At 59.6% G+C, this 45,077-nt stretch carries 45 protein-coding genes; 22 read left to right on the forward strand and 23 right to left on the reverse strand.

All coding sequences use genetic code 11. The features are described 5' to 3' along the window. Nucleotides 1-72: 72 nt before the first annotated feature. The 10 genes from ACW9IR_RS15100 to ACW9IR_RS15145 form a co-directional block, all read right to left on the reverse strand. Nucleotides 73-396 carry a DUF3392 domain-containing protein gene (locus ACW9IR_RS15100; RefSeq protein ID WP_003229134.1) on the reverse strand — a complete coding sequence of 108 codons (324 nt, stop codon included), beginning with the start codon at nucleotides 394-396 and terminating at the stop codon, nucleotides 73-75. Between the two features lie 22 nt (nucleotides 397-418). Then, nucleotides 419-1,624 (reverse strand): radical SAM family heme chaperone HemW, encoded by a 1,206-nt coding sequence (gene hemW / locus ACW9IR_RS15105; RefSeq protein WP_102901334.1) that lies wholly within the window; start codon nucleotides 1,622-1,624, stop codon nucleotides 419-421. Next, a complete protein-coding gene (gene rdgB / locus ACW9IR_RS15110) occupies nucleotides 1,621-2,217 on the reverse strand; it encodes an RdgB/HAM1 family non-canonical purine NTP pyrophosphatase (protein ID WP_064116272.1) in 597 nt (198 codons plus the stop codon). Before rdgB ends, hemW begins: the two co-directional genes overlap by 4 nt. Beyond that, the gene (locus ACW9IR_RS15115) at nucleotides 2,214-2,648 is read right to left on the reverse strand and encodes a DUF4426 domain-containing protein (protein ID WP_102901333.1); all 435 of its coding nucleotides are present in this window, start codon (nucleotides 2,646-2,648) and stop codon (nucleotides 2,214-2,216) included. Before ACW9IR_RS15115 ends, rdgB begins: the two co-directional genes overlap by 4 nt. Before the next feature lie 26 nt (nucleotides 2,649-2,674). Further along, on the reverse strand, nucleotides 2,675-3,295 hold the full coding sequence (metW, locus tag ACW9IR_RS15120; protein ID WP_102901332.1) for a methionine biosynthesis protein MetW: 621 nt from the start codon (nucleotides 3,293-3,295) through the stop codon (nucleotides 2,675-2,677). Between the two features lie 7 nt (nucleotides 3,296-3,302). Then, nucleotides 3,303-4,442, reverse strand: coding sequence for a homoserine O-succinyltransferase MetX (gene metX / locus ACW9IR_RS15125; RefSeq protein WP_093429832.1), 1,140 nt, complete (start codon nucleotides 4,440-4,442; stop codon nucleotides 3,303-3,305). Nucleotides 4,443-4,772: 330 nt separating this feature from the next. Further along, on the reverse strand, nucleotides 4,773-5,069 hold the full coding sequence (locus ACW9IR_RS15130; RefSeq protein WP_007913642.1) for a DUF167 domain-containing protein: 297 nt from the start codon (nucleotides 5,067-5,069) through the stop codon (nucleotides 4,773-4,775). Beyond that, nucleotides 5,066-5,656, reverse strand: coding sequence for a YggT family protein (locus ACW9IR_RS15135; protein ID WP_007913643.1), 591 nt, complete (start codon nucleotides 5,654-5,656; stop codon nucleotides 5,066-5,068). The genes ACW9IR_RS15130 and ACW9IR_RS15135 overlap by 4 nt, the downstream gene beginning before the upstream one ends. A gap of 10 nt (nucleotides 5,657-5,666) precedes the next feature. Beyond that, nucleotides 5,667-6,485 (reverse strand): pyrroline-5-carboxylate reductase, encoded by an 819-nt coding sequence (gene proC / locus ACW9IR_RS15140; protein ID WP_457463951.1) that lies wholly within the window; start codon nucleotides 6,483-6,485, stop codon nucleotides 5,667-5,669. A 23-nt stretch (nucleotides 6,486-6,508) separates the two neighbouring features. Continuing rightward, entirely contained in the window at nucleotides 6,509-7,195 is a 687-nt protein-coding gene (locus ACW9IR_RS15145; RefSeq protein ID WP_110718028.1) for a YggS family pyridoxal phosphate-dependent enzyme, read from the reverse strand. A 56-nt stretch (nucleotides 7,196-7,251) separates the two neighbouring features. Here ACW9IR_RS15145 and ACW9IR_RS15150 point away from each other — a divergent pair, with 56 nt between their 5' ends. Then, a complete protein-coding gene (locus tag ACW9IR_RS15150; RefSeq protein WP_095049465.1) occupies nucleotides 7,252-8,286 on the forward strand; it encodes a type IV pilus twitching motility protein PilT in 1,035 nt (344 codons plus the stop codon). Nucleotides 8,287-8,437: 151 nt separating this feature from the next. Here the strand turns inward: ACW9IR_RS15150 and ACW9IR_RS15155 are convergent, their stop codons facing one another. Next, nucleotides 8,438-9,055 (reverse strand): C40 family peptidase, encoded by a 618-nt coding sequence (locus ACW9IR_RS15155; protein ID WP_127930107.1) that lies wholly within the window; start codon nucleotides 9,053-9,055, stop codon nucleotides 8,438-8,440. A 248-nt stretch (nucleotides 9,056-9,303) separates the two neighbouring features. Between ACW9IR_RS15155 and ACW9IR_RS15160 the strand changes: the two genes are divergently transcribed. Next, entirely contained in the window at nucleotides 9,304-9,735 is a 432-nt protein-coding gene (locus tag ACW9IR_RS15160) for an NINE protein (protein WP_122596578.1), read from the forward strand. A gap of 517 nt (nucleotides 9,736-10,252) precedes the next feature. Here the strand turns inward: ACW9IR_RS15160 and ACW9IR_RS15165 are convergent. From ACW9IR_RS15165 to gshB, 8 genes are all read right to left on the reverse strand, one after another. After that, the gene (locus ACW9IR_RS15165; protein ID WP_457463954.1) at nucleotides 10,253-11,239 is read right to left on the reverse strand and encodes a lipid II-degrading bacteriocin; all 987 of its coding nucleotides are present in this window, start codon (nucleotides 11,237-11,239) and stop codon (nucleotides 10,253-10,255) included. Nucleotides 11,240-11,560: 321 nt separating this feature from the next. Continuing rightward, nucleotides 11,561-12,832, reverse strand: coding sequence for a dihydroorotase (locus ACW9IR_RS15170; RefSeq protein ID WP_457463956.1), 1,272 nt, complete (start codon nucleotides 12,830-12,832; stop codon nucleotides 11,561-11,563). After that, nucleotides 12,829-13,833 (reverse strand): aspartate carbamoyltransferase catalytic subunit, encoded by a 1,005-nt coding sequence (locus ACW9IR_RS15175; protein ID WP_007913665.1) that lies wholly within the window; start codon nucleotides 13,831-13,833, stop codon nucleotides 12,829-12,831. Before ACW9IR_RS15175 ends, ACW9IR_RS15170 begins: the two co-directional genes overlap by 4 nt. Before the next feature lie 27 nt (nucleotides 13,834-13,860). Then, on the reverse strand, nucleotides 13,861-14,367 hold the full coding sequence (gene pyrR, locus ACW9IR_RS15180; RefSeq protein ID WP_457463959.1) for a bifunctional pyr operon transcriptional regulator/uracil phosphoribosyltransferase PyrR: 507 nt from the start codon (nucleotides 14,365-14,367) through the stop codon (nucleotides 13,861-13,863). Between the two features lie 80 nt (nucleotides 14,368-14,447). Further along, nucleotides 14,448-14,885, reverse strand: a complete 438-nt coding sequence (gene ruvX / locus ACW9IR_RS15185) for a Holliday junction resolvase RuvX (RefSeq protein ID WP_016985972.1) — start codon at nucleotides 14,883-14,885, stop codon at nucleotides 14,448-14,450. After that, the gene (locus ACW9IR_RS15190) at nucleotides 14,885-15,457 is read right to left on the reverse strand and encodes a YqgE/AlgH family protein (protein ID WP_016985971.1); all 573 of its coding nucleotides are present in this window, start codon (nucleotides 15,455-15,457) and stop codon (nucleotides 14,885-14,887) included. The genes ruvX and ACW9IR_RS15190 overlap by 1 nt, the downstream gene beginning before the upstream one ends. Nucleotides 15,458-15,629: 172 nt before the next feature. After that, on the reverse strand, nucleotides 15,630-16,529 hold the full coding sequence (locus ACW9IR_RS15195; RefSeq protein WP_457463962.1) for an energy transducer TonB: 900 nt from the start codon (nucleotides 16,527-16,529) through the stop codon (nucleotides 15,630-15,632). A 106-nt stretch (nucleotides 16,530-16,635) separates the two neighbouring features. Next, complete coding sequence (gshB, locus tag ACW9IR_RS15200) at nucleotides 16,636-17,607, reverse strand: glutathione synthase (protein WP_457463964.1); 972 nt, start codon at nucleotides 17,605-17,607, stop codon at nucleotides 16,636-16,638. Nucleotides 17,608-17,832: 225 nt separating this feature from the next. Between gshB and pilG the strand changes: the two genes are divergently transcribed. The 16 genes from pilG (at nucleotide 17,833) to madM (ending at nucleotide 36,221) form a co-directional block, all read left to right on the forward strand. Then, nucleotides 17,833-18,237 (forward strand): twitching motility response regulator PilG, encoded by a 405-nt coding sequence (gene pilG / locus ACW9IR_RS15205; protein WP_007913673.1) that lies wholly within the window; start codon nucleotides 17,833-17,835, stop codon nucleotides 18,235-18,237. 60 nt (nucleotides 18,238-18,297) lie between these two features. After that, nucleotides 18,298-18,663 carry a twitching motility response regulator PilH gene (pilH, locus tag ACW9IR_RS15210; protein WP_007913674.1) on the forward strand — a complete coding sequence of 122 codons (366 nt, stop codon included), beginning with the start codon at nucleotides 18,298-18,300 and terminating at the stop codon, nucleotides 18,661-18,663. 10 nt (nucleotides 18,664-18,673) lie between these two features. After that, a complete protein-coding gene (locus ACW9IR_RS15215) occupies nucleotides 18,674-19,213 on the forward strand; it encodes a chemotaxis protein CheW (protein WP_007913675.1) in 540 nt (179 codons plus the stop codon). Between the two features lie 144 nt (nucleotides 19,214-19,357). Continuing rightward, complete coding sequence (locus ACW9IR_RS15220) at nucleotides 19,358-21,406, forward strand: methyl-accepting chemotaxis protein (RefSeq protein WP_102901324.1); 2,049 nt, start codon at nucleotides 19,358-19,360, stop codon at nucleotides 21,404-21,406. A gap of 11 nt (nucleotides 21,407-21,417) precedes the next feature. Then, entirely contained in the window at nucleotides 21,418-27,315 is a 5,898-nt protein-coding gene (locus ACW9IR_RS15225) for an Hpt domain-containing protein (RefSeq protein ID WP_457463968.1), read from the forward strand. Further along, nucleotides 27,308-27,778 carry a chemotaxis protein CheW gene (locus ACW9IR_RS15230; RefSeq protein ID WP_095049473.1) on the forward strand — a complete coding sequence of 157 codons (471 nt, stop codon included), beginning with the start codon at nucleotides 27,308-27,310 and terminating at the stop codon, nucleotides 27,776-27,778. The genes ACW9IR_RS15225 and ACW9IR_RS15230 overlap by 8 nt, the downstream gene beginning before the upstream one ends. 532 nt (nucleotides 27,779-28,310) lie before the next feature. After that, nucleotides 28,311-28,676, forward strand: coding sequence for a DUF6124 family protein (locus tag ACW9IR_RS15235; protein ID WP_093429845.1), 366 nt, complete (start codon nucleotides 28,311-28,313; stop codon nucleotides 28,674-28,676). 297 nt (nucleotides 28,677-28,973) lie between these two features. After that, a complete protein-coding gene (mdcA, locus tag ACW9IR_RS15240) occupies nucleotides 28,974-30,644 on the forward strand; it encodes a malonate decarboxylase subunit alpha (RefSeq protein WP_093429846.1) in 1,671 nt (556 codons plus the stop codon). Beyond that, the gene (locus tag ACW9IR_RS15245; RefSeq protein WP_457463971.1) at nucleotides 30,644-31,516 is read left to right on the forward strand and encodes a triphosphoribosyl-dephospho-CoA synthase; all 873 of its coding nucleotides are present in this window, start codon (nucleotides 30,644-30,646) and stop codon (nucleotides 31,514-31,516) included. The genes mdcA and ACW9IR_RS15245 overlap by 1 nt, the downstream gene beginning before the upstream one ends. After that, the gene (locus ACW9IR_RS15250; protein WP_007913697.1) at nucleotides 31,516-31,815 is read left to right on the forward strand and encodes a malonate decarboxylase subunit delta; all 300 of its coding nucleotides are present in this window, start codon (nucleotides 31,516-31,518) and stop codon (nucleotides 31,813-31,815) included. The genes ACW9IR_RS15245 and ACW9IR_RS15250 overlap by 1 nt, the downstream gene beginning before the upstream one ends. Continuing rightward, the gene (locus ACW9IR_RS15255; RefSeq protein ID WP_457463973.1) at nucleotides 31,808-32,659 is read left to right on the forward strand and encodes a biotin-independent malonate decarboxylase subunit beta; all 852 of its coding nucleotides are present in this window, start codon (nucleotides 31,808-31,810) and stop codon (nucleotides 32,657-32,659) included. Before ACW9IR_RS15250 ends, ACW9IR_RS15255 begins: the two co-directional genes overlap by 8 nt. Continuing rightward, on the forward strand, nucleotides 32,656-33,441 hold the full coding sequence (gene mdcE, locus ACW9IR_RS15260) for a biotin-independent malonate decarboxylase subunit gamma (protein ID WP_102901318.1): 786 nt from the start codon (nucleotides 32,656-32,658) through the stop codon (nucleotides 33,439-33,441). The genes ACW9IR_RS15255 and mdcE overlap by 4 nt, the downstream gene beginning before the upstream one ends. Continuing rightward, nucleotides 33,435-34,055 carry a malonate decarboxylase holo-ACP synthase gene (locus ACW9IR_RS15265; protein WP_457463975.1) on the forward strand — a complete coding sequence of 207 codons (621 nt, stop codon included), beginning with the start codon at nucleotides 33,435-33,437 and terminating at the stop codon, nucleotides 34,053-34,055. Before mdcE ends, ACW9IR_RS15265 begins: the two co-directional genes overlap by 7 nt. Then, a complete protein-coding gene (gene mdcH, locus ACW9IR_RS15270; RefSeq protein ID WP_457463977.1) occupies nucleotides 34,052-34,972 on the forward strand; it encodes a malonate decarboxylase subunit epsilon in 921 nt (306 codons plus the stop codon). Before ACW9IR_RS15265 ends, mdcH begins: the two co-directional genes overlap by 4 nt. Before the next feature lie 66 nt (nucleotides 34,973-35,038). Then, nucleotides 35,039-35,455: a malonate transporter subunit MadL gene (gene madL, locus ACW9IR_RS15275; protein ID WP_038358777.1), complete on the forward strand. Its 417-nt coding sequence runs from the start codon at nucleotides 35,039-35,041 to the stop codon at nucleotides 35,453-35,455. Nucleotide 35,456: 1 nt separating this feature from the next. Next, complete coding sequence (gene madM / locus ACW9IR_RS15280) at nucleotides 35,457-36,221, forward strand: malonate transporter subunit MadM (protein ID WP_007913704.1); 765 nt, start codon at nucleotides 35,457-35,459, stop codon at nucleotides 36,219-36,221. Between the two features lie 305 nt (nucleotides 36,222-36,526). Here madM and ACW9IR_RS15285 read toward each other — a convergent pair whose 3' ends face one another. Next, nucleotides 36,527-37,447 (reverse strand): LysR family transcriptional regulator, encoded by a 921-nt coding sequence (locus ACW9IR_RS15285; protein WP_095112783.1) that lies wholly within the window; start codon nucleotides 37,445-37,447, stop codon nucleotides 36,527-36,529. 141 nt (nucleotides 37,448-37,588) lie between these two features. On the opposite strand from ACW9IR_RS15285, the gene trhA reads away from it, so the two are divergent. Continuing rightward, nucleotides 37,589-38,206 carry a PAQR family membrane homeostasis protein TrhA gene (trhA, locus tag ACW9IR_RS15290; protein ID WP_038358773.1) on the forward strand — a complete coding sequence of 206 codons (618 nt, stop codon included), beginning with the start codon at nucleotides 37,589-37,591 and terminating at the stop codon, nucleotides 38,204-38,206. 130 nt (nucleotides 38,207-38,336) lie between these two features. Here the strand turns inward: trhA and ACW9IR_RS15295 are convergent, their stop codons facing one another. Continuing rightward, nucleotides 38,337-39,056, reverse strand: a complete 720-nt coding sequence (locus ACW9IR_RS15295; RefSeq protein ID WP_102901314.1) for a 16S rRNA (uracil(1498)-N(3))-methyltransferase — start codon at nucleotides 39,054-39,056, stop codon at nucleotides 38,337-38,339. Nucleotides 39,057-39,199: 143 nt separating this feature from the next. Then, nucleotides 39,200-40,606, reverse strand: coding sequence for an adenosylmethionine--8-amino-7-oxononanoate transaminase (locus ACW9IR_RS15300; protein ID WP_102901313.1), 1,407 nt, complete (start codon nucleotides 40,604-40,606; stop codon nucleotides 39,200-39,202). A gap of 223 nt (nucleotides 40,607-40,829) precedes the next feature. Here ACW9IR_RS15300 and ACW9IR_RS15305 point away from each other — a divergent pair, with 223 nt between their 5' ends. Next, nucleotides 40,830-42,599 carry a flavin monoamine oxidase family protein gene (locus ACW9IR_RS15305; protein ID WP_457463981.1) on the forward strand — a complete coding sequence of 590 codons (1,770 nt, stop codon included), beginning with the start codon at nucleotides 40,830-40,832 and terminating at the stop codon, nucleotides 42,597-42,599. Between the two features lie 371 nt (nucleotides 42,600-42,970). Here the strand turns inward: ACW9IR_RS15305 and ACW9IR_RS15310 are convergent, their stop codons facing one another. After that, on the reverse strand, nucleotides 42,971-43,255 hold the full coding sequence (locus ACW9IR_RS15310) for a hypothetical protein (RefSeq protein WP_457463983.1): 285 nt from the start codon (nucleotides 43,253-43,255) through the stop codon (nucleotides 42,971-42,973). 537 nt (nucleotides 43,256-43,792) lie between these two features. On the opposite strand from ACW9IR_RS15310, the gene ACW9IR_RS15315 reads away from it, so the two are divergent. Both ACW9IR_RS15315 and ACW9IR_RS15320 read left to right on the forward strand, forming a co-directional pair. Beyond that, nucleotides 43,793-44,344 (forward strand): cytochrome b, encoded by a 552-nt coding sequence (locus ACW9IR_RS15315; protein ID WP_457463985.1) that lies wholly within the window; start codon nucleotides 43,793-43,795, stop codon nucleotides 44,342-44,344. A 31-nt stretch (nucleotides 44,345-44,375) separates the two neighbouring features. Beyond that, nucleotides 44,376-44,954 carry a YceI family protein gene (locus ACW9IR_RS15320; RefSeq protein ID WP_102901310.1) on the forward strand — a complete coding sequence of 193 codons (579 nt, stop codon included), beginning with the start codon at nucleotides 44,376-44,378 and terminating at the stop codon, nucleotides 44,952-44,954. Nucleotides 44,955-45,077: the final 123 nt, after the last annotated feature.

Genomic DNA, 45,077 nt, shown 5'->3' on the forward strand with positions numbered 1-45,077 from the left:
TTTGATTTGGTCTCAAGATCAAAAGATCGCAGCGTGCCGCAGCTCCTACAGTTGTTTTGTATGTACTGAAAGTCAGCGGCGGTCGGCGACTACGCCGATCAGCACCAGCACCACCAGCAGGACGGGTGCCAGGCTGTAGTTGTTGAACTGGCTCAACCCCTTGACCACCCACGGTGTGGCGTAGATCAACGCCGCGCCGCTACCGATCACGCACAGCAGTGCCATCAGCGGCACGCGCAGGGCGCCAGCGATGCTGCCCAGGCGTTGTTCGACCCAGCCTTTGAAGTCGGCGCCGAACAGCACCAGCAGGCAGCCGACCAGCGCCAGGGCGATTTCCGAGAGGTTGCTGCGGCTCCAGCGGGAGACGGTGGCGAGCAGGTCGAGTATCAAATCCATGCGTTTTCCCTTGGGACTGAAGTCAGGTCAGAAATTGTTGCAGCAAGTCGTTGAGGAACAGCTGTCCGCGCTCGGTCGCCGCCAGACGTGACGGTTCGACCTGCAACAGACCGCTTTGTTCTGCCGCTGCCCGGCCTTCGGCGAGGCTTTCCAGCGACAGGCCAGTGCGCTCCGGATACAGGCGCGATTCGACACCGGCAGTCAGGCGCAAAGCGTTCATCAGAAACTCGAACGGCATCTCGTCATTGGTCAGCGCTTTCTCGCCGGCCTGAAAGCTTTTCGCCGGGTTGAGGTAGTCCTTCGGCAAACGGGTCTTCCAGGTGCGAACGATGCGGCCATCCGGATGACTCAACTTGCCATGCGCACCCGCACCGATACCGATGAAGTCGCCGAAACTCCAGTAATTGAGGTTATGCCGCGCAGGATGTCCGGTCTGTGCATAAGCCGAGACTTCGTATTGCGCATAACCGTGTTCCGCCAGCAGCGCTTGCCCGGCCTCTTGAATGTCCCACAGCGTGTCGTCTTCCGGCAGCACCGGCGGCTGGTTCCAGAACACGGTGTTCGGTTCCAGCGTCAGCTGATACCAGGAAATGTGCGTCGGATTCAGTTCGATGGCCTGGCGAAGATCGCTCAAAGCATCGTCCAGCGACTGATCGGGCAAACCGTGCATCAAGTCGAGGTTGAAGTTGTCGAACCCGGCCTGCCGCGCCATCCCGGCAGCACGCACCGCTTCGTCACCGTTGTGAATGCGGCCCAGCGCCTTGAGTTTTTCCTGCTGGAAGCTCTGGATACCAATCGACAGGCGATTGATCCCCAGCTTGCGATACGCGACGAACTTCTCTTGTTCGAAGGTGCCCGGGTTGGCTTCCAGAGTGATTTCAATGTCTTCAGCAAACGGAATGCGCTGCTCGACGCCTTCGAGCAAACGACCAAGTGCTTCGGCACTGAACAGGCTCGGCGTGCCGCCACCAAAAAAGATCGAGCTGATTTCGCGGCCGTAAACCGCGTGCAGATCCTGATCGAGATCGGCCAGCAAGGCGTCGACGTATTCCTGCTCCGGCAACACCGGGCTGGCGGTGTGCGAGTTGAAGTCGCAATACGGACATTTGCGCACACACCACGGAATGTGGATGTACAGCGCCAAGGGCGGCAGCGTTGGCAGCGGCGCCCGAGGCGAAGAGGCGGCGCCGCCGACAATCAGCGACGACGCGGAAGAGTCACGGGTCATTTCAAGCCCAGACGCTGGCGCAGCAGATCCATTGCACGGGCGCGGTGGCTGATCTGGTTCTTGTCGGCCGGGCTCAATTCGGCGCTGGACACATCACGCTCCGGCACCCAGAACAGCGGGTCATAACCGAAACCGTGCTCGCCGCTGGCAGCGGTGAGGATGCGCCCGTGCCACAAGCCTTCGCAGAGGATCGGCAACGGGTCATCGGCGTGACGCACCAGCGCCAATACGCAAACGAACTGCGCACCGCGCTCGGCTTCCGGCACATCCTTCAGCGCGTCGAGCAGTTTGGCGTTGTTCGCCGCATCGCCCTTGCCGTCGGCATAACGTGCCGAATAGATGCCTGGCGCACCGCCGAGGAAATCCACCGCCAGACCGGAATCGTCGGCCAGCGCCGGCAGCCCGGAAATGCGCGCGGCATTGCGCGCCTTGAGAATGGCGTTCTCGACGAACGACAGACCGGTTTCTTCCGGCTCGACCTTGCTCCACTCGCCAATCGAGCGCAGTTGCACCGAGTCGCCGAGCATGGCCTGGAGTTCCTTGAGTTTGCCGGCGTTATGGCTGGCCAGTACGAGCTGCTTGATGTTCATCATTCGCCGGGAAAGAGTTCTTGGTTGAAATTGATGGTGTTGATCTTGTCGCCGTTCTGCACCTTGATTTCAAAGGTGCGGGTTTCCTGCTGAGGCACCGGATATTGGGCGATGTAGTAGATCGCACCCTGCTCGGTGACTTGCTTGAAATTCAGCGGCACGCTCTGGCTGGTCAGGTCTTTGACCGTGCCGGTGACGTTGGCGACCAGCGGTTTGCCGTCCTTGATCACCGAGACATTGATCACGCCCTGATTCTTGCTGCGGATCAGCTCGGCGGCCTTGGCGATGTCCGGTTGCAGGAACGTCGAGTTGAAGGTGTTGTAGTGCACCGTGACGTCGCCAAAGGTTTCCTTGCGCTCACCCTTGATGACGTCGGCCGCCAGAGCGCTGGCGCTCAGGCAGGCAGTCAATAACAACAACGCTAAACGACCCATGATCGTGCTCCTCGAAATGACGGGATTCAGACCGCGACTTTGTGGTCTGCAAGCTGCGGGCTGCTGACGCGGTAGATACCGATCTCACCTAACAGATTAGGCCATAGCTTACTGGCCCACCCGTGACGGTGCTGTTGATCCACGGCAAGCCGATCAATGACCTTCGCATCACGTTCGCGGCAAAGTTCTTCAAAGTCTTCGAAGGTGCAGAAGTGGATGTTCGGCGTGTTGTACCAGGTGTACGGCAGAAACTCGGACACCGGCATGCGGCCCTTGCTCGCCAGATACCAGCGGCAGCGCCAGTGACCGAAATTGGGGAAGGTGATGATGCATTGACGGCCGACCCGGAGCATTTCGTCGAGGATCTTGTCCGGGTAATGCACGGCTTGCAGGGCCTGGGTCATGACGACGACGTCGAAACTGTTGCTGGCGAAGTTGCCCAGTCCCTTGTCCAGATCCTGCTCAATGACGTTGACGCCTTTGGCCACGCACTGGGCGATGTTGTCGGCGTCGTTTTCCAGGCCATAACCGGTGACATTCTTGTTGTCGCGCAGCCAGGTCAGCAGCTCGCCGTCACCGCAACCGAGGTCGAGGACGCGGCTGCCGGCGGGGATCCATTCCTGGATGATTTCCAGATCAGCTCTCATGGCTTTCTCACAACGTGATGCGGTTCATGTAATTGCCGAACGCCTGCAAGTAGCGCGGGATCGGAATCAGGAAGGCGTCGTGGCCCTGCGGTGCGTCGATTTCCAGATAACTGACGTCTTTGCGTGCCGCCATCAGCGCATCCACCAGTTCCCGCGAACGGGCAGGGGAGAAGCGCCAGTCGGTGGTGAACGACATCACGCAGAACTTGGCTGTAGCGTTCTCGAAGGTTTTCGCCAGGTTATCGTCGAAGTTCGCCGCCGGATCGAAGTAATCCAGTGCCTTGGTCATCAACAGATAGGTGTTGGCGTCGAAGCGTCCGGAGAACTCTTCGCCCTGATAACGCAGGTAGCTTTCGACCTGGAACTCGACACTGTGGAAGTCGTAGTTGAGCTTCTCGCTCTTGAGGCCACGGCCGAATTTCTCGCCCATCGAATCGTCGGACAGGTAGGTGATGTGCCCGACCATCCGCGCCAGCATCAGCCCGCGCTTGGGGATCACGCCCGCTTCCTGGAACGAACCACCGTGGAATTCCGGGTCCGTGAGGATCGCCTGACGCGCCACTTCGTTGAAGGCGATGTTCTGCGCCGACAGCTTCGGTGCCGAGGCGATGGCCAGGCAATGACGCACGCGATCCGGGTAAGTGATGGTCCATTGCAACGCCTGCATACCGCCGAGGCTGCCGCCAATCACCGCCGCCCACTGGCCGATGCCGAGCAGGTCAGCGAGACGCGCCTGGCTGTGCACCCAGTCTTCCACGGTGAGCACCGGGAAATCGGCGCCGAACGGTTTGCCGGTCTCAGGGTTGATGCTGCTCGGGCCGGTGGATCCATTGCAGCCGCCCAGATTATTCAGGCTGACCACGAAGAACTTGTTGGTGTCGATCGGTTTGCCGGGGCCGATGCAGCTGTCCCACCAACCGGGTTTGCGGTCGTCGACGCTGTGGTAGCCGGCGGCGTGATGATGGCCGGACAAGGCGTGGCAAATCAGCACGGCGTTGCTCGCTTGCGCGTTCAGCGTGCCGTAGGTTTCGTAGATCAGGTCATAGGCGGCCAGCGAGCGGCCACAGGCCAGCGCCAGCGGATCGCTGAAGTGCGCGGTTTGCGGCGTCACCAGACCAACAGAATCGGGGGGAAAGGCAGTTGGCATCGACCCTGCTCTCGTTGAAATGAGGCGTAAGTCTAAAGACCGGGGGGGTTAGCGGCAAGCGGCCCTCACCCTAGCCCTCTCCCAGAGGTAGAGGGGACCGACCGAGGTGTTCTTTTGAGCTACACCGACCTGATCTATCGAGTTGAACTCAGGTCTTGAAAATTACCCAAATCAGGTTCCTCTCTCGGACGGAGAGGGAGCTGATTGGGGTTTATGTTCGAGATATGCCGACGTGGGATATCGAGTTGAACTCAGGTCTTGAAAACCACCCAAATCGGCTCCCTCTCCAGGGGGAGAGGGCTGGGGTGAGGGGCACAGACGCCGCCAAACTCAAGACAAGCGCCCAACCAACCCCGGCAAATCCGGCAACTTCTTCGGCGAACAAATCTTCACTCGCTTCTGCCGGTTCAACTCGCCACTGAGCAAGCTGACCTGGCTCTTGGAAACCCCAAACGCCTTGGCCAGAAAGCCCATCAGATAAGCATTGGCCTTGCCCTCGACCGGCGGCGCGGTCAGGCGGATCTTCAAACGATCACCGTGCAGCCCGGCGAAGTCATCGCTGCGGGCTGCCGGTTGCAGGTGACACTCGAGGATCAAGTCGTCACCGTCCCATCGAAACCAGCTCACATCAGCAGACGGAGGATTTCCGGCATCATCGTCATCGCCGCCAGATTGTTGATCACCAGCATGTCGATCAGTTTCAGCGCGAGGAAGGCGAAGATCGGCGACAGATCCAGACCACCGAGATTCGGCAGAAAGCGGCGGAACGGCGCCAGCGCCGGCTCGCAGATCTGGTTGACCAGTTCTGCGCCCGGATTGTGGCTGCCCGGTGCAACCCACGACAGAATCACGCTGATGATCAGGGCGAAGAAGAAGATCTTCAGGAACAGCGCGGTCACGCCGATCAGCGACCAGATAAACAGTTGCAGCGGATTACCGGTGGTGCCGTAAGTCAGCAACAGGGTCAGCGCCATCAGCGCCAGTTGCACCAGAATCGCCAGCACCAGCGACGACATGTCCAGACCAAACAGGCTCGGAATGATCCGGCGCAGTGGTTTGAGCAGTGGCTGGGTCGCTTTGACGATGAACTGGCACAGCGGGTTGTAGAAGTTCGCCCGTACCAGTTGCAGCACGAAGCGCAGCAGCACGATCAGCAGGTACAGACTGCCGAGGGTTTGCAGCACGTAAACCGCTGCGGTGTTCAATCCAATCATGTAAGGCTCCTTATTTGCCCAGTTGTTCGGCCATTTCGGCCGAGCGGTGCGCGGCGGCGCCGAGTGCGGTTTCGACCAGGGCTTCAAAGCCATTGGCCTGGAATGATTTGATTGCAGCTTCCGTGGTGCCATTTGGCGAAGTCACGCGGCGGCGCAGTTCGGCCGCGTCGACATCGCTGGAAACCGCCATGTGCGCGGCGCCCAGTGCGGTTTGCAGGGTCAGTTGTTCAGCGATGTCCTTCGGCAGACCGAGTTTGACGCCGGCGGCGGTCATGGCTTCGATCAGCAGGAAGAAGTACGCCGGACCGGAACCAGACACTGCGGTCACCGCATCCAGTTGCTGTTCTTCGTTCAGCCACAGGGCGATGCCGACGGCGGACAGCAGCTCTTCGGCTTGCTGACGTTGCTCGACGGTTACTTCGCTGGTCGCGTACAAACCGCTGACGCCCTGACGCAGCAGCGCCGGGGTGTTGGGCATGCAGCGCACGATCGGCTGCTCGCCAAGCCACGCGGTCATGCTCGCGCAGGTAATACCGGCAGCAATCGACACCACCAATTGATTGGGTTTCAGGCTTGGGCGAATGGCCTCGCATACGGCTTTCATCGCCTGCGGCTTGACCGCCAGCACGATCACATCGACGCCGTCGATGGCCTGGGCATTGTCGGCGAAAGTTTCGATGCCGTGCTCGGCACTGACTTTGGCGCGGGTTTCTTCACCCGGGTCGCTGGCACGGATCTGTGCGGCTTCCAGGCCCTTGGCGCGCAGGCCACCGATCAAACTGGCCGCCATGTTGCCCGCACCGATAAACGCAATACGTGTGTTGCTCATGTGTGGTCCTTATCTGGAATCGTTCAAGACTGGGAATAATCACGGGCGCCAAACAGGGCGGTACCGATACGAACCCAAGTGGCGCCTTGGGCGATGGCCGACTCGAGGTCGTGACTCATGCCCATGGAAAGTGTGTCGAGCGGTAGTTCGAGGCTCGCTTGCAGCTTCTGCACGGCGGCGAATGCCGCGTCCTGCTCGGCGCGGTCGTCGGTTGGCTCGGGAATCGCCATCAAGCCGCGCAGTTTCAGGCGCGGCAAAGCGCTGATGGCAGCGGCCAATGCCGGCAGATCGTCAGGCGTGCAGCCGGACTTGCTGGCCTCACCGCTGACGTTGACCTGAATACAGATGTTCAGCGGCGGCAGTTCAGCCGGGCGCTGTTCGGACAGACGTTGAGCGATTTTCAGGCGATCCACGGAATGCACCCAGTCGAAATGCTCGGCAATCGCGCGAGTCTTGTTCGATTGAATGGGGCCGATGAAGTGCCAGATCAAGGGCAGGTCGGCCAGTTCGAGCTGTTTGCCCAAGGCTTCCTGCAGGTAGTTCTCGCCAAAGTCGCGCAGGCCGGCGGCATACGCCTCGCGCAGCGCTTCGGCGGGTTTGGTTTTGCTCACGGCGAGCAACTGGACGCTGTTTTCAGGACGGTGTGCGGCTTGGGTCGCGGTCTGGATGCGCGAACCAACGTGGGAAATGTTGTCTGCTATCGTGGACATCAAGAGGCGCCAGCGGTCTGAAGGTTCGCGGCATTCTACTGGAATTGAGGAGCGCTATGGATATCACTGAATTGCTGGCCTTCAGCGCCAAACAGGGCGCTTCCGACTTGCACCTGTCGGCCGGTCTGCCGCCGATGATCCGTGTCGATGGTGATGTGCGGCGGATCAATCTGCCGGCGCTGGATCACAAGCAAGTGCACGAACTGATCTACGACATCATGAACGACACCCAGCGGGTCGACTTCGAGAAACATCTGGAAACTGACTTTTCCTTCGAAGTCCCCGGTGTCGCGCGCTTTCGGGTTAACGCCTTTAACCAGAACCGTGGCGCCGGGGCGGTGTTTCGTACGATTCCGTCGAAGGTGCTGAGCATGGAAGACCTCGCCATGGGCGACGTCTTCCGCAAGATCACCGATGCCCCGCGTGGGCTGGTGCTGGTCACCGGGCCGACCGGCTCGGGCAAATCGACCACACTGGCGGCGATGATCGATTACCTCAACACCCACCGTCATCACCATATCCTGACCATTGAAGATCCGATCGAGTTTGTTCACGAATCGCGCAAATGCCTGATCAATCAGCGTGAAGTCCATCGTGATACCCGCAGTTTCGCCACTGCGTTGCGTTCAGCGTTGCGGGAAGACCCGGACGTGATTCTGGTCGGTGAGATGCGTGACCTGGAAACCATTCGCCTGGCGCTCACCGCAGCCGAAACCGGGCATCTGGTGTTCGGCACGCTGCACACCACCTCAGCGGCGAAAACCATTGACCGGGTGGTCGACGTGTTCCCCGGTGACGAGAAGTCGATGGTGCGCTCGATGCTGTCGGAGTCGTTGCTGGCGGTGGTCTCGCAGACGCTGATCAAGAAGATCGGCGGCGGACGGGTGGCGGCGCACGAGATCATGCTGGGCACGTCGGCGATCCGTAACCTGATCCGTGAGGACAAGGTCGCGCAGATGTATTCGGCGATTCAGACGGGGGGATCGTTGGGGATGCAGACACTGGACATGTGCCTGAAGGATCTGCTGACCAAGGGCTTGATCAGCCGCGAGCATGCGCGGGAGAAGGCGCGTACGCCGGATAATTTCTGAGGAAGATTTTCGGTGTTCTCACCGGCCCTTTCGCGAGCAAGCTCGCTCCCACATTTGTTTGCATTCCTTCAATTGGAATGCTTTCACCTGTGGGAGCGAGCTTGCTCGCGAAGAGGTCAGTGCTGGTGATACACGTTGCGGATCAGTCGGCTTAGCGCTGAACCACGCGCATCTGGCTTTGTTCTTTCGGCAACACACGCTTGGCAACCACGTAATGCTGCTGCCAGTACGGCTTGTTCAGCGTATCGATGCTCACCGCTTTGCCACGACGTGGCGCGTGGATGAAGCGATCGTTGCCCAGGTAAATGGCAACGTGGTTGACCCGACGGCTCTTGATGTTGAAGAAAATCAGATCGCCCGGCTTGAGATCCTTACGCTCGACTTTCTCGCCGTGGCCGCTGGCCATGGCGTTCGAGGTGCGTGGCAGGTCGAACGTGGCGTCGTTGAACGCGTATTTCACCAAACCGCTGCAATCGAAACCTTTACTTGGGCTGCTGCCGCCCCAACGATAAGGTGTACCGAGGACGTTTACCGCACGGCTCAGCACATTGCTGCTTTCCTTGCTCGCCATCGGTGGCACCAGCTTGCTGTGGCTCTTGCTGCTCAGCGTGGTGGTTTTGCCTTTGCTGCTTTTGCTCGAAGGAGCCGAAGCATGGGATTTAGGGGTAAAGCCGTTGACGTTGGGAAGACGTTGCTCACGATTGGTGGCGTGGGCGGCCAGTGGCATTAATAGGCAGATGGTTAGCCATGTCTTGAAAAATGGTCGCATTAGGCGTGGCTCTTCAGTGATAGCGCGCAACTTTATAACAGAGTTTTTTTTCATTCCGAGTCCGTTGGTCGATTCAGTTGACAGCCAACGGAACCAAATAAGCGGCAAATGGACGCAATTGTCGGACAGAAGTCAGGTGCTATAAGGCTTTGACGGTAGCAACGGTAACATTTGCCGTACGTCGGCTACCTGTAAAAAAGTCACAAAGAATTCAAGAATATTTATCTATCGCGTGAATCGAGGTCTTCATGAACCCCTATCAACAATTTGTTCAGCAGCAAGATACGCACAGCAAAATCATCGGCTATTTGCTGTGGATTTTCGGTTTTACCGGCGCCCACCGCTTCTACTACGGCAAGCCGGTGACCGGGACGATCTGGTTTTTCACCTTCGGTTTGCTGGGTATTGGCTGGCTGATCGACCTGTTCTTGATCCCGGCAATGGATCGCGAGGCGGATCTGCGTTTTACCGCCGGGCCGATCGAGTACAACGTGGCGTGGATTCTGCTGACGTTCCTTGGCGCGCTCGGCGTGCACCGGATGTATCAGGGCAAGTGGATCAGTGGCCTGATCTATCTTCTGACGGGCGGGTTGTTCTTTCTGGGGGTGTTGTATGACTTCTGGACGCTGAATGATCAAGTCTCGGTGCGCAACGCGCAGAATCGCGGTGCTTTCCAGTAAACATGAGAGACTTGCCAGACCGCTTAGACGAACGGTTTGGCAAGTTACTCAAAGAGCTGTTTTGCTAATGTGTTATTTAGATTGGGCAAATGTGCTTACCTGAAAAGCGATAAACGTGATTGCGCTAGCAACGTAAAATATTGCGATTACCGCATGGTTCGGTATCGACCAATAAACAATACTTCCCACAAGAATCACCAGTGACACCGTGGCAAGCAAATATGCTGGTATTTTTCGGATTAGACTTGCAGAGAAGCGAGTGCGTGACTTTCGCAATAATAGAATCTGCATTAGGTGGTTAAGTGTCAGTGTCAGCCATATAGCAAACATTACGCTAATGGGGATGCCGATTGAATCTTGTTTGGCATCGTATATTTGCGCCTCGAGATTTTTAGTGAGTATGAGTGCGCCGGTGCAAAATGTGACTGCGAGCAAAATGAGATACGTACAACTCGAAAATTTATAGAATCTCTTCATTTGAGCTCCACTGAGCGGGCGTCGAAGATGTTATTAAACTCTACGGGGTCGGTTGAAAGCCAGTTCCGGTGAGCCGTATTTTTTGCTCGCCGAAAATATCGATCTCGTAATGCGTTCCGGAGAATACTCTACCGGCTGTTGTTAAGACTTCAAGCGCTGTTGATCTGTTGCTGGCGTCGAAATCATAAGTATCGGTATACGCTTTGACGACGCCATCGAAAATCCAGGATCCTTGTACATCTCGCGTGAAACTTCCTTCCATGCTCAACGTTATTCTTCCTAGGTAAGCTCCGGTGACGTTGCTGTCATTGATGGTTGCGTAAGGGATCTTCGGATCAGATAAATAATAGGTACCGGCCTCTCTGGTGCTGGCAATTGAATTGGCCAGTAGCGGCAGTTCGTTGGCCCTGACGTTCAGGCCGATATTGTTAATGCTCACTCTCATCCTCTCCCCGTTCCCCCACAGGTAGTGGGCGAAAGCTTTAATCGGGCTGAAAGTGCCTCCCGATAACTCGGTAGTCAATGTTTCGTAATTTAAATTGTATGGAGCTGTCGCTGAAACTTTGATCAGTGCTTCTATCGGGCTCAGTTTCTGCTGCGCAGCAAATGCATCGGCCAAACTGAAATTTATAATCTTGTTCTTAAAGTAGCCGTGGCTAATAACAGCGGCGCTGTTGAGTAGGTAGTTATCGCTTTCAGTGATTCTCCACAGGTCACGAATACCTCCCAGAGCATCGTTATTTATTGCCTTGTTCACCATTTGGAGCTCATAGGTGAAAGCTTTGATGCCAGATTTCATTTCCAGCCAGGAATGGAACATATCCATTTCCGCTGAAGACAACACAGGCCCATCGCTTAAGGGGAGTGCGTAGGTTTGACCATCATGGTTGATAATGGCTTCTCCAGCGCCCTGCCAATCTGCCGTGGCGTAGGTTCCCCAGCTAAAACCATGGTTAACTGTAAAGCCACCAGAATTCCCTGTTGTGCCCCTGGTGACGATAGGTGGAAGCGTAAGTCCATTTTTCATATGTTCCTCCTTTTTTGTAATTGTCGTCCTTTTTGCAGGTTTTATATTAGGGGGGCGTATTAAAATTGGATATGGGAATTTTGTAGTCTGTTTCTGATTGTGCCGAAGTTATTTTCGTAGGAAAGAAAGGTGTCGGAAATTTCTTTGTGGCTCGCGTGCCTTTTCCTACACCTGTTGATGGAGGGCAAATAGCGGGTATTAGACGAGTGTATGTGCTGGTTTAGAAAAGGAGCTGAGCGGGATTTTAGTAATTAGACAATTTGGTGTTACTAACCGAAGTCCAACAGATCGCAGCCCACTACAGGCTGCGATCATTAGAGTTTACGCCTGGTGACTGATCCGCCCATCCACCAGCGTGTAGCGAACCACACCCGGCAAAGTGTGCCCAATGAACGGGCAGTTCTCACCCTTCGACAACCAGTTCTCACCGGCCACCGTCGAAGCCTGCGGATCGAACAGCACGATATCCGCCGCCCCACCCACCGCCAGTTTGCCAGCCGGCAGACGTAGCGCTTCAGCCGGGCCTGCGCTCAAACGCGCCAGCAGCGTTGGCAGATCGAGCAAACCATCCTCAACCAGCGTCATCGCCAGCGGCAGCAGCAGTTCAACACTGCTGATGCCCGGCTCGGTCGCGCCGAACGGTGCCAGTTTGGCGTCACGTTCGTGCGGCTGGTGATGGCTGGAGATCGCCGAGACGACGCCGGATTTCACCGCTTCACGCAGGCCATCACGGTCAGCACGCGTACGCAGCGGCGGTTGCACGTGATACAGGCTGCTGAAGTCGATCAGCGCTTCGTCGGTCAGAATCAGCTGATACAGCGCGACATCCGCCGTCACCTTCAAACCACGCGCCTGCGCCTGAGCGATCAGGGCAACACCGCGAGCGCTGGTCAACTGGCTGAAGTGCGCACGCACGCCGGTCTGCTCAACCAGTAGCAGGTCGCGGGCCAATGCCACGGTTTCAGCGGTTTCCGGAATGCCCGGCAAGCCGAGGAAACTGGCCACCGCGCCTTCGTGAGCCAGACCACCTTCGGCCAGATCGTGATCCTGTGAGTTGAAGATCACTGTCAGGTCGAAGGTCGCTGCGTATTCCAGCGCCCGGCACAAAGTGCGGGTGTTGCGGAAACTCTCCAGACCATTGCCGAACGCCACACAACCAGCGTCGCGCAACGCCACCAGCTCGGCCAGTTGCTCGCCGTCCTGACCTTTGCTCAGCGCGCCAATCGGGAAGACTTTGGTGTTGCCGGCCTCACGGGCACGGTCGAGGATCAGTTCGGCCACGGCGGAGGTATCGAGCACCGGTTTGGTTTTTGGCGGGCAGCACAGGCTGGTCACGCCACCCGCAGCGGCGGCGCGGGTTTCGCTGATGATCGAACCTTTGCGGCTGTAGCCCGGCTCGCGCAGTGCAACGTTCAGATCGACCAGGCCCGGAGCGGCAACAAGGCCTTGGGCGTCGATGGTTTCCACTGCCGTGAAACCCGCTGGGGCCGCGCCGAGGGCGACGATCTTGCAGGCTTCAACGTGAATATCGGTGATTTGATCCAGGCCGCTGCTTGGATCGATGACGCGTGCGCCGAGAATGCTGAGCTTCACTGGGCGTTCTCCTGCTCGAATTGACGCTGCGCGGTTTGCCCGCTCATGGCCATGGACAACACGGCCATACGAATCGCGATGCCGTAGGTGACCTGGTTGAGGATCACCGAGTGCGGGCCGTCGGCCACGGCGGACTCGATCTCCACCCCGCGGTTGATCGGCCCCGGGTGCATGACGATGCAATCGGGTTTGGCCCCGGCCAGACGCGCAGTGGTCAGGCCGAACAAGCGATAGAACTCGCCTTCGCTCGGCAGCAGGCCGCCGGTCATGCGCTCCCGCTGCAGGCGCAGCATGATCACCACGTCGACGTCCTTCAGGCCTTCGGTCATGTCGGTGTAGACCTTCACGCCGTATTGCTCGATGCCGATCGGCAGCAGGGTTTTCGGCGCGATCACGCGGATGTCCGGGCAACCGAGGGTTTTCAGCGCGAGCATGTTCGAGCGCGCGACCCGCGAGTGCAGGATGTCGCCAACGATGGCCACCGAGAGGTTTTCGAAACCGCCCTTGTGCCGACGGATGGTGAGCATGTCGAGCATGCCCTGCGTCGGGTGCGCGTGACGGCCGTCGCCGCCGTTGATGATCGCCACTTGCGGGCAGACATGCTCGGCGATGAAGTGTGCGGCGCCGGAATCACCGTGGCGCACGACGAACATGTCGGCGGCCATGGCTTCAAGGTTGCGCAGGGTGTCGAGCAGGGTTTCGCCCTTGCTTGCCGACGAGGTCGACACGTTCAGGGTGATCACGTCCGCTGACAGCCGCTGGGCCGCCAGTTCGAAGGTGGTGCGGGTGCGCGTGGAGTTTTCGAAGAACACGTTGCACACGGTCTTGCCGCGCAGCAACGGGACTTTCTTCACCGCCCGGGCACCGACTTCGAGGAACGAGTCGGCAGTGTCGAGGATTTCCGTCAGCAACTCGCGGCGCAGGCCGTCGAGCGAGAGGAAGTGGCGCAGCTGGCCCTGATCATTGAGCTGCAGCGGGCGCTTGGTATCTAGAGGCGTCATCGCGAAGGGGACTCTCAATAGGGCGGATTAAAGGTTGAAGTCTTGCAGTTCGAGCGTCAGCGGCTCGGGGCCGGACAGCTTCACCCGTTCGTCAGCGGCCAGCGACAAGGTCGCGCCGACCACGTTGGGGCGGATCGGCAGCTCACCGGCGTCGAGGTCCAGCAGGCAGACCAGGGTCACGCTGGCCGGGCGGCCGTAATCGAACAATTCGTTCATGGCGGCGCGGATGGTGCGGCCGCTCATCAACACATCGTCAATCAGCACCAGATGCTGGCCTTCGATCTCGAAGGGCAGGGCGGAAGGGCGCACTTGCGGGTGCAGGCCGTTCTGGCTGAAGTCGTCGCGGTAGAAAGAAACATCCAGCGTGCCCAGTGGCGCGTCGCTGCCCAGTTCTTTGAGCAAGGCCTGCGCGACCCAGATGCCGCCGGTGCGGATGCCGATGTAACGCGGTTCAGTGATTTCACGCTGGGCAAGGTGCGCCTTGAGGCGGGTTGCCATCTGGCTGATCAGATCGGCGGGATTTGGCAGGCTCATGGTTGCTCCTTGTTGGGGGCGAGTCGGATCCTTGGACACGACTCGGTTTTTCACTCAAAAGAAAAGCGCCGAAGCGCTTGTCAGGATTCAAACAATGCAGTGTTTTCATCGAGCCAGCCCTGCAACAGCAGAGCGGCAGCGATGGCGTCCACCGGGTTGTCGCGGTAACTGCCTTTCTGACCGCCACGGGCCAGGCGCTCGCCCTTGGCTTCAAACGTGGTCAGGCGTTCGTCGTGGGTATAGAAGGGCAGATTGAAGCGGCCGTTGAGGCGGCGGGCGAATTTCTCCGCGCGCAGGCACATGTCGCTCGGTGTGCCGTCCATGTTCAACGGCAAGCCGACGACAACGGCGTCTGGCTTCCATTCTTTGATAAGGGCTTCGACCTGGTTCCAGTCGGGAACGCCGTTCTGTGCCTTCAAGGTGCACAGCTCGCGAGCCTGGCCGGTAATCACCTGGCCGACCGCGACGCCGATCTGTTTGGTGCCGTAGTCGAAGCCGAGAATCAGGCGCAGGGCCATCAGGCGTGACCTGCCTGGCTGGTCAGCAGGCTGAGGTTGATCCCCAAATGCCTGGCCGCCGCTTCGAGGCGCAGTTCGCTGCTGGTGTTGAACAGGATGTCGGCGTCGTACGGGCAGTTCAGCCAGGCGTTATCGGCGAGTTCCGCTTCCAGCTGCCCGGCTTCCCAACCGGCGTAACCGAGGGCAATCAGGCTTTTCGCCGGGCCGACGCCGTCCGCGATGGCGAACAGCACATCCTGCGAGGTCGACAGGGCCAGATCACCGTCCAGTTGCGCGGTGGCCTGGAAGGTCTTGCCCGCCGGGTGCAGGACGAAGCCGCGATCTGTCTGCACTGGCCCGCCGATAAAGATCGGTACGTGCTGGCACAGTGCTGGCGGGTCGATGTCCGGGCGCAATTGCTCAAGGATGTCGGCCAGGTTCAGCTCTTGCGGCCGGTTGACCACAATCCCCATAGCGCCATTGGCCGTGTGCTCGACGATGTAGGTCAAGGTGTGGGCAAAGTTCGGGTCGGCCATGTGTGGCATGGCGATCAGGAATTGATGCTTGAGGTAGCTGGGGCTGACGTTTTTCATGTGCGCTAGTGTGGCGTCGAAGGGGCAAACTGACAAGCTGAGGATCAGAGAACAACGCAGATCAAATGTGGGAGCGAGCTTGCTCGCGAAGGCGTCAGGTCAGGCAACATCAATGGTGCATGTGCCGGCCTCTTCGCGAGCAAGCTCGCTCCCACAGGGGTTCTGTGGTGTGTCAATTGCTGGAGAGTTTGTCGCCCCGGGCGAATTTCCAGGTACGAATGATTTCCAGCCGATCGATATCCGACAAGTCCCCGGTAAACGGGGCAAACGGTGCCGCCAGTCGGACAATGCGCTGCGCCGCCTGATCCAGCAGCGGCTGGCCGGACGATTCCAGCACCAGCACTTCATACAGCGATCCATCGCGATTGATCGAAACCATCAGGCGCAAATTGCCGTAGATCTGCTTGCGCCGTGCTTCTTCGGGGTAATTGAGGTTGCCGATGCGCTCGACCTTCTTGCGCCAGTCGTCCTTGTACCAGGCGCCCTTGTCGCGCATGGTCGACGCCGCGCTCAAACGGTGAATACGCGGGCGTTTGGCGTACAGCTGTTGTTCCTTGGCCAGTTCGGCTTCGAGGCTGGCGATGTCGCTGGACAGCTGCGAGCTGTCGAATTCCGGCGCGTCGACCGTCGGTTTGACTTCGGTCTTGCTTTCTTCTTTCTTGGTCGGCGCTTTTTTCGGTTTCGGCGCGACGGTGGTCACTGCAGCCTTGGGCGCGGCCTCCTGCACTTCCGGCTTGGCGGCCGGTGGCGGGGTGACTTTCTTGACCTGATTGTCCTGGAACGGCGCCACTTCAGTGGTCTTGGGGATCGTCTTCTTGTCCAGCGTGCCGCTGCCTTCCTGATGCTCTTGGGCGAGAAAGTCAGCCTTCTCCGGCTTCTTTTCGCTCTTGAAGGTAGCGAGGGTGATTTCCAGGGTTTTGCTGATTTGCTTGGGCTCGACCATCGTGAAACCGACGCCGAGCAGCAGCGCCAAATGGATCAGCGCCGCGAGGAACAGGGTAAAACCGAGGCGATCGGCCGGGCGCACGCCACGGTGGGCGAGTTCTGCGGGCAGATCGGACGGGAGGGTCATGACAGAAAAACCAACATCGCGTTTTTAAAGGCACGGCATGATAACGCAATGTTGGTTTTTAGCTGCAAGCTTCAAGCGGCAAGCGACAAGCTGCTCACCGCTGGCTTCAAGCTTGCTGCTTGCGGCTCGAGGCTTGCAGCTTGCTTTCAATGGCATCCATCAGCATGCCGCCGATATCGGTGCCAAAGGCATTGTCGATTTCACGGATGCAGGTCGGGCTGGTGACGTTGATTTCGGTGAGGCTTTCGCCAATCACGTCGAGACCGACGAACAGCAGGCCTTTTTCACGCAGGGTCGGGCCGACCTGGGCGGCGATCCAGCGATCCTTGTCGGTCAGCGGACGCGCTTCGCCACGACCACCGGCAGCCAGGTTGCCTCGGGTTTCGCCCTGCGCCGGAATCCGCGCCAGGCAGTAATCCACCGGTTCGCCGTCGATCATCAGGATGCGTTTGTCGCCGTCCTTGATCGCCGGCAGGTAAGCCTGGCCCATGATCTGCTGGCCACCGAGGGCGGTCAGGGTTTCGAGAATCACCGACAGATTTGGATCGCCTGCGCGGTGGCGGAAAATCGAAGTGCCGCCCATGCCGTCCAGTGGCTTGAGGATCACGTCGCCGTGCTTGGCGGCGAATTCGCGCAGCACGTCGGCGCGGCGGCTGACGATGGTCGGCGGCGTGCACTGTGGGAACAGCGTGGCAAACAGTTTTTCATTGCAGTCGCGCAGGCTCTGCGGCTTGTTCACCACCAGCACGCCAGCGGTTTCGGCCTGTTCGAGCAGGTAGGTGGAGTAGACGAACTCCATGTCGAACGGCGGATCCTTGCGCATCAGGATCACGTCCAGATCGCTCAGCAGGTTGTCCTGCTCGTCGTCCAGTTCGAACCATTTTTCCGGGTTGGCGAAGACTTTCAGCGGCTTCATGCGCGCCCGAGCCTGACCTTCACCCTGATACAGGTCGCGCTGTTCCATATAGAACAGTTCCCAGCCACGCTTCTGCGCGGCCAGCAGCATGGCCAGCGAGCTATCCTTTTTATAGGAGATGCTGGCGATAGGGTCCATGACAATCCCGACGCGAACGCTCATTGGGTTTTCCTCGAAAATTGGCTACCGGATCGGTATTGAAAAAGTGCCGCCAGAGTGGCGCCGGGCGGGTTTTCGGTCAAGGAAAAACCCGTCGATAGATTGCATCTGGAGACTGTGCTAAAAAGGCTGCCAAGCGGTGCTGGCCCTTGAACATCAAGGGTTTCCAGCCATTACTCATCGCAAAACGGACAATTTGATTCGCAAAGGCGACGGTAGAGCCCTCTTATGGAACAGCAGTCCAGCGCCTTGAAGGTCATGGTGATCGACGACTCGAAAACGATTCGTCGCACCGCCGAAACCTTGTTGAAGAATGTCGGGTGCGAAGTGATCACGGCGATCGACGGTTTCGACGCCCTGGCCAAGATCGCCGACAACCATCCCGGGATCATTTTTGTCGACATCATGATGCCGCGTCTGGATGGTTATCAGACCTGCGCTTTAATCAAGAACAACAGTGCGTTCAAGGCCACGCCGGTGATCATGCTGTCATCGCGTGACGGGCTGTTCGACAAGGCCAAGGGGCGGATTGTCGGTTCTGATCAATTTTTGACCAAGCCTTTCAGCAAGGAAGAACTGCTCAACGCGATCCAGGCCCATGTTCCGGGCTTCGCCGCCGTTTTGCCGCAGTAAGACACGTACAGTGACGTTCGGCCAGCGGGCCGGGGGTCGACAAGAAAAATGGGGAAAACCATGGCACGTATCCTGATCGTCGATGATTCGCCGACTGAAATGTACAAACTCACCGGCATGCTCGAAAAGCACGGCCATGAAGTGCTGAAGGCCGAAAACGGCGCCGACGGCGTGGCCCTGGCCCGTCAGGAAAAACCCGACGCCGTGCTGATGGACATCGTCATGCCCGGCCTCAACGGTTTTCAGGCGACCCGCCAGTTGACCAAGGATGCCGATACCAGCCACATCCCGGTGATCATCATCACCACCAAGGATCAGGAAACCGACAAGGTCTGGGGCACCCGTCAGGGCGCCAAGGACTACCTGACCAAACCGGTCGACGAAGACACCCTGATCAAGACCCTGAACAACGTGCTCAAAGGCTGATCGCGCGACCATGAGCGAATCGCTGACCGCGTTCGAACTGCTCTGGCAAATCGACCAGCGCTGCCGCTTGCTGGCGGCGGACCTGCCGTCGCAACCGGCGCGCCAGGATCGCTGGAGCGGCATCGGCTTTCGCCTCGGCGAGCATTGGTATGTGGCGCCCATGGGTGAAGTCAGCGAAGTGCTGCACGAGCCGCGCTTCACTCAGTTGCCCGGGGTCAAGCCATGGGTCAAAGGGGTGGCTAACCTGCGTGGGCGGCTGCTGCCGATCATGGATTTGTGTGGTTTCTTCGGGCATGAACTGTCGCCGTTGCGTAAACAGCGGCGGGTATTGGTGGTCGAGCATGGCGATGTGTTCGCCGGGCTGATGGTCGATGAGGTGATTGGTCTGCAGCATTTCGAGCAGGACAGCTTTGAACCGATTTCGATCAGCAAGCGCCAGGGCTCCAAGGCCGAGTTCGTCAAAGGCTATTTCCGCCGTGAGCAGAACTGGCGGGTGTTCAGCCTGTTTGCGCTGGCCAAATCCCCGGTGTTCATGAGCGTCGCGATATAGCCGTTACAACAAAGACCCCTTGTAGGAGTGAGCCTGCTCGCGATTCAGGCACCGCGGTGTATCAAGTACACCGCGTTATCGTTCAATCGCGAGCAGGCTCACTTCTACAGGTTCTACCGGTGAGCTTCAAACAGGCGAGGACCGATGATAAAAGCAAAAACAGGCAAGCCGGCGGAAGGATCGCGCAGTCGCTCGCAGATCATCGTGCTGTTCATCGCACTGATCGTGTTCATCATGCTGCTGTTCGCCAACTTCGCGTACCTCAACACCCAGGCGAACTACGACAAACAGTACATCGGCCATGCCGGTGAACTGCGCGTGCTCTCGCAACGCATTGCCAAGAACGCCACCGAAGCCGCTGCCGGCAAGGCTGCCGCGTTCAAGTTGCTCAGCGATGCGCGCAACGATTTCGCTCAGCGCTGGGGTTACCTGAAAAAGGGCGACCCCGCCACCGGCCTGCCGCCAGCGCCGGCCACCGTGCGCCCGGAAATGCGCGCCGTGCAGCTCGACTGGGAACGCCTGCTGAAAAACACCGACGCGATTCTCTCCAGCGAACAGACCGTGCTGTCGCTGCATCAGGTCGCCGCGACTCTGGCCGAAACCGTACCGCAGTTGCAGATCGAATACGAAAAAGTCGTCGAAATCCTCCTGCAACGTGGCGCTCCTGCCGCGCAAGTGGCGATGGCCCAACGTCAATCGCTACTCGCCGAACGCATCCTTGGCGCGGTCAATACCGTGCTCGCCGGCGACGAAAACTCGCAGCAAGCCGCCGATGCCTTTGGCCGTGATGCCACCCGTTTCGGCCAAGTGCTCAACGGCATGCTGCAAGGCAATCCGACGCTGAAAATCAGCCAGGTCGAAGACCGTGACGCCCGTGCCCGTTTGAGCGAGATTTCCGAGCTATTCCAGTTCGTTTCCGGCTCGGTGGATGAAATCCTCGAAACCTCGCCGGAGCTGTTCAAAGTCCGTGAATCGGCGAGCAACATCTTCAGCCTCTCGCAAACCCTGCTCGACGAAGCCTCGCACCTGGCCACTCGCTTCGAGAACCTTGCCGGCGGGCGCAACACCGACACCATCGGCGGCTATGTCCTTGGTTTGCTGGCGCTAGCCTCGATCATCCTCATCGGTCTGGTGATGGTCCGGGAAACCAATCGCCAGTTACGCGAAACCGCCGAGAAGAACGAGCGCAACCAGAACGCGATCATGCGCCTGCTCGATGAAATCGAAGACCTCGCCGACGGCGACCTCACCGTGACCGCCTCGGTGACCGAAGACTTCACCGGCACCATCGCCGACTCGATCAACTATTCCGTCGACCAATTGCGCGATCTCGTCGCGACCATCAACCTCACTGCCGGCCAGGTTGCCGCAGCGGTGCAGGAAACCCAGGCCACCGCCATGCATCTGGCCCAAGCCTCGGAGCATCAGGCCCAGCAGATTTCCGAAGCCTCGACGGCGATCAGCGACATGGCCGAATCCATCGATCAGGTCTCGGCCAACGCCGCCGAGTCTTCAGCGGTAGCCGAGCGCTCCGTGGAAATCGCCAACAAGGGCAACGAGGTGGTGCACAACACCATCCACGGCATGGACAACATTCGCGAGCAGATTCAGGACACCGCCAAACGCATCAAGCGCCTCGGCGAGTCGTCGCAGGAAATCGGCGACATCGTCAGCCTGATCGACGACATCGCCGATCAGACCAACATCCTCGCCCTCAACGCGGCGATTCAGGCGTCGATGGCTGGTGATGCCGGGCGCGGTTTTGCCGTGGTCGCCGATGAAGTGCAGCGGCTGGCCGAGCGTTCGTCCGCTGCTACCCGGCAGATCGAAACCCTGGTGCGGGCGATTCAGACCGATACCAACGAAGCGGTGATTTCGATGGAACAAACCACCACCGAAGTGGTGCGCGGCGCGCGACTGGCGCAGGATGCCGGTGTGGCCCTGGAAGAAATCGAAGGCGTGTCGAAGACCCTCGCGGCGCTGATTCAAAGCATCTCCAATGCAGCGCAGCAGCAGACGACTTCCGCCGGGCAGATCTCGCTGACGATGAACGTGATCCAGCAGATCACCTCGCAGACTTCGTCCGGCTCCACGGCCACCGCCGAGAGCATCGGCAACCTGACGAAAATGGCCAGTCAGTTACGGCGTTCGGTGTCCGGCTTCACCTTGCCGGCGGCGACAGATAAAGCGTGAGTGGAGTGGTTATGGGTGATCGGCACGACTATGTGGCCCTCGAATGGGTCAAAGGCGAAATTGCCGAAACGCTGAGGCTGGCGCATCAGGCGATTGAAGCCGTGCTCGATGATCCGCAGGCTTTTCCCGGGCTGGACGAGTGCCTGGATTACATCCATCAGGTCCACGGCAGTTTGCAGATGGTCGAGTTCTACGGCGCAGCCTTGCTCGCCGAAGAAATGGAACATCTGGTCGAAGCCCTGCAGCATGAGCGCGTCAGCCATCGCGACGAAGCCCTGCATCTGTTGCTGCAAGCCCTCGGGCAATTGCCGATCTACCTCGACCGCGTGCAGAGCGCTCGCCGCGATTTGCCGTTGGTGGTGCTGCCGCTGCTCAACGATCTGCGCAGTGCTCGTGGCGAAAGCCTGTTGTCTGAAACCAGCCTGTTCAGCCCGCAACTGCCTGAGTTACTGCCCTTGAGCGCCGAAGCACTGGCGCGGCTTGAGCCGGCAGAGCTGCCGAACGTGCTGCGCAAATTACGCCAGATGCTGCAAATGGCTTTGGTCGGTTTGCTGCGCGAGCAGGATGACCAGACCCACCTCGGTTATCTGGCCAAAGTCTTTACCCGCCTCGAAGCGCTGAGCGGTGATTCGCCGCTGAGCCCCCTGTGGCAAGTCGCCTCGGCGCTGGTCGAAGGCATGCGCGAAGGTGTGATCGCCAACAGTCCGGCGCTGCGCAGCCTGTTCAAGGACGCCGACAAAGAACTCAAACGCCTGCTCGAGCAGGGCATGACCGGGCTCAATCATCCGGCGCCCGCGGAGCTGCTGAAAAGCCTGTTGTTCTATATTGCCAAAGCCGAACATCCCACCGGGCAGATGCTGACCATGAAAGATCGCTACTCCCTGGACGACGCGTTGCCCGACAGCGCGATGGTCGACGAAGAACGCGCGCGCCTGGCCGGCCCCGACCGCGATGCGATGCGCTCGGTGCTGGCGGCATTGTGCGAAGAGCTGGTGCGGGTCAAGGAACGCCTCGACCTGTTCGTGCGCAGCGACCGTCAGCACACTTCGGATCTGGAGAGCCTACTGGCGCCGCTGCGGCAGATCGCCGACACGTTGGCCGTGCTCGGTTTCGGCCAGCCGCGCAAAGTGATCATCGATCAATTGGCCGTGGTACTCAGCCTTGCCCAAGGCCAGCGCGAGCCGAATGACGCGATCCTCATGGACGTTGCCGGTGCGCTGCTGTACGTAGAAGCGACGTTGGCCGGAATGGTCGGCACCGTTGAGCCGGAAAGCCCGGAAGATTCGCGCCTGCCGACCACCGACCTGACGCAGATCCATCAGATCGTCATCAAGGAAGCACGCATCTGCCTGCAACAGGCCAAGGACATGATCGTCGACTACATCGACGCCGATTGGGATCGCCAGCAACTGCAACCGCTGCCGGCGCTGCTGACCCAAGTGCGCGGTGCGCTGGCGATGATTCCACTCAACCGTGCGGCGAGTCTGGTCGAAGCCTGCAACGGTTTTATCCGCGAACATTTGCTGCTCGATCCGCATGAGCCGGGTTGGGAACAACTCGATCATCTGGCCGATGTCATCAGCAGCCTCGAGTATTACCTCGAACGCTTGAGCGACGACCCGCAGGCACCCGGCGAGCAATTGCTGGATGTTGCGCAGAAATCCCTCGCCAGTCTGGGCTTCTTTCCAAATGAACCGCATGTGCCCGTGCTCGACGACGTGCTCAGCCCCAGCGAAGCGCTGGTGATGCAGGACATGCAGGCGCTCGACGATCCGGAAACCGTACAGTCGCTGGCCGACGTTCTGGCCAGCCCGGTTTCTGCGGTTAACCCGCCGGCATTGAGCACGCCCGGCAGCCTGATGCCGCCACCGGCCGATGAAGAGCCGGTCGACGATGAACTGCGCGAAGTGTTCCTTGAAGAAACCGATGAGGTCCTCGAAGTTCTCCACGAATACCTGCCGCGCTGGTCGGCCAATCCGCAGGATCGCGCCGCGCTGACTGAACTGCGCCGCGCCTTCCACACCTTGAAGGGCAGCGGGCGCATGGTCCGCGCGCTGATCCTCGGCGAGCTGGCGTGGGCGGTGGAAAACCTGCTCAACCGTGTGCTCGAACAAAGCGTCGAACCCGGCTCAGTGGTGCAGCAACTGCTCACCGACACGGTGTTGTTGCTGCCCGAGTTGATCAACGAATTCGCCACCAACAGCCAGCGCCAGCGCAGCGATGTCGATCAACTCGCCGCCCGCGCCCACGCCTTGGCCAAAGGCGATGAACCGCTGGCCGCCGAAGACGTCGACGATGTGGCGGCACTCGATCCGTTGTTGCTGGAGATCTTCCGCAACGAAGCCGAAACCCACCTCGCCAGCCTCAACCGTTTTCTCGATCAGGCCGCCGAGCATGTGCCGTTGCAGGCCAGTGACGAGTTGCAACGCGCCTTGCACACGCTCAAGGGCAGTGCGTCGATGGCTGGCGTATTGCCGATTGCTGAACTTGCTGCGCCGCTCGATCAACTGGCCCGCGAGTTCAAGGCGCACCAGTTGCCGCTGGACCTCGACGAAGTGGAATTGCTGCTTGAAGCCGAGGGTCTGTTCCGCGTCGGTCTGCGTCAGCTCAAGCATGATCCGCTGGCGCCGATTGTTGGTGCGCAGTCGCTGATCAAACGCTCGGAAACCCTGCTTGCCGAGCGTCTGGCGTCGATCCTCGATGCGCCCAATACCGGCCTGCGGGTCAAGCGCGATCCGCAACTGATCACTAACTTCCTCGCTCAAGGCATGGACATCTTGCTGGATGCTGAGAGCCTGCTACAGCGCTGGCAACAACACCCCGGCGAGCGTCAGGAACTCAGCGCCTTGCTGGATGAACTGACCACCCTTGGCGAAGGCGCGCATTTGGCGGATTTGCTGCCGGTGGATGTGTTGTGCGAAGCCTTGCTCGATCTCTACGGCGCCGTGGAAGAAAGCAGCCTGGCGGTCAGCGAGCAGTTTTTCCAGGAAGCGCAGAACGCCCATGAAGCGCTGATCAACATGCTCGATGAACTGGCTGCCGGTCAGGAAGTCACGCCGCAGCCAGAGCGGATTCGGGCGTTGCATGATCTGCTCGATCAGAGCCTCGATCCTTCTTCCATGGGCCTGATTCGCAGCGATGGCAGCCGCACCCTGAGCATCCGTGAACTGGGCAGCGCCACCGCCGAGTTGCAGCAAAAGGCAACGGCGCTTGAACCCGATGACGAGATTGTCGAGATCTTCCTCGAAGAGGCGGTGGACATTCTCGACAGCTCAGGCCAGGCCTTGCAGCGCTGGTTGAGCGACCCGGACAATGCCGCGCCGCTGTCCTCGTTGCAGCGCGATTTGCATACGCTCAAGGGCGGCGCGCGGATGGCCGAAGTCGAGGCCATCGGCGATCTGGCCCAGGAGCTGGAAAGCCTTTACGAAGGTCTGGTCGATCGTCGCTTCAACTACAGCGAAACCTTGAGGCGTCTGCTGCTCAAGAGTCATGAGCGTTTGGCGCTGCTGCTTGAACAACTGCAACAACATCAGCCACTGACCCCGGCGCAGGATTTGATCGAAACCCTGCGTCAGGTGCGTCAAGGCCAGGCCGTCAGCGAAACGCCCCAGCCAGCGGCCGATCACGACAGTGCCGGTCACGACCCGGAGTTGCTGGAAATCTTCCTCGAAGAAGGTTTCGACATCATCGAAAACTCCGGCGCCGCACTGCTGCGCTGGCAGGCCGAGCCGGGCAATCGCCAGGAAGTGGAAACCCTGCTGCGCGATCTGCACACCCTCAAGGGCGGCGCGCGGATGGTCGAGATCGGCCCGATCGGCGACCTTGCCCATGAGTTGGAATACCTTTACGAAAGTCTCTCGACCGGGGCGTTGCAGCCATCGGCGGAGCTGTTTGCGCTGGTGCAGCGCGGTCATGATCGCTTGGCACAAATGCTCGATGGCGTGCGCGCCGGGCAACCGTGTCCGCCGGCGGATCGGTTGATCAATGCGATCCAGAATTTCAGTCACCCGGTGGCGGTAGAAACACCGCCAGTGCTGTCTGTTCCGGTTAAGACTGACGCGGCGCCGCCGGCTGCCGAGGCTGGCGCGGACATGGTCAAGGTCTCCGCCGAACTGCTTGATGAACTGGTCAATCTGGCCGGCGAAACCTCGATCTTCCGTGGTCGTATCGAACAGCAAGTCAACGATGCGCAGATTGCCCTGAACGAGATGGAAACCACCATCGAACGCATGCGGGATCAGTTGCGCCGCCTCGACACCGAAACCCAGGGGCGGATTCTCAGCCGCCAGCAAGTCGATGCCGAACGCCTCGGCTACGAAGAATTCGACCCGCTGGAAATGGACCGTCATTCGCAGTTGCAGCAACTGTCGCGGGCGCTGTTCGAATCGGCATCGGACTTGCTCGACCTCAAGGAAACCCTCGACCGTCGCAACCACGACGCCGAGAACCTGTTGCAACAACAGGGCCGCATCAACACCGAATTGCAGGAAGGCCTGATGCGCACGCGCATGGTGCCGTTCGAGCGCATGTTGCCGCGTTTGAAACGCATCGTCCGTCAGGTCGCTGAAGAGCTGGACAAGGACGTTGCCTTCGTCGTCGGCAACGCTGAAGGCGAGATGGATCGCAACGTGCTCGAGCGCATGGCCGCGCCGCTGGAACACATGCTGCGCAATGCCGTCGACCATGGTCTGGAGTCCGCCGAAGTGCGGCTGGCGGCGGGTAAACCGGCGCAAGGACAGATCAGCCTCGACCTGTCCCGCGAGGGCGGCGACATCGTTTTCGATATTCGCGACGACGGTGCCGGGGTGCCACTGGAAGCGGTGCGGCGCAAGGCGATCAAGCGCGGCATGCTCGCGCCGGAAGCGGAGATCAGCGACCGCGACGTGTTGCAGTTCATCCTCCAGCCGGGATTCTCGACCGCCGAAAAAATCACGCAGATTTCCGGACGTGGCGTCGGCATGGACGTGGTGCACGAAGAAGTGCGGCAGCTCGGCGGCAGCATGAGCATCGATTCGGTGCCGGGGCAGGGCGTGCATTTCCGCATTCGTCTGCCGTTCACCGTGTCGGTCAACCGCGCGTTGATGGTGCAGTGTGGCGAGGATCAATATGCGATTCCGCTGAACACCATCGAAGGCATCGTCCGCGTGCTGCCGAATGATCTGGAAGCGCACTTCCGGGTTGATCCGCCGCGTTACCAGTACGGCGGCCAGACCTATGAACTCTGCTACCTCGGCGAGCTGCTGAAAACTGCGCCACGACCGAAACTGCTCGGCCAGAACCTGCCATTGCCGGTGCTGCTGGTGCACTACAACGACCGGCGCATCGCGGTGCTGGTCGATACCATGGCCGGCACCCGCGAGATCGTGGTCAAGAGCCTTGGTGCGCAATTCGCGGCAGTGCAGGGCGTATCCGGCGCGACGATTCTTGGCGATGGTCGGGTGGTGCTGATTCTCGATCTGCTCGCGCCAATCCGCGCGATGCAAGCGCGGATTGTGCAGCCGCCGTCACTGCCGGAGATCGACAGCGAACCGCACAAACCGCTGCTGGTGATGGTGGTCGACGACTCGGTCACCGTGCGCAAGGTCACCAGCCGCTTGCTCGAGCGTCACGGCATGAACGTGCTGACCGCCAAGGACGGTGTCGACGCCATGCTGCTGCTCGAAGAACACATGCCCGACCTGATGCTGCTCGACATCGAAATGCCGCGCATGGACGGCTTCGAAGTCGCCACCCAGGTGCGCAATGACGAACGCCTGCAACACCTGCCGATCATCATGATCACCTCACGTACCGGGCAGAAACACCGCGACCGTGCCATGGCCATCGGCGTCAACGACTACCTCGGCAAGCCGTATCAAGAGTCGGTGCTGCTTGAAAGCATTGCCCAGTGGAGCAAGAAACATGCATGAGCGCCGGCATAATCAGCGCAGCAGCCAACTGACCGGGTTGCTGCTGCCGCTGGCGGATCGCAATTTGATCCTGCCTAACGTCGCTGTCGCTGAGTTGATCGATTACCAGGCCAGTGCCTTCGATCTGGATACGCCGCCGTGGTATCTCGGCAAGGTTACGTGGCGTGAGCGGCAGATTCCGCTGCTGAGTTTTGAGTCGGCGTGCGGGCAGAAAATCGTCATTGGCGAGCGCGCGCGGATTGTCATCCTCAATGCTCTCGGCGGGTTGCCGGAGCTGAAGTTCATTGCGCTGCTGGTGCAGGGGATTCCGCGTTCGTACAAGCTCGACAGTCAGTTGAGTTATGTCGATGTGCCGTTGTGTGGGCTGGAGCAGGCGGCGGTGCAGGTCGGGGAGCAGGTGGCGAAGGTGCCGGATTTGTTGGGGTTGGAGAAGTTGTTGGTGGATGCTGGGCTCGTTCACTGATCCTGGGTTTGCGGTGATCTTGCTGGCCTCTTCGCGAGCAAGCTCGCTCCCACAGTGGGCTTATGTCGTACACAAAATCTGCGTTCTCTGAAGATATCCTGTGGGAGCGAGCTTGCTCGCGAAGGCGTCAGTCGCCACACCTCAATCCGACAGACAAGTGGTCAATCTCTGTGCGCAATAAACGCCTTTCAGTCGCGTTGTTTAAAGACACTAGGTGTTACGGCTCACCAGCCTACAAATCCTTGCGCCGCTGCCTACGCATGCACCAGAATCCGCCGGCTTGTGCGCCTTGGGCATGCTGCGTAACTTGATTCCGTCACTGATTTCCAGTGATCGGGTTTAGTAGCCCGTCATATTTGGGGCGTATAGCTCATCAGACAGTCAGGTACTCCATACCTGCACTTTATGGTGGTTGTGCGCAGGGCGCTTCGGCGCGCCGGTTTCCCAGATCCCCGGTCTACTAACCTGCGCACAGCTGCCTCCACTTCTTTTAGTAGGGAAGCGGTGGCTAGCCCGAATGAGGATCTGGTAAATGTTCAAAGTAACGCCAAACCCGCCGGTCACCGACCCGGCATCCCCCTACGAATCCCCCGACTCCAAGAAATTCCACGAAGCCGCCGAGCGCGCCCTCGACCATTACCTCGGCCCGACCAACGCCGACCTGATGGCCACGCCTTACACCCCCAACACGCTGTACATGGCCAACCCCAATGCCGACACCGAATCCCTGCTGGCCGACGCCAGTGAAACCCTTGGCTCGGCTACTGTGATGCTCAACAACCATGCGGCAATGGTGGAAGGTACGCACCGCAAGACTGTGCAAGGTATTGCGCAGGTGGTGATGGTGGCGGAGATGGCGGTCAACCGTTTGTTGGACAGGTTGGTGCCGACGGAGTGACTTAAAAGCCGACCCTCACCCCAGCCCTCTCCCGGAGGGAGAGGGGGCCGACCGAGGTGTCTGGCGTCATACATCGACCTGAAAAACCGAGTCGATTATGGATTCGGTAAAGCACGATCAGGTCGGCGTATCCCTTGAGCATCCCCCAATCAGTCCCCTCTCCCTCCGGGAGAGGGCTAGGGTGAGGGCGGCTCTTGATCATTACCCTGAGCGTAACGATTCACCACCGCGCTTGATTGATGCCCCCACCCCACACGCCTACCTTAGCTCCACGACAGCGAACCCCGTGGAGTGAGCATGACAACAACAATTTCCCCCGACTCGCGCTGGACGCGGCGGCGCGATGAGAAGCAGCGCCGCCTCGACAAGGTGCGCGGGCTGGCCGACGGTGTGGTGTTGCCCACCGACAAGATCGTCGCCGCGCTCGAAGCGCTGATCCACCCCGGCGACCGTGTGGTACTCGAGGGCAACAACCAGAAGCAAGCGGATTTCCTTTCGCGCTCACTGGCCAAGGCAGACCCGGAAAAGCTCCACGACCTGCACATGATCATGCCCAGCGTCGGCCGCTCCGAGCACCTTGATCTGTTCGAACGCGGCATCGCCCGCAAGCTGGATTTCTCCTTCGCCGGCACCCAGAGCCTGCGCATCAGCCAGTTACTCGAAGACGGCCTGCTAGAAATCGGCGCGATCCACACTTACATCGAACTCTATGCACGGCTGGTGGTGGACCTGATCCCCAACGTCGTGCTCTCGGCCGGGTTTATGGCCGACCGCGCCGGCAACATCTACACCGGCCCCAGTACCGAAGACACCCCGGCATTGATCGAACCGGCCGCGTTCAGCGACGGCATCGTCATCGTCCAGGTCAACCAATTGGTCGACGACGTCAGCGAGCTCCCTCGCGTAGACATCCCCGCGTCATGGGTCGATTTCGTCGTGGTCGCCGACAAGCCGTTCTACATCGAACCGCTGTTCACCCGCGACCCACGCCACATCAAGCCCGTGCATGTGCTGATGGCGATGATGGCGATCCGTGGCATCTACGAAAAACACAACGTGCAGTCGCTCAACCACGGCATCGGCTTCAACACCGCCGCCATCGAATTGATCCTGCCGACCTACGGCGAATCCCTCGGCCTCAAAGGCAAGATCTGCCGCAACTGGACGCTGAATCCGCATCCGACGCTGATCCCGGCGATTGAAAGCGGTTGGGTCGAAAGCGTGCATTGCTTCGGCACCGAACTGGGCATGGAAAACTACATCGCCGCCCGCCCGGACGTGTTCTTCACCGGCCGTGACGGTTCACTGCGTTCCAACCGGATGTTCTGCCAACTCGCCGGGCAATACGCGGTGGATCTGTTTATCGGCGCGACGCTGCAAGTCGATGGCGATGGCCATTCCTCAACCGTGACCCGAGGCCGCCTCGCCGGTTTCGGCGGTGCGCCGAACATGGGCCACGACCCGCGCGGTCGCCGTCACGGCACCCCGGCGTGGCTGGATATGCGTCATGACGACTCGCAGCAACCGATGCTCGAACGCGGCAAAAAGCTCGTGGTGCAAATGGTTGAGACGTTCCAGGAGGGCGGCAAACCGACCTTCGTCGAAACCCTCGACGCGGTCGAGGTGGCGAAGAAAAGCGGCATGCCGCTGGCGCCGATCATGATTTACGGCGACGACGTCACCCACCTGCTGACCGAAGAAGGCATCGCCTACCTGTACAAGGCGCGCTCGCTGGAAGAACGCCAGGCGATGATCGCCGCCGTCGCGGGTGTCACCGCCATCGGCCTGCGCCACAACCCGAAAGACACCGAACGCATGCGCCGCGAAGGCCTGATCGCCTTGCCCGAAGACCTCGGCATCCGCCGCACCGACGCCACTCGCGAATTGCTCGCGGCGAAAAGCGTGGCCGATCTGGTCGAGTGGTCCGGCGGCCTGTACAACCCGCCCGCCAAATTCAGGAGCTGGTAATGCACGCATTTAACCTGCAAGCGAAACCGCTGTCCCTGGCTGATCGATTGGCCGATCTGGCGGTGGACGCGCTGATCGACGAAGCCGATCTGTCGCCGAAACCGGCGCTGGTCGACCGTCGCGGCAATGGCGCGCACACCGATCTGCACTTGGGCCTGATGCACGCTTCGGCGCTGTCGTTGTGGCCGGCGTTTAAAGAGATGGCTGAAGCGGCGGTTGCAATCGGCGAAGTCGATTCAACGTTGCGCGAAGCGATTGGCCGCATCGGCCGTGAAGGCGAGCAAGCCATGCTCACGACCACCAACGGCGTGAACACCCATCGCGGCGCCATTTGGGCGCTGGGATTATTGGTGACGGCCGCTGCACTGGAACCGCAATCTTCCAGCGCCAACGCGGTATCTCTGCGCGCCGCACGCCTAGCCATACTAGATGACCGCCACGCACCCAAACTGTTGAGCCACGGCGCGCAAGTCGCCCTGCGTTACGGCGTTCGCGGCGCTCGTGAAGAAGCACAACTCGGCTTCCCCTCGGTGCTGCAACGCGGTCTGCCACAACTCAAACGCAGCCGCGCCAACGCCAGCGGCGAACAGAACGCCCGGCTCGACGCCTTGCTCGCAATCATGACCAATCTGGCCGACACCTGCGTGCTCTACCGCGCCGGCGAAGAGGGTTTGCAGGCCATGCAACACGGCGCGCAAGCCGTGCTCGACGCCGGTGGCAGCGCCAGCCTCAGCGGTCGCCGTCGCCTGCACGAACTCGATCAACAACTCATCGCATTGAATGCCTCGCCCGGTGGCGCCGCCGACTTGCTCGCCGCCACGCTGCTGCTCGACCGTATCGAGCACAACGGCATCCTTCAGGGAGCGTTTTGATGGAAACCCTATCGTTTGAATTCCCCGCCGGGCAGCCACCACGCGGTCGTGCGCTGGTCGGTTGTGTCGGCTCGGGTGATCTGGAAGTGCTGATCGAGCCGGGTCTGGCCGGCAAGCTGACGATCAATGTGCAGACCTCGGTCAACGGCGCGCAGCTGCGCTGGCAGCATCTGTTTGCGCGGATGTTCGACGGCACCACGCCGCCGGCAATGGCCATTGATATCCACGACTTCGGCGCGACGCCGGGGGTGGTGCGCCTGCGTCTGGAACAAGGTTTCGAGGAGATCGGCCATGACTGACAGCGCCGCATTGCTTAACAAACACAGCTTCGTCGAACTCGGCGCGCGGCAACGGGCGAAAGCCTTGCTCGATGCCGGCAGCTTTCGCGAATTGCTCGACCCGTTTCAACGGGTGATGTCGCCGTGGCTTGAACGCCAGGGCGTGGTGCCGCAGGCCGATGACGGCGTGGTGATTGCCAAGGGTAGCCTCGATGGTTTGCCGGTGGTTGTTGCCGCGATTGAAGGCGCGTTTCAGGGCGGTAGCCTCGGCGAAGTCGGCGGGGCGAAGATTGCCGGCGCGTTGGAACTGGCGGCTGAAGACAACCGCAAAGGCATCCCGACTCGGGCGGTGTTGTTGCTGGAAACCGGTGGTGTGCGCTTGCAGGAAGCCAACCTCGGGCTGGCGGCGATTGCCGATATTCATGCGGCGATTGTCGATTTGCAGCAGTACCAACCGGTGGTCGGTGTGGTCGCTGGCAGTGTCGGTTGTTTCGGCGGTATGTCCATTGCCGCTGCGCTGTGCAGCTATCTGTTGGTGACTCAGGAAGCACGTCTCGGTTTGAACGGCCCGCAGGTGATTGAGCAAGAAGCCGGGATCGAAGAGTACGACTCGCGCGACCGCCCGTTCATTTGGAGTCTGACCGGTGGCGAGCAGCGGTTCGCCAGTGGTCTGGTGGATCGTTATGTCGCCGATGACGTGGCGAAGATTCGTCAGCAGGTCGGCGAATTGCTCCAGCAAGGTTTGCCAGCGAAACCACGCAGCCAGCGCGCCGAATGGTTCCTGCAACGCCTCGGAAGCCTGAACACTGACCCGCAAATCGAACCGTCGGTGGTTCGCGATCTGTATCAAGGAGAGCGCTCATGAGCAGTTATTCGTTGCGCGGCTTGAACTGGTTCAACGCCTTGAGCGCCGGGGCGAAAGCGGTAGAGGGTTTGCCGCCATCGTTGAAGGTTGCCGACGGTGAGCTAGGGCGTTTTATCGCTGTGGTTGCTGATCCGGACAATCGTTTTCCTCGCGCTCGCAATGGCGAAGTCGGGTTGCTTGAGGGCTGGGGTCTGGCCAAGGCTGTGGATGATGCGATCAGCGCTGACCGCGATAAAGCGCAGAAGCGCCCGATCATTGCCATCGTCGATGTGCCAAGCCAGGCTTATGGTCGGCGCGAAGAAGCACTTGGTATTCATCAGGCGCTGGCCGGTGCAGCGGACAGTTATGCCCGCGCACGTTTGGCTGGGCATCCGGTGATTGCGTTGCTGGTCGGTAAGGCGATGTCCGGGGCGTTTCTGGCGCATGGTTATCAGGCCAACCGTTTGATTGCGTTGCGCGATCCCGGCGTGATGGTGCATGCCATGGGCAAGGCTTCGGCGGCGCGAGTGACGTTGCGCAGTGTTGAAGAGCTGGAAGCGCTGGCCGCCAGTGTGCCTCCGATGGCTTATGACATCGACAGTTATGCGAGCCTCGGTTTGCTCTGGGAAACCCTGTCGGTGCAACAGATTGAGCAGCCGACGGCGGATGATCTTTCGAGCGTTAACGAGTGCCTGAAGCAAGCCATCGGCGATGTCGTCAGCACTGATCTGAGCAATCGTCTCGGCGCGAAAAATCGTGCGGCTTCCAGCAAAGTGCGCGAACTGTTGAGGGCGCAGTGGTGAACACGCCTCTGGCCCACGATCTGCTCTGGGGCATGGCCCCGGCGCAGTTGCCGGCGGATGCGCCGTTGTGGGCAGTCGAGTCGCTGGCTGCCGGGCAACCGGTGGTGGTGCGTCGGGCGTTGAGCGATGAGGGTTCTATCGCAGTCGGCGTGCGCGGTGTATTGCGCGAGCAGCGGTTGGCGGCGTTTATGGCGGTCGATTCGGTTGCCTGTCGGGTCAGTCCCGAAGCGCTTTGTCATGTTGAGTGCGAGCGCGATCTGCCGGTCATGCACGCGCTCAAACAACTGCGGCCGATGCTCGATGACTGCGGTTGGGTCTGGGGTGTCAGCGGCAGTGTCGGGTTTGAATTGGCCAGTAGTTTTAAAGTGATGCACGCGGCCAGTGATCTCGATCTGATTCTGCGTACACCGCAGCTGATCACGCGTAATCAGGCTCGTAAATTCGTAGAGATTTTTGATCAAGCCGAGTGCCGGATCGACATGCAGTTGCAGACGCCGTTCGGTGCTGTGGCATTGCGTGAATGGGCCAGCGGATCTGCGCGCGTGCTGCTGAAAAACGCTCATCAGGCTTGCCTGGTGATTGATCCATGGAACCCGCAGGAGCAGGCAGCGTGAGCAGTCTGCTGGTGTTCCCCGGCCAGGGCGCGCAGCAAGCGGGCATGCTGCAGCGCTTGCCTCGGGAATCGTTGGCCGAGGCCAGTGATGTGCTCGGTGAAGACGTATCGCTACTCGACTCCAGCGAAGCGTTGCGCACGACAAGGGCGGTTCAGCTGTGCCTGCTGATCGCTGGTGTCGCTGCTTCTCGGCAATTATTGCAGGACGGACTCACGGCGGATTATGTCGCCGGCCTGTCCATCGGCGCTTACCCGGCAGCAGTGGTTGCGGGGGCGTTGAGCTTCAGCGATGCGTTGCATCTGGTCAGCCTGCGCGGCGAACTGATGCAACAGGCTTATCCACAGGGCTACGGCATGACCGCGATCATCGGCCTGCAATTATCCACAGTCGAAACGCTGCTGGCGCAGGTGCACAGCGAGGATGCGCCGGTGTATCTGGCCAACATCAACGCCGACAATCAGGTGGTGATTGCCGGCAGTGACAAGGCCATGCAAGCGGTGGCCGAACTGGCGCGCAGTCGTGGCGCCGGTCTGGCGAAACGTCTGGCGGTAAGCGTGCCGTCGCACTGCCCGCTGCTGGAAAAACCGGCGCAAACCCTCGCCGAAGCCTTCGCCAAGATCGAACTGAAAACCGCGAAAATCGCTTACCTGAGCGGCAGTCGCGCGCGTCCTGTGAGCAAAGTAGAAGCGCTGCGCGACGACCTCGCCTTCAACATGTGCCGCGTGGTGGATTGGCGCGGCACCGTACAAAGCGCCTACGAGCGCGGTGTGCGTCTACAAATCGAACTGCCGCCTGGTGCGGTACTGACCGGGCTGGCGCGCCGGGTGTTCGAACAAGGCACCGTCACTGCCTTCGACAGTGCGCGTCTCGACACCCTGCAAGCGCTATTGCGTGAGGAGGGTAGCCGCCAACTCTAAACCGCCGCGACTCAAGCTTCGAACAACAAAAACAACATTCGACGATGCACTTTGAGGACTACAACAATGATTATTTACGGTGTGGCGCTGCTCGCGATCTGTACGCTGGCAGGGGTGATCATGGGTGACATGCTCGGCGTGTTGTTGGGCGTCAAATCCAATGTCGGCGGGGTCGGCATCGCCATGATCCTGTTGATCTGCGCGCGGTTGTGGATGCAGAAACGCGGCGGCATGACCAAGGAATGCGAGATGGGCGTCGGCTTCTGGGGCGCGATGTACATTCCGGTGGTGGTGGCGATGGCGGCGCAACAGAACGTTGTCACTGCGCTGCACGGTGGCCCGGTGGCGGTGCTGGCGGCGATCGGTTCGGTGGTGGTTTGTGGCTGCACGATTGCCTTGATCAGCCGCACGCATAAAGGCGAGCCATTGCCTGATGAACCGGCGGAAATCTCCCCGGTCGGCACGCCAGTAGGAGGTCGCTGATATGTGGGATCTCATCGAGAAAGGTCTGGAACATAACGGGCTGGTCACTGCATTCGCTTTTGTCGGCGTGATCATGTGGGTGTCGGTGGTTCTGTCCAAACGCCTGACGTTCGGACGCATTCACGGCTCGGCGATTGCCATCGTTATTGGTCTGGTTTTGGCGTGGGTCGGCGGCACCATGACTGGCGGCCAGAAAGGTCTGGCGGACTTGACGTTGTTTTCTGGCATCGGCCTGATGGGTGGGGCGATGCTGCGTGATTTTGCGATTGTTGCCACCGCGTTTGAAGTGCAGGCAACCGAGGCGAAGAAGGCCGGGTTGATTGGTGTGATCGCGCTGTTGTTGGGCACGATCCTGCCGTTCATTGTCGGCGCGTGCATGGCCTGGGCGTTCGGTTATCGCGATGCGGTGAGCATGACTACCATTGGCGCGGGTGCGGTGACTTACATTGTTGGGCCAGTGACTGGCGCGGCGATTGGCGCGACGTCGGATGTGATGGCGCTGTCGATTGCCACCGGGTTGATCAAGGCGATTCTGGTGATGGTCGGCACGCCGGTCGCGGCGCGCTGGATGGGCCTGGATAACCCGCGTTCGGCGATGGTGTTTGGTGGTCTGGCCGGGACGGTGAGTGGGGTGACGGCGGGGCTGGCGGCGACGGATCGGCGGTTGGTGCCTTATGGGGCGTTGACGGCTACGTTTCATACCGGGCTTGGGTGTTTGCTTGGGCCATCGCTGCTGTTTTTCATTGTTCGCGGGATTGTGGGCTGAAGATCAACAGCCCCTCACCCTAGCCCTCTCCCGGAGGGAGAGGGGACTGACCGCGTTGTTTTGGCGTTATACATCGACCTGAAATTCCTGAGTCGAACTCAGGCTTTGAAACCCATGGAGATCTGCTCCCTTTCCCCATCTAACCTTTGAGGCAGAGGGGACTGACCGAGGTTGATGTTGGAGGTACGCCGACCTGAAATTCCTGAGTCGAACTCAGGACTCGAAACCCATGCAGATCTGCTCCCTTTCCCCCTCGCCCCCTTGGGGGAGAGGGCTGGGGTGAGGGGGTAGCTCTTGATCTTGATCTAAACCCCAGCCTGCCGATTCGCATACATCCGACACTCCGCCAGCAACGCCAGCAAATTCGGATCCCTCTCCTTGGCCTTCAAAAACACCACCCCAATGTGCTGCTGCAACCGGTACTTCTCCTGCAACGGAATCAGCTTCACCCGATTCTCATACACCGCCGCAATCCGTCCCGGCAGCAACGCATAACCCACCCCCGAACTGACCATGCTCAGCAGCGTGAAGATGTCATTCACCTGCATCGCCACCTTCGGCTCGAACCCCGCCTGCTTGAACACCCGCACGCCATCCTGATGCGTGGCAAAGCCCTGGGTCAGCGTGATAAACGTTTCATCACGCACCTCGGCCAGATCCACTTCACTGCGCTGGGCGAACTTTGAATCCGCCGGGGTGGCGAGGAAGATATCGTCGGAGAACAACGCAATCTGCTCGCAGTCCGGGTCGTTGATGCTGTCGTCCAGTGACACCAGAATCGCGTCGACTTCCATGTTTTTCAGCTTGTAGAGCAGGTCGATGTTCGAGCCGAGGATCAGGTCGATGTTGAGTTCACTGCGACGGATTTTCAGGCCCATGATCAGTTGCGGCACGGTCTTCACGGTCAACGAATACAGCGAGCCAAGCTTGAAGCGTTCAGCGGAGAAACCGGCCGCTTCGCGGGTCAGGCGCACGCTTTCGACGACGTCGTTGATCAGCTTCTGCGCGCGTTCTTCGAGTACGTAAGCGCTTTCCAGCGGCGTCAGGTTGCGGCCTTCGTGTTTGAACAGCGGGCAGCGCAGGGCGCTTTCCAGCGAATGAATGGCGCGGTGCACGCTGACGTTGCTGGTCTGCAACTCGGCTGCAGCGCGGGCGAGGTTGCCGGTGCGCATGAAGGCGAGGAACACCTCGAGTTTTTTCAGGGTCAATTCTTCGTCGATCAGCATGGCGCGGACTCTTTTTGGTATCGGTCGATTGTGCCCAATTACCACGACGTGTGCAGGCTGGTGTTGAACAGAAACATTGCGCTTTTACGCTCAAGGCCCGAGCCTTGCGCGCTGCGGTAACGAATGTGAGGTGAGCAATACATGTATCACGGAGAACGATTGAACGCCTGGACCCATCTGGTCGGGGCGGTGGCGGCATTTATTGGTGGCGTGTGGATGTTGGTGATCGCCTGCCTCGACGGCAGCCCGTGGAAGATTGTCAGTGTGGCGATTTACGCTTTCACCCTGCTGGTGCTTTACAGCGCTTCAACCGTGTACCACAGCGTGCGCGGGCGCAAGAAAGCGATCATGAAGAAGGTCGATCACTTTTCGATCTACCTGTTGATTGCCGGCAGCTATACGCCGTTCTGCCTGGTGACCCTGCGCGGGCCGTGGGGCTGGACGTTGTTCGGGATTGTCTGGGGGCTGGCGCTGATTGGCATCCTGCAGGAAATCAAACCGCGTTCGGAAGCGCGGATTCTGTCGATCGTGATTTACGCGGTGATGGGCTGGATTGTGTTGGTGGCAGTCAAACCGCTGATTGCGGCGCTGGGCACCACCGGGTTTGCCTGGCTGGCGTCGGGCGGGGTTTTGTATACGGTGGGGATTATCTTTTTTGCCCTTGATCACCGGCTGCGGCATGCGCATGGGATCTGGCATTTGTTTGTGATCGCGGGGAGCTTGCTGCACTTTGTCGCGATTCTGTTTTACGTCCTCTAGAGACGCCACCATCCCCCTGTAGGAGTGAGCCTGCTCGCGATGGCGTCCTGTCAGTCGACAGCGTTTGTGGCTGATCCACCGCTATCGCGAGCAGGCTCACTCCTACAGGGGAACGTATTCCAATTGTGGATTAGAAATCCCCCCAAAGCTGCTGGGCCACCGCCAGTGCAACCACCGGCGCCGTCTCGGTGCGCAACACCCGCGGGCCGAGGCGGGCAGCATGAAAGCCGTTGCCTTTGGCCTGCTCGACTTCGGCATCCGTCAAACCGCCTTCCGGCCCGATCAAGAACGCCAAAGTCGCGGGTTTGGCATGATTCACCAACGGCTCAGCCACCGGGTGCAGCACCAGTTTCAACTCGGCTTCGGTCTGTTTGATCCAGTCTCCCAACAACACCGGCGGATGAATCACCGGCACCCGCGAACGCCCACATTGCTCACACGCGCTGATCGCCACCTGACGCCAGTGCAGCAGGCGTTTGTCGGCGCGTTCGTCTTTCAGGCGGACTTCGCAGCGATCACTGAAGATCGGGGTGATTTCATTCACGCCCAGCTCGGTGGCTTTCTGAATCGCCCAATCCATCCGCTCGCCACGGGACAGGCCTTGGCCGAGGTGGATGTGCAGCGGCGATTCGACCTGACCAGCGAATTGCTCGTCGATCTGCACGGTCACGCGCTTCTTGCCGACTTCCAGCAGGGCGCCGCGAAACTCATGGCCGGAACCGTCGAACAGCTGCACCGCATCGCCCTCGGCCATGCGCAGCACGCGGCTGATGTAATGCGCCTGGGCCTCCGGCAATTCGTGTTCGCCAGTGCTCAGGGGGGCGTCGATAAAGAAGCGGGACAGTCTCATTTCGGGTCTCTGGAAAGATGTGAATCAGGTGGATCGGTGTCGACTTCATTCGCGAGCAGGCTCGCTCCCACATTTGGAATGCATTCCCCTGTGGGAGCGAGCCTGCTCGCGAAAGCGGCAGTTCAGGCGCCACAAATTTTGAATCAGCCTGGATCGCGGAACCCCGGGTGAAAGTCTTTCGGTACCGCCACACTGACGCTGTCACGCGTGGCGATGTCGATGCCTTCGCTGGCGACTTCGGCGAGGAAGTCGATTTGCTCCGGGGTGATCACGTACGGCGGCAGGAAATACACCACGCTGCCCAGCGGACGCAGCAACGCGCCGCGCTCCAGCGCATGCTGGAACACCTTCAAGCCGCGACGTTCCTGCCAAGGGTAGGCCTCTTTCGTGGCCTTATCCTTGACCATCTCGATGGCCAGGACCATGCCGGTCTGGCGCACTTCAGACACATTGGGGTGATCGACCAGATGCGCCGTCGCCGAGGCCATGCGCTGGGCCAGGGCCTTGTTGTTCTCGATGACGTTGTCCTGCTCGAAGATATCCAGCGTCGCCAGCGCCGCCGCACACGCCAGCGGATTACCGGTGTAGCTGTGCGAATGGAGGAACGCGCGCAGGGTCGGATAGTCGTCGTAAAACGCGCTGTAGACCTCGTCGGTGGTCAGGCACGCGGCCAGCGGCAGATAGCCGCCGGTCAAGGCTTTCGACAGGCAGAGGAAGTCCGGACGAATGCCGGCCTGTTCACAGGCAAACATCGTCCCGGTGCGGCCGAAGCCAACGGCGATTTCGTCGAGAATCAGGTGCACGCCGTAGCGATCGCAGGATTCACGCAGCAACTTGAGATACACCGGGTGATACATGCGCATGCCGCCAGCGCCCTGAATCAACGGCTCGACGATCACTGCCGCGACGCTGTCATGATGCTCTGCCAAGGTCTGTTCCATGGCCGCGAACATGTTGCGCGAATGTTCCTCCCAGCTCATGCCCTCGGGGCGCCCGTAGCAATCCGGGCTCGGCACCTTGATGGTGTCCATCAGCAGCGCTTTGTAGGTTTCGGTGAACAGCGGCACATCGCCGACCGCCATCGCCGCCATGGTTTCACCGTGGTAGCTGTTGGTCAGGGTGACGAAGCGCTTCTTGTTCGGTTGGCCGCGATTGAGCCAGTAGTGAAAGCTCATTTTCAGCGCGACTTCGATGCAGGACGAACCGTTATCGGCGTAGAACACCCGATTCAGGCCTTCCGGCGTCATCTTCACCAGACGCTCGGACAGCTCGATCACTGGCTGATGACTGAAACCGGCGAGAATCACGTGCTCGAGTTGATCGACCTGATCCTTGATGCGCTGGTTGATGCGCGGGTTGGCGTGGCCAAACACGTTGACCCACCACGAGCTGACGGCGTCGAGGTAGCGCTTGCCTTCGAAGTCTTCGAGCCAGACGCCTTCACCGCGCTTGATCGGGATCAGCGGCAGCTGTTCGTGGTCTTTCATCTGGGTGCAGGGATGCCACAACACCGCGAGGTCGCGTTGCATCCACTGGTTATTCAGGCCCATTTACAGTCTCCTCGAGGCGGCTCGCGTCAGGCGCGGGCAAACAATCGCGCAAGCCTATGCAATGCGTCGCGTGGGAACAACCCATTGTGTCGATTGAGCTACTTTGTATGAGCCGATAGACGTCGCTGGCGGCGTTTTGATGGCTAACGTATTCTTCGCGGTTCTTTGGGTCGTCTGACCCGCAAAAGTGCTTTTTCCTACGTGAATTTCCGGAGTTCGCTGAATGTCTGTCGGTTGGCTGCGCGCCTGTGCGCTGGTGATGTTGGGGCTGTTCAGCGTTACAGCGCTGGCCAAGGATAAAACTGCAATCGTGATCGGCGGCGGCCTGTCGGGCCTGACCGCCGCTTATGAACTGCAAAACAAAGGCTGGCAGGTCACCCTGCTGGAAGCCAAACCTAGTCTGGGCGGGCGCTCGGGCATGGCCACCAGCGAGTGGATCGGCAACGACAAGACGCAGCCGGTGCTGAACAAGTACGTTTCGACCTTCAAGCTGGGCACCACGCCGGCACCTGAGTTCGTGCGGACCCCGGGCTATCTGATCGATGGCGAGTATTTCTCCGCCGCCGATCTGGCGACCAAGCAGCCAGCCACCGCTGATGCCTTGAAGCGCTATCAGAAAACCCTCGATGATCTGGCGCGTTCGATCGACGATCCGCAAAACCCGGCGGCGACCAGCACCCTGCACGCGCTGGACCAGATCACCGTGTCGAGCTGGCTCGACAAGCAGAACCTGCCGGCCACTGCACGTCAGTTGATCAACCAGGACATCCGCACCCACTACGACGAACCTTCGCGCCTGTCGCTGCTGTATTTCGCGCAGCAGAACCGCGTCTATCGCGGCATCTCCGACCGTGACCTGCGTGCTTCGCGTCTGGTCGGCGGCAGCCAGGTGCTGGCGCAGGCCTTCGTCAAACAGATCAAAACCATCAAGACCAACTCGCCGGTGTCGGCGATCACTCAGGACAAGGACGGCGTGACTGTCAAGGTCGGCGCTGTTGGCTATCAGGCTGACTACGTGGTGTTGGCCGTGCCATTGCGCGCGCTGAACAAGATTGCTTTGACCCCGGCGCTGGATGCCCAGCACATGGCCGCGATCAAGGGCACCAACTACGGCTGGCGCGACCAGATCATGCTGAAGTTCAAGACGCCAGTTTGGGAAAGCAAGGCGCGCATGTCCGGCGAGATCTACAGCAACACCGGTCTCGGCATGCTTTGGATCGAACCTGCCCTGAAGGGCGGCGCCAACGTGGTGATCAACCTGTCCGGCGACAATGCTCGTGTGATGCAGGCGTTTGGTGACAAGCAGATGGTCGATCAGGTGCTGATTCGTCTGCACGCGTTTTATCCACAGGCCCGTGGCTCGTTCACCGGTTATGAAATCCGTCGCTACAGCACCGACCCGTCGATGGGCGGTGCGTACCTGGCTTACGGCCCGGGGCAGATCAGCAAGTTCTGGCGCCTGTGGGAACGTCCGCTGCAACGCGTGACGTTCGCTGGCGAACACACCGACACCTTGTACCCGGGCACGCTGGAAGGCGCACTGCGCACCGGTCAGCGGGCGGCGAGTCAGGTTGAAGATCTGGCGGCGGGCAAATCGTTCGAGCCAGCCAAAGTGGTTCCGGCCGCAGCAGCGGCAGGCGCGGCGGGTGCCGTGGCGGCGAAGAAGGGCAACTTCTTCAGCAACCTGTTTGGCGGTTCGGATGACGAGAAGAAGCCTGAGCCAGTGAAGGCGCCAGAGCCGGCTCCAACTCCGGTTGCTCCAGCACCTGCGCCGACTCCGGCACCTGCGCCAGCTCCGGTGGAAGCGCCGAAGCCAGCGACTCCGGTGAAAGCTGAGCCAGCGAAGAAAGCGGCAGCCAAGCCTGCGGCGAAGAAGCCTGCGGCTAAAACCGAGACGAAAAAGCCTGCGGCGAAACCGGCAGCGAAAAAGGTTGAACCGGCGAAGAAGCCAGCAGCCAAGCCGGCAGCCACTACTGAGACGAAGGCGCAGTAAGCCTTTGCTTCAATAAAAAACGCGGCCAAATGGGCCGCGTTTTTTTTGCCAGAAGCACACACTTCAATCCTTCCCTGTGCAGTCTCAATGCTTACCGCTGCGCAGGACAATTCCCACAAAACAATCAGAACGAAATGATAGCGGCTGCCTGATCTCCAAATTTATGCTTGAAAAAATTGGAGGCGCTCGATGAAAACGCTAACGGTAGTACTTTTGTTAATGACACTTTCCGGCTGTGCCAATGGGCGTTTCTTTCCAGGTGGATATAATGCTGAACTTGCCCATCACTGCAAGATAGATCCCTATAGTGCCGATTGCTTGCAGCCGCCACCGCTTTTCACCAACTGATCAATCAAAAGAGCGGTGACCTGTTAAAAATCCCATTTATAGAACTCGGTGCCGTTCGGTAACTTTCTGAGCCATCGTTGCTTGGGTTTTCGAATCCGCCCGGGGACAAAACCGAATCGAGACCAACGCAGGTTGCCGTTGCGCTGGTCGTAAATGACCAGATTGCCATCGTCCTGCATCGTCAGGTAAGTGTTGTACCACAGCGACTTTTCGAGGCTGTGGGTGCTTTCGGCAATCCATAGTCGCCGTCTGGAGGGGTCGAAGAGAAATCCGTTATTACTGACGACAAATTGTAGTGGCTCACGCATCTTCTTTGGATGCAGAGTTGCACTGTAAGGTTGATTGTTGTCGGCAATCCAGACTATTGCTCACCTTCTTTTATCACTAGGTTGCCATCGCTGTGTAATACCAAACGGTATTGACCATTTTCGGACTGCAAATATTGCCCCGGAGACATTGTCTGGTTTGGTGGTAACTCGGAAGTGCCACCTGCTTGAAAGGGGGTATAACGAATAGCCATAGGGGTTTACCTTTTCAATGAATAGTCGAGTCATCATTTGATCAGGTGCAGGCATGCAGTCAGCGATACATAGTTATTGAGTAGAAGTTTCTCTCTCGGCGACCTTTTTGAAATCGTCGCTTGCTCCGGGGGCGAGCTGGACCGGACAGCGAAAGTCGAGCCGCATAACCCGAGCGCTGCGCGACGAAATCGCCTTTAATCTTTCCTTAACACGCCACTTCCAGACTCTTGATCGTATTTCTCGATATTTCAAAGCGAAATTTTCCGCTTTAATTCGATAGATAACTCGCTAGTCTTGGTTCGCAGTTCTCACAGGATTTGGGCAATGCAGCTACGTAACTCTTCTTCGCGCTATGGTTGGGTCAGCATCTTCATGCACTGGGGTGTGGCGCTTGTGGTCTTCGGGCTGTTCGCGCTGGGCTTGTGGATGGTCGGGCTGGATTACTACAGCAGCTGGCGCAAAGACGCGCCGGATCTGCACAAGAGCATCGGCCTAGTGTTGCTGGCCGTGATGGTGTTACGGGTGCTTTGGCGCTTTATCAGCCCACCGCCGCCGACGCTGCAAAGCTACAGCCGCATGACCCGTATCGGTGCCAGGTTCGGCCACGGGTTTCTGTATCTGGCGCTGTTCGCTGTGATGCTTGCCGGTTACCTGATTTCCACCGCAGACGGTGTCGGGATCCCGGTGTTTGGCCTGTTTGAAGTTCCTGCACTGGTTTCCGGGCTACCGGATCAGGCAGATACCGCTGGGGTGATTCATCTCTGGCTGGCGTGGGCGCTGGTAATTTTTTCCGGTCTCCATGCGTTGGCAGCATTGAAGCACCACTTTATCGATCGTGATGCGACCCTGACACGAATGCTCGGTCGCAAAGCCTGAAGTTCAACCTCGACTCAAAGGAAAAGAAAGCATGTTGAAAAAGACTCTGGCCGCTCTGGCAATCGGTTCTGCACTGCTCTCGGCTGGTCAGGCCATGGCTGCGGATTACAAAATCGACAAGGAAGGCCAGCACGCCTTCGTTGACTGGAAAATCAGCCACCTGGGTTACAGCTTCATCCACGGTACTTTCAAAGACTTCGACGGTACATTCTCGTGGGATTCGGCCAAACCTGAAGCCAGCAAGATCTCGGTTGATGTGAAAACCGCCAGTCTGTGGTCGAACCACGCTGAGCGTGACAAGCACATCGCCAGTAAAGACTTCCTGAACGTGGGCGAATTCGCTGACGCCAAGTTCGTCTCTACTGCCGTTAAATCGACCGGTGAAAAGACTGCTGACGTGACTGGCGACCTGACCTTGCACGGCGTGACCAAACCTGTGACCTTCAAGGCCACGTTCAACGGCGAGGGCAAGGATCCATGGGGCGGCGAGCGTGCTGGCTTCAACGCCAAGACCACCCTCAACCTGAACGATTTCGGGATCAAGGGCCCAGGTCCTTCCTCGCAAACCGCGGATCTGGATATCTCGCTGGAAGGTGTGAAAGTTAAGTAACTTTCGCTCCGCCACACAAAAACGCCCCCGGTTGAAAGACCGGGGGCGTTTTTTATTGCCCGCCACACACACATCCCCTGTGGGAGCGAGCCTGCTCGCGAAGGCGGCGGGTCAGTCAGCAAT

The sequence above is a fragment of the Pseudomonas sp. SDT291_1_S447 genome (assembly GCF_054070155.1).

Excerpts from the sequence above, each read along its gene's own strand:
- rdgB (WP_064116272.1), bottom strand. The coding sequence starts at position 2,217 with ATGATGAACATCAAGCAGCTCGTACTGGCCAGCCATAACGCCGGCAAA.
- ACW9IR_RS15315 (WP_457463985.1), top strand. The coding sequence starts at position 43,793 with ATGCAGCTACGTAACTCTTCTTCGCGCTATGGTTGGGTCAGCATCTTC.
- proC (WP_457463951.1), bottom strand. The coding sequence starts at position 6,485 with ATGAGCAACACACGTATTGCGTTTATCGGTGCGGGCAACATGGCGGCC.
- ACW9IR_RS15250 (WP_007913697.1), top strand. The coding sequence starts at position 31,516 with ATGGAAACCCTATCGTTTGAATTCCCCGCCGGGCAGCCACCACGCGGT.
- ACW9IR_RS15225 (WP_457463968.1), top strand. The coding sequence starts at position 21,418 with ATGGGTGATCGGCACGACTATGTGGCCCTCGAATGGGTCAAAGGCGAA.
- ACW9IR_RS15135 (WP_007913643.1), bottom strand. The coding sequence starts at position 5,656 with ATGATTGGATTGAACACCGCAGCGGTTTACGTGCTGCAAACCCTCGGC.
- ACW9IR_RS15190 (WP_016985971.1), bottom strand. The coding sequence starts at position 15,457 with ATGAAAAACGTCAGCCCCAGCTACCTCAAGCATCAATTCCTGATCGCC.
- ACW9IR_RS15100 (WP_003229134.1), bottom strand. The coding sequence starts at position 396 with ATGGATTTGATACTCGACCTGCTCGCCACCGTCTCCCGCTGGAGCCGC.
- ACW9IR_RS15245 (WP_457463971.1), top strand. The coding sequence starts at position 30,644 with ATGCACGCATTTAACCTGCAAGCGAAACCGCTGTCCCTGGCTGATCGA.
- gshB (WP_457463964.1), bottom strand. The coding sequence starts at position 17,607 with ATGAGCGTTCGCGTCGGGATTGTCATGGACCCTATCGCCAGCATCTCC.
- ACW9IR_RS15320 (WP_102901310.1), top strand. The coding sequence starts at position 44,376 with ATGTTGAAAAAGACTCTGGCCGCTCTGGCAATCGGTTCTGCACTGCTC.
- madM (WP_007913704.1), top strand. The coding sequence starts at position 35,457 with ATGTGGGATCTCATCGAGAAAGGTCTGGAACATAACGGGCTGGTCACT.
- ACW9IR_RS15155 (WP_127930107.1), bottom strand. The coding sequence starts at position 9,055 with ATGCGACCATTTTTCAAGACATGGCTAACCATCTGCCTATTAATGCCA.
- ACW9IR_RS15235 (WP_093429845.1), top strand. The coding sequence starts at position 28,311 with ATGTTCAAAGTAACGCCAAACCCGCCGGTCACCGACCCGGCATCCCCC.
- mdcE (WP_102901318.1), top strand. The coding sequence starts at position 32,656 with ATGAGCAGTTATTCGTTGCGCGGCTTGAACTGGTTCAACGCCTTGAGC.
- metX (WP_093429832.1), bottom strand. The coding sequence starts at position 4,442 with ATGCCAACTGCCTTTCCCCCCGATTCTGTTGGTCTGGTGACGCCGCAA.
- ACW9IR_RS15295 (WP_102901314.1), bottom strand. The coding sequence starts at position 39,056 with ATGAGACTGTCCCGCTTCTTTATCGACGCCCCCCTGAGCACTGGCGAA.
- ACW9IR_RS15160 (WP_122596578.1), top strand. The coding sequence starts at position 9,304 with ATGAACCCCTATCAACAATTTGTTCAGCAGCAAGATACGCACAGCAAA.
- ACW9IR_RS15150 (WP_095049465.1), top strand. The coding sequence starts at position 7,252 with ATGGATATCACTGAATTGCTGGCCTTCAGCGCCAAACAGGGCGCTTCC.
- hemW (WP_102901334.1), bottom strand. The coding sequence starts at position 1,624 with ATGACCCGTGACTCTTCCGCGTCGTCGCTGATTGTCGGCGGCGCCGCC.
- ACW9IR_RS15215 (WP_007913675.1), top strand. The coding sequence starts at position 18,674 with ATGAGCGAATCGCTGACCGCGTTCGAACTGCTCTGGCAAATCGACCAG.
- metW (WP_102901332.1), bottom strand. The coding sequence starts at position 3,295 with ATGAGAGCTGATCTGGAAATCATCCAGGAATGGATCCCCGCCGGCAGC.
- pilG (WP_007913673.1), top strand. The coding sequence starts at position 17,833 with ATGGAACAGCAGTCCAGCGCCTTGAAGGTCATGGTGATCGACGACTCG.
- ACW9IR_RS15300 (WP_102901313.1), bottom strand. The coding sequence starts at position 40,606 with ATGGGCCTGAATAACCAGTGGATGCAACGCGACCTCGCGGTGTTGTGG.
- madL (WP_038358777.1), top strand. The coding sequence starts at position 35,039 with ATGATTATTTACGGTGTGGCGCTGCTCGCGATCTGTACGCTGGCAGGG.
- ACW9IR_RS15145 (WP_110718028.1), bottom strand. The coding sequence starts at position 7,195 with ATGTCCACGATAGCAGACAACATTTCCCACGTTGGTTCGCGCATCCAG.
- pyrR (WP_457463959.1), bottom strand. The coding sequence starts at position 14,367 with ATGAGCCTGCCAAATCCCGCCGATCTGATCAGCCAGATGGCAACCCGC.
- ACW9IR_RS15230 (WP_095049473.1), top strand. The coding sequence starts at position 27,308 with ATGCATGAGCGCCGGCATAATCAGCGCAGCAGCCAACTGACCGGGTTG.
- ACW9IR_RS15195 (WP_457463962.1), bottom strand. The coding sequence starts at position 16,529 with ATGACCCTCCCGTCCGATCTGCCCGCAGAACTCGCCCACCGTGGCGTG.
- ACW9IR_RS15165 (WP_457463954.1), bottom strand. The coding sequence starts at position 11,239 with ATGAAAAATGGACTTACGCTTCCACCTATCGTCACCAGGGGCACAACA.
- ACW9IR_RS15255 (WP_457463973.1), top strand. The coding sequence starts at position 31,808 with ATGACTGACAGCGCCGCATTGCTTAACAAACACAGCTTCGTCGAACTC.
- ACW9IR_RS15175 (WP_007913665.1), bottom strand. The coding sequence starts at position 13,833 with ATGACGCCTCTAGATACCAAGCGCCCGCTGCAGCTCAATGATCAGGGC.
- mdcA (WP_093429846.1), top strand. The coding sequence starts at position 28,974 with ATGACAACAACAATTTCCCCCGACTCGCGCTGGACGCGGCGGCGCGAT.
- ACW9IR_RS15285 (WP_095112783.1), bottom strand. The coding sequence starts at position 37,447 with ATGCTGATCGACGAAGAATTGACCCTGAAAAAACTCGAGGTGTTCCTC.
- pilH (WP_007913674.1), top strand. The coding sequence starts at position 18,298 with ATGGCACGTATCCTGATCGTCGATGATTCGCCGACTGAAATGTACAAA.
- ACW9IR_RS15310 (WP_457463983.1), bottom strand. The coding sequence starts at position 43,255 with ATGCGTGAGCCACTACAATTTGTCGTCAGTAATAACGGATTTCTCTTC.
- ACW9IR_RS15220 (WP_102901324.1), top strand. The coding sequence starts at position 19,358 with ATGATAAAAGCAAAAACAGGCAAGCCGGCGGAAGGATCGCGCAGTCGC.
- ACW9IR_RS15115 (WP_102901333.1), bottom strand. The coding sequence starts at position 2,648 with ATGGGTCGTTTAGCGTTGTTGTTATTGACTGCCTGCCTGAGCGCCAGC.
- ACW9IR_RS15305 (WP_457463981.1), top strand. The coding sequence starts at position 40,830 with ATGTCTGTCGGTTGGCTGCGCGCCTGTGCGCTGGTGATGTTGGGGCTG.
- ruvX (WP_016985972.1), bottom strand. The coding sequence starts at position 14,885 with ATGGCCCTGCGCCTGATTCTCGGCTTCGACTACGGCACCAAACAGATC.
- trhA (WP_038358773.1), top strand. The coding sequence starts at position 37,589 with ATGTATCACGGAGAACGATTGAACGCCTGGACCCATCTGGTCGGGGCG.